Origin of the sequence: Chryseobacterium sp. R2A-55 (assembly GCF_021401085.1) — a bacterium.
Taxonomy (GTDB): Bacteria; Bacteroidota; Bacteroidia; order Flavobacteriales; family Weeksellaceae; genus Kaistella.
Genome location: NZ_JACBFP010000015.1, coordinates 1 through 44,707, shown reverse-complemented (window position 1 = coordinate 44,707; position 44,707 = coordinate 1). Strand labels below are relative to the sequence as shown.

50 protein-coding genes are annotated in these 44,707 nt (G+C 39.4%); 14 read left to right on the top strand and 36 right to left on the bottom strand.

Annotated elements, in window-relative coordinates; translation table 11 throughout:
• Positions 1 to 692: 692 nt before the first annotated feature.
• A complete protein-coding gene (locus L0951_RS13165) occupies positions 693 to 989 on the bottom strand; it encodes a VanZ family protein (RefSeq protein WP_317207206.1) in 297 nt (98 codons plus the stop codon).
• Between the two features lie 55 nt (positions 990 to 1,044).
• A complete protein-coding gene (gcvH, locus tag L0951_RS13160) occupies positions 1,045 to 1,422 on the bottom strand; it encodes a glycine cleavage system protein GcvH (protein ID WP_234111721.1) in 378 nt (125 codons plus the stop codon).
• 194 nt (positions 1,423 to 1,616) lie between these two features.
• Between gcvH and L0951_RS13155 the strand changes: the two genes are divergently transcribed.
• A complete protein-coding gene (locus L0951_RS13155) occupies positions 1,617 to 2,903 on the top strand; it encodes an aldehyde dehydrogenase family protein (protein ID WP_234111720.1) in 1,287 nt (428 codons plus the stop codon).
• A 111-nt stretch (positions 2,904 to 3,014) separates the two neighbouring features.
• Here the strand turns inward: L0951_RS13155 and L0951_RS13150 are convergent, their stop codons facing one another.
• Together L0951_RS13150 and truA are read right to left on the bottom strand one after the other, a co-directional pair.
• The gene (locus L0951_RS13150) at positions 3,015 to 4,757 is read right to left on the bottom strand and encodes an ABC transporter ATP-binding protein (protein WP_234111719.1); all 1,743 of its coding nucleotides are present in this window, start codon (positions 4,755 to 4,757) and stop codon (positions 3,015 to 3,017) included.
• 190 nt (positions 4,758 to 4,947) lie between these two features.
• Positions 4,948 to 5,679: a tRNA pseudouridine(38-40) synthase TruA gene (gene truA / locus L0951_RS13145; protein WP_234111723.1), complete on the bottom strand. Its 732-nt coding sequence runs from the start codon at positions 5,677 to 5,679 to the stop codon at positions 4,948 to 4,950.
• A gap of 87 nt (positions 5,680 to 5,766) precedes the next feature.
• On the opposite strand from truA, the gene L0951_RS13140 reads away from it, so the two are divergent.
• Complete coding sequence (locus L0951_RS13140) at positions 5,767 to 6,258, top strand: metallophosphoesterase family protein (RefSeq protein WP_234111718.1); 492 nt, start codon at positions 5,767 to 5,769, stop codon at positions 6,256 to 6,258.
• Between the two features lie 49 nt (positions 6,259 to 6,307).
• On the opposite strand, the gene L0951_RS13135 is transcribed toward L0951_RS13140, so the two are convergent.
• The 3 genes from L0951_RS13135 to cdd all read right to left on the bottom strand — a co-directional run bounded on the left by L0951_RS13135 (position 6,308) and on the right by cdd (position 10,491).
• On the bottom strand, positions 6,308 to 8,674 hold the full coding sequence (locus L0951_RS13135; protein ID WP_234111717.1) for an outer membrane beta-barrel family protein: 2,367 nt from the start codon (positions 8,672 to 8,674) through the stop codon (positions 6,308 to 6,310).
• A gap of 171 nt (positions 8,675 to 8,845) precedes the next feature.
• Positions 8,846 to 9,733: an exopolyphosphatase gene (locus L0951_RS13130; protein WP_234111716.1), complete on the bottom strand. Its 888-nt coding sequence runs from the start codon at positions 9,731 to 9,733 to the stop codon at positions 8,846 to 8,848.
• A 278-nt stretch (positions 9,734 to 10,011) separates the two neighbouring features.
• Positions 10,012 to 10,491, bottom strand: a complete 480-nt coding sequence (cdd, locus tag L0951_RS13125; protein ID WP_234111715.1) for a cytidine deaminase — start codon at positions 10,489 to 10,491, stop codon at positions 10,012 to 10,014.
• Positions 10,492 to 10,893: 402 nt separating this feature from the next.
• Between cdd and namA the strand changes: the two genes are divergently transcribed.
• Complete coding sequence (gene namA, locus L0951_RS13120) at positions 10,894 to 11,940, top strand: NADPH dehydrogenase NamA (RefSeq protein ID WP_234111714.1); 1,047 nt, start codon at positions 10,894 to 10,896, stop codon at positions 11,938 to 11,940.
• Positions 11,941 to 12,117: 177 nt separating this feature from the next.
• Here the strand turns inward: namA and hemL are convergent, their stop codons facing one another.
• From hemL to L0951_RS13100, 4 genes are all read right to left on the bottom strand, one after another.
• Positions 12,118 to 13,401, bottom strand: a complete 1,284-nt coding sequence (hemL, locus tag L0951_RS13115; RefSeq protein WP_234111713.1) for a glutamate-1-semialdehyde 2,1-aminomutase — start codon at positions 13,399 to 13,401, stop codon at positions 12,118 to 12,120.
• Between the two features lie 191 nt (positions 13,402 to 13,592).
• The gene (locus L0951_RS13110; protein WP_234111712.1) at positions 13,593 to 14,642 is read right to left on the bottom strand and encodes a glucosaminidase domain-containing protein; all 1,050 of its coding nucleotides are present in this window, start codon (positions 14,640 to 14,642) and stop codon (positions 13,593 to 13,595) included.
• A 63-nt stretch (positions 14,643 to 14,705) separates the two neighbouring features.
• Entirely contained in the window at positions 14,706 to 15,611 is a 906-nt protein-coding gene (locus L0951_RS13105) for a 1-aminocyclopropane-1-carboxylate deaminase/D-cysteine desulfhydrase (protein WP_234111711.1), read from the bottom strand.
• A 121-nt stretch (positions 15,612 to 15,732) separates the two neighbouring features.
• Positions 15,733 to 16,062, bottom strand: coding sequence for a hypothetical protein (locus L0951_RS13100; RefSeq protein ID WP_234111710.1), 330 nt, complete (start codon positions 16,060 to 16,062; stop codon positions 15,733 to 15,735).
• 39 nt (positions 16,063 to 16,101) lie between these two features.
• On the opposite strand from L0951_RS13100, the gene L0951_RS13095 reads away from it, so the two are divergent.
• Positions 16,102 to 16,284 carry a DUF5522 domain-containing protein gene (locus L0951_RS13095; RefSeq protein WP_234111709.1) on the top strand — a complete coding sequence of 61 codons (183 nt, stop codon included), beginning with the start codon at positions 16,102 to 16,104 and terminating at the stop codon, positions 16,282 to 16,284.
• 2 nt (positions 16,285 to 16,286) lie between these two features.
• Positions 16,287 to 16,817, top strand: coding sequence for a DUF4136 domain-containing protein (locus L0951_RS13090; RefSeq protein ID WP_234111708.1), 531 nt, complete (start codon positions 16,287 to 16,289; stop codon positions 16,815 to 16,817).
• A gap of 94 nt (positions 16,818 to 16,911) precedes the next feature.
• On the opposite strand, the gene pafA is transcribed toward L0951_RS13090, so the two are convergent.
• Entirely contained in the window at positions 16,912 to 18,558 is a 1,647-nt protein-coding gene (gene pafA, locus L0951_RS13085; RefSeq protein WP_234111707.1) for an alkaline phosphatase PafA, read from the bottom strand.
• 402 nt (positions 18,559 to 18,960) lie between these two features.
• Between pafA and L0951_RS13080 the strand changes: the two genes are divergently transcribed.
• Entirely contained in the window at positions 18,961 to 22,077 is a 3,117-nt protein-coding gene (locus L0951_RS13080) for a tetratricopeptide repeat protein (protein ID WP_234111706.1), read from the top strand.
• A gap of 53 nt (positions 22,078 to 22,130) precedes the next feature.
• Here L0951_RS13080 and L0951_RS13075 read toward each other — a convergent pair whose 3' ends face one another.
• Positions 22,131 to 22,496: a hypothetical protein gene (locus tag L0951_RS13075; RefSeq protein ID WP_234111705.1), complete on the bottom strand. Its 366-nt coding sequence runs from the start codon at positions 22,494 to 22,496 to the stop codon at positions 22,131 to 22,133.
• A 292-nt stretch (positions 22,497 to 22,788) separates the two neighbouring features.
• Between L0951_RS13075 and L0951_RS13070 the strand changes: the two genes are divergently transcribed.
• The 8 genes from L0951_RS13070 to L0951_RS13035 all read left to right on the top strand — a co-directional run bounded on the left by L0951_RS13070 (position 22,789) and on the right by L0951_RS13035 (position 27,978).
• Complete coding sequence (locus L0951_RS13070) at positions 22,789 to 23,163, top strand: hypothetical protein (protein ID WP_234111704.1); 375 nt, start codon at positions 22,789 to 22,791, stop codon at positions 23,161 to 23,163.
• 26 nt (positions 23,164 to 23,189) lie between these two features.
• Entirely contained in the window at positions 23,190 to 23,987 is a 798-nt protein-coding gene (locus L0951_RS13065) for a hypothetical protein (protein WP_234111703.1), read from the top strand.
• A 75-nt stretch (positions 23,988 to 24,062) separates the two neighbouring features.
• Positions 24,063 to 24,470 (top strand): bulb-type lectin domain-containing protein, encoded by a 408-nt coding sequence (locus tag L0951_RS13060; protein ID WP_234111702.1) that lies wholly within the window; start codon positions 24,063 to 24,065, stop codon positions 24,468 to 24,470.
• A gap of 101 nt (positions 24,471 to 24,571) precedes the next feature.
• Entirely contained in the window at positions 24,572 to 25,129 is a 558-nt protein-coding gene (locus L0951_RS13055; RefSeq protein ID WP_234111701.1) for a LemA family protein, read from the top strand.
• A gap of 41 nt (positions 25,130 to 25,170) precedes the next feature.
• Positions 25,171 to 25,896 carry an RsiV family protein gene (locus L0951_RS13760; protein WP_234111700.1) on the top strand — a complete coding sequence of 242 codons (726 nt, stop codon included), beginning with the start codon at positions 25,171 to 25,173 and terminating at the stop codon, positions 25,894 to 25,896.
• 13 nt (positions 25,897 to 25,909) lie between these two features.
• Complete coding sequence (locus L0951_RS13045) at positions 25,910 to 26,965, top strand: DUF3137 domain-containing protein (protein ID WP_234111699.1); 1,056 nt, start codon at positions 25,910 to 25,912, stop codon at positions 26,963 to 26,965.
• Positions 26,966 to 26,969: 4 nt separating this feature from the next.
• Positions 26,970 to 27,458: a hypothetical protein gene (locus L0951_RS13040; RefSeq protein WP_234111698.1), complete on the top strand. Its 489-nt coding sequence runs from the start codon at positions 26,970 to 26,972 to the stop codon at positions 27,456 to 27,458.
• Between the two features lie 46 nt (positions 27,459 to 27,504).
• Positions 27,505 to 27,978 carry a hypothetical protein gene (locus tag L0951_RS13035; RefSeq protein WP_234111697.1) on the top strand — a complete coding sequence of 158 codons (474 nt, stop codon included), beginning with the start codon at positions 27,505 to 27,507 and terminating at the stop codon, positions 27,976 to 27,978.
• Between the two features lie 100 nt (positions 27,979 to 28,078).
• Here the strand turns inward: L0951_RS13035 and L0951_RS13030 are convergent, their stop codons facing one another.
• From L0951_RS13030 to L0951_RS12920, 23 genes are all read right to left on the bottom strand, one after another.
• Positions 28,079 to 29,005 (bottom strand): malate dehydrogenase, encoded by a 927-nt coding sequence (locus tag L0951_RS13030; protein ID WP_234111696.1) that lies wholly within the window; start codon positions 29,003 to 29,005, stop codon positions 28,079 to 28,081.
• Positions 29,006 to 29,203: 198 nt separating this feature from the next.
• On the bottom strand, positions 29,204 to 30,220 hold the full coding sequence (locus L0951_RS13025) for a nucleoid-associated protein (RefSeq protein ID WP_234111695.1): 1,017 nt from the start codon (positions 30,218 to 30,220) through the stop codon (positions 29,204 to 29,206).
• Positions 30,221 to 30,368: 148 nt separating this feature from the next.
• A complete protein-coding gene (locus L0951_RS13755) occupies positions 30,369 to 30,629 on the bottom strand; it encodes a 30S ribosomal protein THX (protein WP_317207205.1) in 261 nt (86 codons plus the stop codon).
• A 238-nt stretch (positions 30,630 to 30,867) separates the two neighbouring features.
• The gene (locus L0951_RS13015) at positions 30,868 to 31,503 is read right to left on the bottom strand and encodes a thymidylate synthase (protein WP_234111694.1); all 636 of its coding nucleotides are present in this window, start codon (positions 31,501 to 31,503) and stop codon (positions 30,868 to 30,870) included.
• Between the two features lie 186 nt (positions 31,504 to 31,689).
• Positions 31,690 to 32,076 (bottom strand): hypothetical protein, encoded by a 387-nt coding sequence (locus L0951_RS13010; protein ID WP_234111693.1) that lies wholly within the window; start codon positions 32,074 to 32,076, stop codon positions 31,690 to 31,692.
• Between the two features lie 270 nt (positions 32,077 to 32,346).
• Positions 32,347 to 33,870 (bottom strand): hypothetical protein, encoded by a 1,524-nt coding sequence (locus L0951_RS13005; RefSeq protein WP_234111692.1) that lies wholly within the window; start codon positions 33,868 to 33,870, stop codon positions 32,347 to 32,349.
• 6 nt (positions 33,871 to 33,876) lie between these two features.
• On the bottom strand, positions 33,877 to 34,701 hold the full coding sequence (locus tag L0951_RS13000) for a hypothetical protein (RefSeq protein ID WP_234111691.1): 825 nt from the start codon (positions 34,699 to 34,701) through the stop codon (positions 33,877 to 33,879).
• Complete coding sequence (locus L0951_RS12995; protein WP_234111690.1) at positions 34,701 to 35,219, bottom strand: hypothetical protein; 519 nt, start codon at positions 35,217 to 35,219, stop codon at positions 34,701 to 34,703. The genes L0951_RS13000 and L0951_RS12995 overlap by 1 nt, the downstream gene beginning before the upstream one ends.
• Entirely contained in the window at positions 35,219 to 36,133 is a 915-nt protein-coding gene (locus L0951_RS12990; RefSeq protein ID WP_234111689.1) for a nucleotidyltransferase, read from the bottom strand. Before L0951_RS12990 ends, L0951_RS12995 begins: the two co-directional genes overlap by 1 nt.
• A gap of 3 nt (positions 36,134 to 36,136) precedes the next feature.
• Complete coding sequence (locus L0951_RS12985) at positions 36,137 to 36,436, bottom strand: hypothetical protein (protein WP_234111688.1); 300 nt, start codon at positions 36,434 to 36,436, stop codon at positions 36,137 to 36,139.
• Positions 36,426 to 36,719 carry a hypothetical protein gene (locus L0951_RS12980; RefSeq protein WP_234111687.1) on the bottom strand — a complete coding sequence of 98 codons (294 nt, stop codon included), beginning with the start codon at positions 36,717 to 36,719 and terminating at the stop codon, positions 36,426 to 36,428. Before L0951_RS12980 ends, L0951_RS12985 begins: the two co-directional genes overlap by 11 nt.
• Position 36,720: 1 nt before the next feature.
• Positions 36,721 to 36,921 (bottom strand): hypothetical protein, encoded by a 201-nt coding sequence (locus L0951_RS12975; RefSeq protein WP_234111686.1) that lies wholly within the window; start codon positions 36,919 to 36,921, stop codon positions 36,721 to 36,723.
• Entirely contained in the window at positions 36,918 to 37,406 is a 489-nt protein-coding gene (locus L0951_RS12970; protein WP_234111685.1) for a hypothetical protein, read from the bottom strand. The genes L0951_RS12975 and L0951_RS12970 overlap by 4 nt, the downstream gene beginning before the upstream one ends.
• Positions 37,406 to 37,576, bottom strand: coding sequence for a hypothetical protein (locus tag L0951_RS12965; RefSeq protein ID WP_234111684.1), 171 nt, complete (start codon positions 37,574 to 37,576; stop codon positions 37,406 to 37,408). The genes L0951_RS12970 and L0951_RS12965 overlap by 1 nt, the downstream gene beginning before the upstream one ends.
• A gap of 1 nt (position 37,577) precedes the next feature.
• A complete protein-coding gene (locus tag L0951_RS12960; RefSeq protein ID WP_234111683.1) occupies positions 37,578 to 38,618 on the bottom strand; it encodes a hypothetical protein in 1,041 nt (346 codons plus the stop codon).
• Positions 38,618 to 39,232 carry a DUF6046 domain-containing protein gene (locus L0951_RS12955; RefSeq protein ID WP_234111682.1) on the bottom strand — a complete coding sequence of 205 codons (615 nt, stop codon included), beginning with the start codon at positions 39,230 to 39,232 and terminating at the stop codon, positions 38,618 to 38,620. Before L0951_RS12955 ends, L0951_RS12960 begins: the two co-directional genes overlap by 1 nt.
• Positions 39,232 to 40,983 (bottom strand): hypothetical protein, encoded by a 1,752-nt coding sequence (locus tag L0951_RS12950; RefSeq protein WP_234111681.1) that lies wholly within the window; start codon positions 40,981 to 40,983, stop codon positions 39,232 to 39,234. The genes L0951_RS12955 and L0951_RS12950 overlap by 1 nt, the downstream gene beginning before the upstream one ends.
• Positions 40,984 to 41,162: 179 nt before the next feature.
• On the bottom strand, positions 41,163 to 41,570 hold the full coding sequence (locus tag L0951_RS12945; RefSeq protein WP_234111680.1) for a hypothetical protein: 408 nt from the start codon (positions 41,568 to 41,570) through the stop codon (positions 41,163 to 41,165).
• Positions 41,571 to 41,594: 24 nt separating this feature from the next.
• A complete protein-coding gene (locus tag L0951_RS12940) occupies positions 41,595 to 42,029 on the bottom strand; it encodes a hypothetical protein (protein WP_234111679.1) in 435 nt (144 codons plus the stop codon).
• A gap of 3 nt (positions 42,030 to 42,032) precedes the next feature.
• Positions 42,033 to 43,187: a DUF2586 family protein gene (locus L0951_RS12935; protein WP_234111678.1), complete on the bottom strand. Its 1,155-nt coding sequence runs from the start codon at positions 43,185 to 43,187 to the stop codon at positions 42,033 to 42,035.
• A gap of 2 nt (positions 43,188 to 43,189) precedes the next feature.
• A complete protein-coding gene (locus L0951_RS12930) occupies positions 43,190 to 43,633 on the bottom strand; it encodes a hypothetical protein (protein ID WP_234111677.1) in 444 nt (147 codons plus the stop codon).
• Between the two features lie 36 nt (positions 43,634 to 43,669).
• Complete coding sequence (locus L0951_RS12925) at positions 43,670 to 44,167, bottom strand: hypothetical protein (protein ID WP_234111676.1); 498 nt, start codon at positions 44,165 to 44,167, stop codon at positions 43,670 to 43,672.
• A gap of 1 nt (position 44,168) precedes the next feature.
• Entirely contained in the window at positions 44,169 to 44,579 is a 411-nt protein-coding gene (locus L0951_RS12920; protein WP_234111675.1) for an N-acetylmuramoyl-L-alanine amidase, read from the bottom strand.
• Positions 44,580 to 44,707: the final 128 nt, after the last annotated feature.

Genomic DNA, 44,707 nt, shown 5'->3' with positions numbered 1-44,707 from the left:
TTGTTATTTGTGATGTCAATGATCTTTATTCTTTCCGCTTAGCCGGACCGGGGAAAGACGCCCCTTGTTCCGATTTGCGGTTGCAAAAGTAGAAACTTTTTTCCATCTGGCAAAATATTTTGTGAAAAAATTTTGAAATATTTTTTAACTGCCTTAATTTCAGCCAAAAAAAACTTCTGAAAAACTCCATCCAAATTCGCCTGTATAAATTACTGCTCTACTGCGCTCCCCGTTCTCTCGATTAGGGACTGCAAAGATAGAAACTTTTTGGAAAACTGCAAGAATTATTTTTAAAAAATTAAAAATAAATTTCTTTACCTACAATTCGTTTCGTTTTATTCTATTGATCTACTTCGCTACCTTCTTTTAAAAAGGTGAGTGCAAAAGTAGGTTAATTGGGCTTTAAGTTCCAAATGAATCGGAAAGGAAAACTGTTAGTGTGGAAAAATCAGCTCTTAAACGGTTGGCTTTTAAAGGAAAAAACATCATTTAAAGTTATCCACATTATCTAAAAAGTGCGAATTTTCGATAGCGTCAGAAGTAAAATACCTGCAAGAGGATGGGCGATTTGGCAGCTAGAGGAGGAAGAGTAGCCATGTCTGGCGCAGGACAGAAGAAAGCCTGACAAGAACTGATAGGATTTATCGAAGGGAATCGTTAAAGGTTTGGAAGTAAGACGCTCAAAAAAAAAATCAAAAATTGATTTTGGTTAATCTTTTGAACACGAAATAGCCGATGAGAACTCCAATAGTGTCAGCAACCAAGTCCAGACCCTCGAAAGATCTGCCTAATCCCATTTGATCCTGCAGGATTTCTGTGAGCATCCCGTAACCGACCATGATTTGTATGAAGAAATAGAATTTGATTTTTGGGAATGTGGTCATGAACAGGTATCCCAAAAGCGCGAAGATGGAGAGGTGAAGAAGTTTGTCAATTCCATTAAACATGAACGGGTATTCCATGTTTTCCACCCCGGGTTTGAGGAGCATATAAGTAAGAAATGCCCAATAAATGGGCAAAATCTTACTAAATATTCTGGATATTTTATCCAATTGATGCCTGGTATTCTTCTGCAGTTAGAAGTGCTGAAGTATCTGCACCATCAGCAATCTGTAGTTTGATGATCCAGCCTGCTCCATAAGGATCGGTGTTTAGCAGTTCCGGTTGATCCTCCAATTCCGCGTTGAACTCTGCCACCTTACCCGAAATCGGAAGGAAAAGATCTGAAACGGTCTTCACAGCTTCCACACTTCCGAAGACCTCTCCAGCTGATAAGTCATCATCAACGGAATCCACATCCACAAATACGATGTCTCCTAACTCGCTTTGTGCAAAATCAGTGATACCGATAGTGGCGATATTTCCTTCGATTCTTACCCATTCGTGATCTTTGGTGTACTTTAGTTCAGACGGTGTGTTCATTTTTTATATGTTTTAAATATTTTTTCAAAATTAAAGAAAATAATCTCATCAACAAATGATTCTTTGTTTTTATTGACAAATGGCTTTGGTAAATGGTTTGAATGATTATCAAAATGCTTTTGCCCCGTTTTTGCTATCTTTGTCGTGCTACTTTTCATTACCTTATATATAAGGTGAACTAAAATTTTCAAACAATGAACTTACAGACCAAGTTGAATACCGCTCAAAAATCCTTTGCGAGCTGGAGAAAAATATCTTTCCAAGAAAAACAGAAACTACTTACCCAACTAGCTGCAATTTTAGACGAACATTCAGAAACATTAGGCAAAATCATCACCAATGAGATGAATAAGCCAATTGCCCAATCGATTGCAGAAATCCAAAAATGTGCGCTCATGTGCAGGTACTACGCTACAGCAGAAAATGTGCTCAAGCCCGAAAAAGTAAAAACCGAATTCCGGATTTCTGAAATCCACTATGTTCCGAAAGGGGTGATTTTAGGAGTGATGCCATGGAATTTTCCTTTTTGGCAAGTTCTAAGATTTGCAGTTCCGGCTATTTTAGCGGGGAACACAGTGGTTTTGAAACATGCCTCGATCTGTTTCGGCAGTGGAAACAGAATTGAGGAACTGTTCCTGGAGGCCGGATTTCCGAAAGGAGTTTTTCAGAATCTTGAAATTGGACATGCCGAAGTACAAAAGGTTTTGGAAAACCCCATTGTGCGCGGCGTAAGTTTGACAGGAAGCGAAAAAGCGGGTGCAGAAGTTGCCGCAACGGCAGGAAAAAACATCAAAAAATCGCTTTTGGAACTTGGCGGAAGCGACGCGTTTATCGTTTTGGATGATGCCGATTACCCGGACGCAGCTGAGAGCGGTACAAAAGCAAGACTGCAGAATTGCGGACAAGCCTGCAACGCAGGAAAAAGATTCATCATTCAAAAAAGTGCAGAGAAGGAGTTTCTCCCCATTTTCATTGATGAATATAAAAAGTATGTTCCAGGAGAACCTTTGGACCAGCAAACTTTAATTGCAGGAATGGCTCGACCGGATTTAGCAGATGATTTGGAAAAACAGTATCAAAAGGCAATCAAAGGTGGAGCAGAAATTATTTTACCTCTTGAAAGGATTTCGGCAAACGAATTCATGCCGGGATTAATTAAGGTGAAAAAAGGAAACCCTATTCTGGAGGAGGAAGTTTTCGGGCCACTTGGCATGGTAATGATTGCCAAAGATGACCATGAAGCACTTGAATTGGCAAACGATGTGAAATTCGGACTTTCAAATTCAGTGTGGACGAAAGATCTGGAAAGACAGCAGTTCTTTATTGAAAATCTGGAATCGGGAACGGTGAGTGTAAACAAATCCTCCAGTTCGGACCCTCGTTTACCTTTTGGTGGTGCCAAATCTTCAGGCTATGGAGTAGAACTTTCTCTGCTTGCTTTGAAAGAATTTGTGACCGTGAAGACCATCGTGGGGAATTAGGCTGAACAATTCACTGCCCTATTAAATAGCGATCCCACTTCAAATGAAAACTTCGGACAGGTGTCCGAAGTTTTTTATTTGCTAAATAATTTCTTATGGATGGATATTTTACTAGCCTTCCTCCACTTCCCTTTTCAGCTGGGCTTTGTAGAGCGTGGCGTAATATCCGTTTTTGTCTAGAAGTTCCATGTGTTTTCCTTCCTCCACGATTTTTCCTTGATCCATTACAATGATTTTGTCGGCTTTTTCAATCGTTGAAAGTCGGTGAGCTATAATAATAGAGGTTCGGTTCCGGGTAATTTTTTCGGTGGCTTTTTGAATCAGTTTTTCACTTTCATGATCTATGGAAGATGTGGCTTCATCAAGAATAAGGATTTTCGGATCGGTCAAGTACGCCCTTAAAAACGAGAGCAGCTGTCTTTGACCCAAAGAAATTGAGGAACCTCTTTCACGAACGACATAGTCATACCCTTCTGGAAGCGACATGATGAAATCATCCACCTCGATCTCTTTTGCTATTTTACGGATTTTATCTAAGGTGATGGTTTCATCACCAAATGAAAGATTTTCAAAAATACTTCCATGGAAAAGGAAAACATCCTGCAAAACCACTCCCACATGACTTCGGAGATTATACAGCTCATAATCCTTTAAATCCACATCATCCAAAAGAATCTTCCCCGAACTGATGTCATAAAGCCGCGTCATTAAACTGATGATAGTGGTTTTTCCAGCACCGGTTGCACCAACGATGGCCACGGCTTCTCCCGGATTGACTGTAAAACTGATGCCCTTTAAAACCTCCTGTTTTTCATCATAGGAAAAGTGGACATCCTTGAATTCAATTTTTCCATCAAAGTGGTCTTTGACTATTTTTCCATGATTGGGAAGGTTGAAATCTTCGTCCATCACTCCTAAAACCCTTTCTGCTCCCACAATTCCTCTCTGGATATTATTGAATCGGTCCGCAATTTGCCTTAATGGACGGATCAACATGGAAATATATTGAATAAAGGCAATCACTGCGCCGGCTTTGATGGTGATGAATCCACCATAGAGCAGGATGAATCCTATAAATAAAGAAGAAATCAGTTCTACAACCGGGAAAAACAATGAAAAAATAAAAACCGTCCTCAGCAAGGCACTCTTTAAATTGATATTGATTTCATCAAATTTCTTGAATTCTGCCTGTTGGCGGTTGAAAACCTGGATCAAGGTCATTCCCGAAAGACGTTCCTGCACAAACGAATTCTGATTGGCAGTCCAGGTTCTTTCATCGCCAAATGCTTTTTTCAATCTTTTCTGGAAAAACCTGGTGATCAAAACCATCAGCGGAAGAATTGCCAATGAGATGTAACTCAGGTGCACATCCACCTGAAACATCATGAACAGCACGAAAACGATCCGCAAAATATCCCCGAAAACCATCAAAAATCCGTCGGTGTAAACGGTTGCGATGGTTTCCACATCACCTACTGCCCTGGTTACGAGTTGGCCCACTGCAGTTTTGTCGAAAAATGAAGTTCGGAAATAAATCAGCTTATGATAAAGTCGTTCACGAATATCGCGAATGACGTTTTGTGAAATAAAATTGGAAAAGTACACCAAGAAAAAGTTCAGAATCGTTTCCCCAAAAACCAGCGCCACCAAAATATAGATGTGCTTCATCATCTGCTCCTTGTCCTTGAGATGAAGGATGTCCGTATCCACAATCTGCATTGTAAGATAAGGTCGGTAGGTAGAAATTATGGACAGTAGAATTGAAATTACGAGCGTGAAAATAAACCACGTGCGGAACTTCATGCCGATCACGAAAAGTCGTTTGATAATTTCCCAGGTACTTTGCTTCTTCATTGATTCTTGTAAACGGTACAAAAATACGGAAAAAAATACCTTCGCCTAATTTTTTTGAGATTCGTCTCCCGAAGATTCGGGATTGGAAAGATAACCTCGGTCTCTCAAATGAAATCATGAATAAGACAAACTAAAACCTCTTCCGGTCCCTTTAAAACCCTCCAATCTAAAATTCAGACAGTTTCCGCCACTAAAATTCATATCCCACCTCCACCAAAAACAAACCTTGTGCCGGTGCCGAAGTTCCGGCGGAATTGCGATTTTTTGATTCGATGATGGTGCGTAAACCTTCCGGCATAATTTTGCCGCTGCCGATTTCAACCATGGTTCCCACAATAGCGCGAACCATATTTCTGAGAAATCTGTCGGCGGAAATCGTGAATTTCAGTTCAGTACCGTTTTGTTCCCAAAAAGCTTTGTAGATTTTGCAGTTATTGGTTTTATTATCGGTGTGGAGTTTTGCAAAACTGGTGAAATCTTCAAAGTCAAAAAGAATTTTGCAGGCCTCATTCATTTTATCTATTTCCAAATTCCTTTTCCAGATTTGCCAGGAAGTGTCCTGCGTAAATGGATTTTTATCTAAAGAAATATAGTATTCATATGTTCTGAAAGTCGCATCAAATCTCGCATGGAAATCATCTTTCACCTTGAAAATCCGCTTAACCGAAATATCCGGCGGCAGAAAACTGTTGAGTTTATGTACAAGATTTTCATCCAGAATCTGCTCGGTATCAAAGTGCGCGAACATCTTTTTAGCATGAACGCCCGTGTCGGTTCTACCGGCTCCGGTAGTTTTTATTTCTCTGCGAAGAATGGTGGAAAGTGCTTTTTCGAGTTCCTCCTGAACCGAAATTTCATTGGGTTGGATTTGGTACCCGAAATAGTTTTTGCCGTGGTATGAAAATTCTATGAAATAGCGCATTGCTGCAAATTTAGAACAAATGGTGCGAATGTGCGAATAAAATTCTTCTTGGGTGAATGACTGAGAAAATTCCATTATTTTCGTACCATGAAAATTCTACTCCTTTCAGACACACATTCCTATATGGACGAAAGAATTCTGGAATACGCAAAGAATGTGGACGAAATATGGCATTGCGGAGATTTCGGAAATTTGGAAGTGTCCGAAGAACTGGAAAAAATCAGACCCCTTCGCGGAGTTTACGGAAATATTGACAACGACAAAATACGCAAGATTTTCCCGGAAGTCCTGAGGTTCACTTGCGAAAATGTGGAAGTTTTGATGATTCACATCGGTGGTTATCCGGGAAAATATTCGCCTGCAGCCAAAAAAGAAATTTCCGAAAATCCTCCGAACCTTTTTATTTCCGGTCATTCACATATTTTGAAAGCCATGTATGATGACAAAAACCAATTACTGCATTTGAATCCGGGTGCTGCAGGAAACCAAGGTTGGCATAAGGTGCGCACCATGATGCGCTTTGAAATTACTAACGATTCAATAGAAAATTTAGAAATTATAGAATTGGGGCTTCGATAAAAAAAAATTGCGGATTAAAAAATCCGCATTTTCAAAACGTACAATATTTTTATTTTCCTCCACCCTGACTTCCTCCGCCACGGTTTTGATCATCAAATTTAATTTGTTTGGTTGCGCCTTTCACATTTTTATTCCCAAATCGGTACGTCACGGATAGATTAAGATTCTGATTGCTTCCGCTTCCGGAATAACTTGATGTAAAGCCTTGGTAATATTCGGTTCCGGACCATTTTACGGTGTTCAAGATATCATTAACAAATAAATTGACATTCAGATTTTTTTCCATCAAACTCAACTTTATTCCGCTGTAGAGTCCACTCATATTTCCAGAGGCGGTATTTCCAATTTTAGACGCTGCATCAAACCAATATCCTAAAATGTAAACCACGGTCTTATTCTTGTTCAGGAAGAAATTATTATTGATGCTGAAATTTGCGCCATATCCTTGTAAGGGAATTACATTTTCGAAGTTAGAAATTGACTTCGCATAAAATGCCGTCCCAGAAAGATAAGATTCTAACCAAGAGAATTTAGTAAAATTAAAATTCAAATTTATTCCTGCTCTTTTTTCGTTGTATAAGTTTTGATTGGTGGAATATTTGGTTTCCCCGTCGATTACCTGTAACTGATCCACTTCATTTTTAGAAAAAGATCCGTAAAGCCCGACAGTAAAGTTGTTTTTCAGCACATAAGAAATCTCTATATTATCGGTGATTGATGGTCTTAAACTCGGGTTTCCGCTGTAATATTCGTACTCTGAAATATAACTTTTAAAAGGATTTAGACTCCAAAAATACGGCCGGTCAATTCTTCGGGTATAGTTTAAAGAAACCGAATTGTCATCATTAGGTTTGTAGGTTAAATAACCGGTAGGAAAAAATTCGCCATAATGATTTTTATTGGTCTCATTAAGTTGTGGAGAAAATCCTTTGGTAAGGGTATATTCATATCGCAAACCTACTTTCGCATCCAGTTTCTCGCTAATTTTGAAACTGCTGCTTGCATAGGCGGCAAAGTTTTGTTCTTCATACTGAAAATCATTACTACGAAGCGTGTTCAATGCTTCTTCTCCATTAATTTGATTGAAGTATTTGAAGGTCGAATTATTTCTAATATTGGTATATTTCAGCCCACCTTCTGTTTTCAATTTTTCTGTATTTTTTTCTAAATCTATTTGTCCGTTTGCGATTTGATAATTGCTGTTTCCCAAAGTTTTTCCAAAAACTCCAGGACCGTTAAAAGTAGAAATGGCATTATACGTATCGGAAATATTCTTCATTAAATTGGCGGTAAAGCTTAATTTGCTGCTTAACGTATCCAACTTAATTTCATAAAATGCGCTTGCGTTATGGGAAGTATTTCTGGAGCTTCCGACGTTTTCAGAATCGAAACGGTTTTCCTCGCCATTCATTAAAGAATACGTAGTGGTGTTGTTTGTGTTACGTGGATCAGAGCGGGAAATATTATAATTCCAACCGATGCTATTGCGATCATTAATCTTGTACTCCCCTTTTAAACCGCCACTTTTATAACGGTATTTTCCCAAGCTGTTGCTTTTGGAATTCCACAAATAATTTTCGGCGGTAATAACAGTCGAGTTTTCGTTTTCCCAAATACTTTCACCGATTGATGCATTGGCAGTTAAAGAAAGTTCTTTTCCTTGATAGTTCATGGTTGCACCGTCGCGGTAAGAAACATTCTTACGGTAAGTGCCACTACTTTGCAGCGTGCCGTTCCATCCCAAAGAGGTGTTTTTCTTCAAAACAATATTAATCATTCCACTTTTTCCGGACGCATCGTATTTGGATGGCGGCGTGGTAATTACTTCAATTTTTGCAATATCATCTGATCGAATGGTTTTCAGATAATTAATGAGATCCTGCCCAGAAAGATTAAGCAAGCGGTCATTCACCATCACTGATACGGAACTTTTACCAGCGATGGAAATCACATCATTTGAAATGCGGATCATTGGTGATTTTTCCAACGCTTCAATTGCATCTAAACCTTGTGATGCCACAGAGTTTTCTACATTAAAAACCAAGCGGTCAACCTTTTGCTCCACCAATTTTTTCTTTGCAATAATGGCGACGGCTGCAATATTTGTTTCTCCTGTATTGCTTTTTTCAGGAAGCTGAATCGTAATTTCCCGATCTTCTACCAGATTGATTTTTTCTGTATATTCTTTTTCACCGTTCACATAGACGGCCAAATCGTAGGTTCCATAGGATGGAAGTGAGAGGCTAAATTTCCCGTCATTATCGGTGACTGCAGAGGTTTTCTTTTGGTCATGCGAAAGAATAATTTCGGCATAGGAAATTCTTTTGGTTTGATGATCAGTGACTGAACCGGATATTTTTTGAGCATAATAAAAACTGGAAAGGAATAAAAAAAGTAAGGGCGAGTATTTGTTCATAGAATCTATTTAACTTGACAACCATTCAGCAGTTAAAAATAGTACATTTTGCCGTAAGTTTTTAAACTAAAAAGCAATAAATCAGAAAAATATAGAATTTGTTACGTCGGAAATGAAGTTTAATAAAATGAGGTTTTAGTGAAATTCAATCGTTCGCAGTTTTCACCTGTTTTATCTATTCCCTTTTATATTTTGATAGATATTGTGAATTAATCCATCAGCCACTGAAATTTTTGGGACATAAATTTTGTTGATTTCGCCCCATGTCATTACACTGTTGAAAATTTCTAAGGCAGGAACTACCACATCGGCACGGTCTTCCCGAATGCCATATTTTGCCATTCTTTCCGGCACCGAAAGTGCGCTCATCTCTTTCTGGCATTTTTTAAGATAGGAGATAGACATCGGTTTTCCGTCTTTGGTTTTACTCATGGAAAAAACCTTATTAATATTTCCACCCGATCCAATTGCCACTACGTTTTTTTTACTGTTGATGTTTTTTCGAACTTCCTCCTTCAACTCTTTCCAATGGTGCTCCGTTACCAAATTATTTAAAATCCGAATGGTTCCGATATTAAAAGATTTTTCATATTTCATCTTTCCATTTTCATAAAAAGTTAGTTCCGTGGAACCACCACCAACGTCGATATACAGGTAGGCAAAATCCTTGTCCAGTCCTTCTGCAATATGATTTTCAAAAACAAGAGAAGCTTCTTCATCGCCGGAAATAATTTCGATGGCGATCCCTGAACTTTTCTTGACTTCTTCAATAATCTGCTTTCCGTTTCTCGCATCGCGCATTGCGGAAGTTGCGCATGCACGAAAATGTTCCACGCCATAGATCTTCATCAAATCTGAAAAAACCTTCATGGAATCCACGACCATCTTTTCCCTTTCGGGGCCGATTTCTCCTTTGGTGAAAACATCCATTCCCAAGCGAAGGGGGATTCTCAGCAGATTTAGTTTGGTAAATTCCGGCTTACCTTTTTTGGGCTCCAGAACTTCGTTGATCAAAAGTCGTGCAGCATTACTTCCGATATCTATTGCGGCTATTTTCATTTAAATTTCAGTTTAAATTTGATGTTGGAGAAACATTTTGAATTATTATTTCAACATTAAGGACATGAGGTGATGAGGGACTTTCACTGCTCTCATTGTTAAGTTACACAAACGACAATTAAACAGTAAAATTAAACATTTTGACATGTAATCCTTTGATCAATTCGTAAGAATCTGAACAAGATGAAGCAGGAATTTTCTTAACTCCTTCTTGGTCTTAATGGTCAAAAATATGCAGCATATCAACTACATCATTTAGACAAGAAGAATTCTATCCTTTAAAGATAAGAAGAATCAAAAGAAAAAGGCAGCAAATCCCGGATGGATTTGGTTTTATAGATTTCGCCATCCAGAGAAGCAAAATAGATTTCGATGGCCTCATTTTGTTTCGATTCATATTCCAGAATTGATTGCCGGCACGCTCCACACGGTGGAATCGGTGTAGATGAAACCGCGTCTTTTGGTGCACCGATTACAAAAAGTTTCTTGATTTTCACCTCAGGGAAATTGGCAGAAGTCCAGAAGATGGTCGTTCGCTCCGCACACAAACCAGAAGGATATGCCGCATTTTCCTGGTTGCTTCCGGTGATGATTTCACCATTTTCTAAAAGAATCGCACAACCGACATGGAAATGGGAATAGGCTGCATATGCAGTTTGACGAACTTTTTGTGCAGCGTCATACAGTTTTTTTTCAGTCTCATCAAGCGCGTGATAATTCTCGATGGCTTCAAAAGTGATTTTAAATTCTTTTTCCATATCTAAAAATCGGGAAGCAAAGATAAGGAAAAATGGTTTTGGTTGTTGAAAGTTGGAGAAATGTTGGTTCAGTGGATAATTGATGCAATTCGTCCATGATGACAAAACCTTATTATCTGAATAATAGCAAAAGAGAACACGATTCAGCTGAACCTTATACCCTCATTAAACAGAAAAGTTGAACACCGTTGTTCTCCGCGTATTCTTTTACTTTGGTCAAATATTTTGTCCTCTTTTTATCAAAAGACATCATTTCATCACTAAATTTTGTTTTTAAGAAATTTTGTTTCATTGCAAATCTCTGTTTATTCAGTGTAATTCACAACTGACGGTTCTCATTTTTAACGTATTTTTGTATTGATCAAATCTAACCAATGCATAGCCTGCAACAAATAAAATAATATGCTCTACTCAAAAATAAAATTCCGAAACCTCGAACTGAAAAACCGCTGGGTGATGTCGCCGATGTGTATGTATTCCGCAAAAAATGGTATTCCAAATGATTTCCATTTCGTGCATTACGGAAGTCGCGCCCAAGGAGGAACCGGACTGATCATCGTGGAGGCAACCGGCGTGGTTCCCGAAGGAAGGATTTCCAACCAATGCACCGGAATCTGGAATGAGGAACAGGCAGAAGCTTTTAGCAAAATCGTGAAATTCGTGCATGAAAACTCCGAAAGCAAAATCGGAATTCAACTCGGTCATGCCGGAAGAAAAGGTTCCACCTTGAACGGAAGACAAATTCCCGTGGAAGAAGGCTGGGAAACTGTGGCGCCATCACCGATTCCCTATATGGAAGGCGAAAGAATCCCTCATGTGTTGACTGCTGAAGAAATCAAAAATTTGGTTCAAAGTTTTAAGACTGCCGCAAAACGATCGATTGACGCAGGTTTCGACTTGGTAGAAATCCACGCCGCTCATGGTTATCTCATTCATCAGTTTTTGTCGCCTTTATCTAATATCAGAACGGATGAATACGGTGGAAGTTTTGAAAATAGAATTCGGTTTTTATTGGAAATTGTTGACGCAGTAAATGAGATTCTGGATGAAAACCATCCGCTTTTCGTGAGAATTTCTGCAACTGAATATGCCGAAAACGGTTGGGATCTGGAACAAAGCACCGAATTGGCCAGAATTCTTAAAACTAAAAAAGTAGATTTAGTAGATGTTTCCAGCGGAGGAAATATTCACGGTGCGAAAATCACTTTGTTTGACGGGTATCAGGTTCCGCTTGCCTCCGAAATCAAAAAACAAACTGGAATACCGACCGGCGCGGTTGGTTTGATCAAAACAGCAAAACATGCGGAAGAAATTCTGCAAAACGGCGATGCAGATTTGATTTTCGTGGCAAGGGAAATTTTGAGGAATCCTTATTTGGCGGCAATAAATTCCTTTGCTGAAAACGAAGAGTGCTTTTTTCCGCATCAGTATGAAAGAGGAAAACCTTAAGAAAGGACCTGCATTAACAGTTTTTCTTAAAAAAATTGTGCAGAGACTTCACGGGGTTATACAGATTTTTTGGATGACCATCTGCTTAAACTCATTTGATCCCATCCATCGAAAAACAGGTGGGAAAAAATTTCGCCACGAATGCACTCATACAATTCTTGCTTTCGTGGCGATTTATTATGAATATTCAAAATCGCGAATCACTTCCAAAGTTCGGTCGATTTCTTTTTCCTTAATTTCATTCGAGATAAACCAAGTTTCATAACCGCTCGGTGGAAGGTAAATTCCTTTTGCCAACAGTTGGTGGAAGAAATTATTGAATAAAGAATGATTCGCCATCGCCGCCTCACCAAAATTGGAAACCGAATTCACATGAAAAAAGAGGCTCATCATAGAACCTTTCCGGTTAATTCTGTGTGGAATATTCTTAGAATTCAGGATTTTTCCGATTTCAAAATCTAAGGTTTCTGCAGTTTTATTGATGTTCTGGTAGAAGTTTTCATCATTTTTAATAAGTTCCAAAGTAGTCAAACCAGCTCTCATTGCCAATGGATTTCCACTCAAGGTTCCGGCTTGGTAAACGGCACCTTTTGGTGCGAGGTAATCCATAATCTCGTTTCTACCCGCAAAAGCGCCAACCGGCATTCCACCACCGATTACTTTTCCAAAGGTTACCAAATCGGCATTCACCTTGAATATTTCCTGCGCACCACCAAAAGCCAAGCGGAATCCGGTCATCACCTCATCAAAAATCAGAAGGGTTTTGTTTTCGTCGCAGATGGTTCTCAGTTTCTGCAGGAAATTGTTTTCCGGCAAAACACATCCCATATTTCCGGCAACTGGTTCAATAATGATTGCAGCAATTTCTCCTTCATTGTGTCTGAATAAATCTTCTACCTGCTCGAAATCGTTGTATCTCGCCAGTAAAGTATCTTTCGCAGTTCCGGCCGTAACTCCGGGCGAATTTGGATTTCCGAACGTTGCTGCGCCACTTCCCGCCTTTATCAAAAACGAATCGGAATGACCGTGATAGCAACCTTCAAACTTGATGATTTTGTCTCGTCCCGTGAAACCTCTTGCCAAACGGATCGCACTCATACACGCTTCTGTGCCGGAAGAAACCATTCTGATTTGGTCAACATTCGGAACATTTTCCACAATTAATTTTGCGATTTCTGTTTCAAGTTCGGTTGGTGTTCCGTAGGAAAACCCGTTCTCTGCTTGTTTTTGAATGGCTTCCAAAACCTCCGGATGAGTGTGGCCAAGAATTGCAGGTCCCCAAGAATTGATGTAATCGATATAGACATTGTCGTCAACATCGGTCATATAAGCACCTTTTGCAGATTTCATAAAAACCGGGACTCCACCAACAGATTTAAAAGCACGAACGGGAGAATTCACGCCGCCGGGAATATATTTTTGCGCTTCGTCGAACAAAGCAGAACTTCTTTGATATAACATGATTTAGGTTTAAAGTTTGAGGTTTTAATGTTTAATTTGATTCACGCCCGTCTGCCGAGAAGCAGATTTCAAGTTTTAAGTTCCAGGTTTCAAATGCACTCGATGGAATTAACAGCGAAGCGGATTCACTTCCGAAGAAAAATTGAATCGGCCGAATCTTCGATTTCTTTGCGAAGCAACTTCACTCAAAACTATCCTCTCGGCTTTTTTTCCTGCAGGTAAATTAGTTGTCCCGGTTTCGGTTGCTGACCAAAATCCATTCGGTTTTTGGAATATAATTTCTTCAGTTTAATCCCGAATTTTTGGGAGATATCATGCATGGATTCGCCGGATTGCGTTTGGTAAGTGGCCACATTTCCTGATGAAGATTTCGATTCTAAAAAGAGGATGTCGTTTTTCCGGAGCTGGTTTCCATCCAGTTCGTTCCATTTCATCAGGCGGCTTTCGCTGATTCCAAATTTTTTGGAAACCGATTCCAGATCCAGATCTTCCGGGATAATGATGAACCTTCGGTTCTCATTCGGGTGACTTTTGATCAGTATGGAATTCAGGATTTCGGTTTTGCTTAAAGTCAGTTTTTCATTTTTTTTGGGTTGGGCAAAAACTGTTTGCGGAGCTTCATTCGCTTTTATCTCAGAGTTCCGGACTGATTTGGTCTGGTCAAGTTGCGCCATGAAAATTCTGTCGTTTTGCAAACCTGGATACAACTTTAAAACGGCGTAAAAAACCTCTTTTGAATTCGTTTTGTCGAATTCATAAAGTTTATATTTTTCGATTTTATCTATCAAAATATAAGCGTATCGGGGATTTGTGGCGTAACCGGCCTTTTTCAGTCCGTGCGCCCAACTCCGGTAATCCTGCATGTCGAGTTTAAATAGGTTCTGGTAATATTTTCGGTAAGCCAGGAATTTTGAATGGTCTTCATAGGAATCCCGCGGATCGTCGTAAACGCGAAAACACTCGTTCGGCGCATCATCGGTGTGGGTCATGGTTTTTCCGGTCCAGTCTTCCTTGCATTTGATTCCGAAGTGGTTATTGCCCTGAATAGCGAGCCGGCTTTGTCCGCCGCCGGTTTCCAAAAGTCCCTGAGCCAAAGTAATGGAGGCGGGAATTTTATATTTTTCCATTTCCTCTACTGCAAAAGGGGCGAATTTCTGAATGTATTGGTCTTCCGTTTTCCAGGTTTGAGCCTGGAATTTTGACAGCATAAGAATTGCGAACGCAAATATTATTTTTTTCATAAATGGATTTAGTTTTTGGCTAAAGCCAATTTCTCTTTTTCTTTCATAAACGGGTTCCCCCTTTCAATTAATCAAAAAATTCCGATTTTGCTTGCTCAGCATTTCATTGGCTCCTTTAATACCCTGCAGTCCGCCGGTGTGAAATGCCAATATTTTGCTGTGCTCCGGGAAAAAACCCTCATCAATCAGTTCAAAAACTTTCTGCAACATTTTTCCGGTGTAGATGGGGTCCAACGGAATTCCGAATTCATTTGAAAACCAATTGATAAAACGAATATTTTCATCAGTTATTTTGCCATAACCTCCAAAATGAGCATCTATCAATTGAAAATTTTCTCTTCCCGAAAGTTCCAAAATCCTTTTCGCCAGCGAAGAATCAGCAACAACTTTGAATCCTAAAACTTTCTGGTTTACCTCCGAAAATCGGGAAATTCCGGCAACGGTTCCGCCAGTTCCAACAGCGGTGCAAAGATAATCAAAACTTTTTGTTCGGTCATCCAGCATGTGTTTTACACCTTTCACAGCGGATTCGTTGGTTCCACCTTCTGGAATAATCAATGCTTCGGGAAATTCTTTTTCTAATATTTGGGTTAAATATTCTTTATCGCGATATGCGGTTCTGGTCACAAATCGGAATTCCATTTCGTTTTCGTGGGCATGAGTTAAGGTTGCGTTCTCCCGCCATTTATCCGAGAGTTCGTCACCACGGATGATTCCCAAAGTTTTTATGCCCAAAGATTTCCCTAATGCGGAAACCGCTGAAATATGGTTAGAGAATGCACCCCCGAAAGTGATGATGAGAGGATGCGAAGGCTTTCGATCCAAATAATTATTGACATTGTAAAAGAGTTTCCAGTATTTATTTCCGGAAATCTCTGGATGAACCAGGTCTTCTCTTTTAATGAAAAGCCGAATGTTTTTGTTTAAAGGGATTTCAACAATTGGGATTAAAGTTTCGGGGAGGTTCATTTTCCGGCGTTTCTCGTAGAGGGTGCAAATTACGGAGAATTAGGGGATTTTTCTCTTTGTCGAAGAACGAATTGTCATTTCACAAAAAATTTTGATGGAGACGGAGTCTTCGGTGAGAACTTTAGGACAAATATTTCCAAAAACTCCATAGTTTTCGGGTTTTCAGATATTGCAAATCCCCTTCTTTGGCGTATGCTTCCCGTTCGAAGGAAATATATCTGTAGGCGAGATAGTGGTTTTTCAGCTTGATCAACCAGTAATAATATTCCACCACATACCAAATGTAGAAGAAAATCACCAGCAGTTCCAATTGCTGCCGGAGGTGAATTTTTTCGTGATTGATGAGTATGGGGTTTTGCCTGTCTTCAATTTTTTTCAGCAGAATAAACGGAAAAAGTGTGATCCCGTTAATTTTCGTATTTTTGAGTAATGTTTTGCAAACAAATATCATTAAGCAAATATAAAATTTTCAGCGATTTCGATTTAACCAATGGACCAAAAAACCATCAAAGAGCACGAAGACTTCTATTATAATGAACTAGGTTATAAAGTTTTTACAGAGAAATACCTCCTGAAACGAGGCTATTGCTGCAAAAGTGGGTGCAAACACTGTCCATATGGATATGATAAAAAAACCGACACCTTTAAGAGAACAATAAAAAAACAATCATAGAAATGAAAAAATATCTTTTACTTGTACTCGCTTCCGCAACTTTGGGACTCACCTCCTGCAGTCCGTTTCAGGTACGGTCTGATTATGCGGAAACCGCCAATTTCAATTTGTACAAAACTTATAAGCTAAGAATTGACGATCTGAAACTGAACGATATCGACAAAGATAGAGTGCTGAACGAGGTTTCCAAACAACTTCAATTAAAGGGATTGCATCCTGGCGATAATCCTGACCTGATCGTGAATGTGAAAGCGAACCACAAGAAAGTACAGGATGTGCAGTCCACAAGACCTTACGGAATGTATGGATGGGGAGGTCCTTATGGATGGGGACTTGGAATGAGCAGAACCTGGACTTCCAACTACAATGAAGGAACCCTGATCGTGGATTTCATTGATGCGGCAAGCCAAAAACTGGTTTGGCAGGGAATCGGCAGCGGAATTTCTGTGGATTCACCAAAAGCAAAACAAAGACAAATCCCTGAGATTGTTGCTGAGATTATGGCAAATTATCCTCCACAAAAAGGAAAATAACAGGAATGCCATATACAAAAAAACCGCGTGATTGCGTTTTTTTTGTTTTTTTATAATTCATTCAAGGATGCGAAATCCTTTAAGGATGAAAGTTCTATTTGCCGATTACTTCCACAATCGGATTTCCGATATTTCCACTGGGGAACTGGATCCTCAGTAAAGATGCGATCGTTGGAGAAATATCTGTCATATTATATTCCCTATTGCTTTCGCCACTTTTAATTCCCCATCCCATGAAAATGAGCGGTATATGGGAATCGTAAGAATTCCAAACGCTGTGCGTGGTTCCGGTTTTCGCATAGGGAGGAAGCATGGAATCATGAGAAATCAATTGAATGTCGCCACTTCGTTGCCAGTTGTAACCATTGATGATTCTGGTTTTTATTGGTTCCGGGATCGGAGCGCTCCCTATTTCTTTTAAACTGACTGCAAACAAAACAGTTTGGTCCTTATTCATTTCATTGACCACATATTTCGTCACTTCATCCAAATTCAGCTTGCTGTCTTTGATTAATTTTTGGTCAAGATATATCTGATAATTATTGATCGACATGACCATTTTATCTAACCTAAACTGATCTTTCAGCATTTGGTTGATATTCTTTTCAGCATTATCCCCGAAAATTCCGGTTGCCATTTTATGTTGCTCCATGAACCCCACTGCATGTGCTCCACCGTGATCAGCAGAAAGGAAAACGGTGTATTGATTTTTGCCGACCTTCGTATCTAAATATTTAAAGAAATCTGCTAAATCCTGGTCCAGTCTCAAATAAACATCTTCCACCTCAATGGAATTGGGACCAAATTTGTGCCCTGCATAATCCGTGGAAGCCAGGTTGACTGCCAGAAAATCAGTGACATGGTCTTGTCCCAAACCTTCTCCTTCGATAGAGGCTTCCGCAACTTTCAAAGTGAGTGTGTTTCCGAATGGAGTATATCGGATATTGTCTTTCTTTGCTTGATAATCTGCTGCTAAATTACTGTAAGGGAAAGTTGGAGTTTTCGCGCTTCCCAAAAGTCCTTCCCACGGCGAATTGTCCGGTGAACTTTCGGTATATTGGCTGATGGGTAACAAAGTATTCCAACCGTTTGCCACTAATTGATCCGGAAGGTTCTGCGCATTGAAGTTTTTCAGCCATTGCGGCAAGTCGTTCATATAATAGGAACTTGTCACAAAATTTCCGGTGGAATCGTCGAACCAATAAGCACCGGTTGGATTATGACCTGCAGGAAGAATGGACGCTCTGTCTTTTAATGAAACTCCCACCACCTTCGCCTGGAAATTGGTTGCCAAACGCAGTTCATCTGTAATGGTAGTGGACCAAAGGTTTTTTGGGGAATGACTTCCGACTTTTCCATTTGTTGTTCCTACAGGTTTTACCGAGTCGTCTGTAGTGCAGTATCTATTTTTTCCGGTGGTTCTGTCCGTCCAGTCGTTTCCGGCGATTCCGTGGATGGCGGGAACGGATCCGGTATAAATAGAAGTATGACCAATTGCAGTTACAGTGGGAATATAATTGATGTGGACATTATTCAGCGAATAGCCCTGATTTAAAAGTCGCTTAAAACCATCATTCCCATATTTGTCATAATAACGGTAGAGATAGTCCCATCGCATTTGATCCACTACCAAACCGACTACCAATTTGGGTCTTTCAAGTGATGAAGTCCTACTTTTCTGGGCATTGACCGAGAATGCCATCAACACAGCAAATCCGAAGATCTGAACTTTTTTTAGCATAAATTTACTTTTTATATTTTCCAAATTTACGATTTTAGGAATAAAGAACCCTCTGCAGATTAAAGCGCATTAACAATTCAATGCATACTTTGATGCGCAATTTATGCAGCCTGCACTGGCTTTTTTAATTTAGGTTTTAATTTGTTGAGCTACTCGATCAAATTCTTTCCCTCGCCGTCATTCTTTATCATATAGCTTTACTTTCTTTTGCTTTTTAATTTCCGAAGCATCATGGAATGGGAAAAGAATTCACCTTGCTCACTTCTCACTGATGCCTAAAATAGAAAAAATACAGTTGAATACCCTCTTGAATCCAACCGATAGCCGATATGCAAAATTATTTGTTTTTTTAAGGAATTCTTATGAAAAAAAATAATACATTGCAGACTATATTATTTTTTCATGAAAAAACTAATAATACTGTTATCAATTCTTTTGATGGGCTTCTGTGGATTAACAGCAAAAGCCAACCTGCTTACAGACAAGCGCATCGATTCCCTCAAACGGGTTTTATCAAAAACCAAAGACATTTACCAATATGTGGATATTCTCAACCATTTGAGCCAACTGGAAATAGACCGCGAAAACGGTGATAAAAAATCTGCTCTGAATTATGCGAAATCTGCTTTTTCATCTTCCAATAAACTGAATTACACCAAAGGAAAAGCAGACGCATTGCTGAACATCGGCATTGCTGAACGGGAAATGGGAAATTACGATTCCGCTCTTGCGAATCTCGAAACACTCATAAACATCAGCAATAAGACACGCAACATTAAGGCAAAAGCCGAAGCTTTTGACCAGATCGCTCATACTTATCGGACCAAAAAAGACGAAAAACAAGCGCTGAAATTTCATTTTTTGGCACTGGCTCTGTGGGAAAAATCAAAAGACAACAGTAAAATTGCAGCTTCTTATAATCATATTGGGGAAATTTATTTTTGGAAACTGGATGCCTATTCCCTATCTCCCCAATACTTTAAAAAAGCACTTTCGATCTATGAAAACCTGAACAACAAAGAACAAATCGCAAAAACGCTAAGCAACCTTGTAATGAACTACAGGTTTTTGGAAAAAAATACCGAAATGCTTCAATATGCCCAAAAAATGCTGGAAGTTTCTGAAGAAATAAAGGAAAAAGCTTTGATTTCTGAAGCCTATCAAGCTATTGGTAATGTATATTATAATGGAGGAGACTACAAAAAAGCCGGACAATACTTTGAAAAAGCTGTGAAAATATCCGAATCAGTGAATGATTATCTCATGGTCATGCAAGGATATTCATGGCTTTCAAGCATTTACAAAGAGCAACAGCTGTGGAAAGAAGCTAAACGAAGCTACGAGAGACTTTTATTTTTCGCAAAAAAGAACAATAACAAAATAATGATAACCGTCGCTTATTTTGGTATTGCAGCAATCCATAACCGGGAAAACAAATCAGACATAGCTTTGGAATATCTCGATTTGGCAGAAAAGAATGCCAACAAAGCCTATTTAGCCGTGATACAAGGATTAAGGGCAACCATTTACAATAAGAAAAAAGAATATACCAAAGCAAAAGAATATGCGGAAAGGTCTTTGGCATTTCATCAACAAACGGGCGAGATCAGCAAACTTGCTGACAATTATGCAACCCTTTCTTCCATCAATGAAAATATGGGCGATCATAAAAATGCATTAAAAAATTACAAGTTGTACCACACTTTCCAGGATAGCCTGAAACTCGATGATACCTCCAAACTGGTAATGAAATACGAGTTCGGCAAAAAAGAGACAGAAATGAAAGCCCGCCAGGAAAGCGAAATCACAAGAAAAAACACAATCTCTACAGTGGTTTACGGCATTCTTGGCACAGTCATTATACTGATTGCCTTAATTTTATACATCTATTGGATCCGAAATAAAAAACTGAAATTAGAGAAGCAAAACCTCGTACTCAAACGCCGTGAAGCAGAACTTGCCAAAGAAACTGAAGCATTCAAATCACGGTTTTTGTCCAATATTTCCCACGAGTTCCGCACGCCGCTTACCTTAATTAACGGACATCTGGAAATCCTGAAAAAAGACGGCAGCGAAAAAGATAAAAAACGGTTTGATGAAATGGAATTCAGCGGACAAAGGCTGCTGCAGCTCATCAACCAATTGCTTGACCTTACCAGATTGGAAAAAGACAAATACCAGATTTATTTCAAGAAAGGAAACCTGCTGAACGAAGCACAAAATTACATTCAGGCATTTCAATCCCTTGCCACGCAGCGAAATATTAATCTGACCATGAAAATCACGGAATCTGCAAAAGATAAATTTTACCAAAGAGATTTTGCCTATTCGTCAGAAACCTTGGCAAGCGTTTTTAACAACCTGATTTCCAATGCTATGAAATTCACCCCAAATGGAGGAAGTGTTCAGTGCAAAATAGACTTCAGGAAAAATAAATTGTATTTTTCGGTTTCCGACACAGGAACCGGGATTCCGGAAAAAGATTTACCACACATCTTTGATCGTTTTTATCAGGTCGCCAACGAAGAAAAACCAATATATGAAGGTTCGGGAATCGGATTGGCTATTGTGAAAGAACTGGCTTTGCTACACCATGGCGATGCTTTTGCAGAAAACAACGAAAGCGGGGGATGCACCTTTACGGTCTGGTTGTCCGAAGGAAAAACAAATTCTGATTCCGAACATCCGAGGACTTTAATTCCGCAAATAATCCCTAATAACGATATTTCTGTGGAAGAAATTCCTCACGACGAAGAAAAACCATTGATTTTGATAGTAGAAGACCAAAGAGAATTAAGAAATTTTGTAGTAGAAAATCTCGGAAATAATTTCCGTTTTCTGGAAGCTGAAAACGGAAAGCAAGGAACAGAACTCGCTTTGGAACATCTTCCCGATGTGGTCATCAGCGATGTGATGATGCCCGAAATGGATGGATTTCAGCTTTGCAAATCGTTGAAAGAAAACGATATTACAAGTCATATTCCGATCATCCTGTTAACAGCAAAATCTGATCAAAATGATAAAATTGAAGGTCTGCAAAGCGGTGCAGATGATTATCTTACCAAACCATTTTCGATTTCCGAACTTGCTTTACGGGTACAAAACAGAATTAATCTGCAAAAAAAACTTCAGAGAAAATTTGTGGGAAATGTAATTCCTGTCCAGGAAGATGCTCCCGAACTGAACGAAAGAGATCGGAATTTCCTGGAAAGACTGAACAAAATAATTCATGATCATATTGGAAAAGAATTTAATGTAACCGATTTGGCTTCGGAAGTAGGATTGAGCGCAAGCCAACTGACCCGTAAACTGAAAACGATTTCCGGTCAAACTCCGGCGAATTTCATCAAAAACATCCAAATGGAACTTGCTTTGCAAATGCTGAAAAATGGAGATTCCGTCTCAGAGACGGCTTGGAATATTGGATTCGGCGAACCTGCATACTTTACCAAAGTTTTCAAAAAACATTTCGGCTTTCTGCCTTCGGAAAAGGAAAAACTTAAAACAAAAAAAGCTTAATATGCAACAAAAAAAGACCGAAAAAGTAAATTCCGGTCTTTTTTTTGGGGGACTTATTGTCTGAGGGTAAGCTTCCAGCCGGTGCCAATCGCTTTTCTGTTATCATCAATATTAAATACCCAGATATAGCCGTCTTCATAATAATCAATTTGATAACCGTTCAGCTGTCCATCAATTACAAAGGCATTGAAAACCGCCTTGTTCCCATTTCTTGACTCAAGAACTTCAAACTCTGTCCATGTTTTTGCGCCTCTGCTTGCAAATTTCACATTTTCTGCCGTTCCGTTTCGCACGGTAAACATCACCGAGAATTCTTTTCCGTCATAGACTTCGTAATCCTGTGCTTTAAGGGTGGAAGAAAATGCAGCAACCATAATCAGGCAAAAAGTAACTGCAAGTTTTTGAAATACATTTTTCATTTTTAAAATTTTTTAAAGTTTTTGTTTGTGTTAATCATCAACTATTGGTGACCAAGCAAATTTATATTGCCCGTCACCAAATCGGTTAGTAGAAATAAGGCATTTTTTAGGTAAAAATCACGCAACTGTAAAGATGATTTTCAGCACAAACATAGACTTGTAATTAATAGCTGCCGCATGTTTTTTATCTATAATTTGCGTGTATTTTACTAACCGTGTTTTGACAATGCCGTGTAATTTTGGCTCAAAAATAAACCGGAAAAAAAAGCCGGTTATTTGAAAAATGCAAACCATGAACAAATTAGCCTACACTATTTCCATTATGATGGCAAGTTTCATCACAGGAAATGCCCAATCCAAAGCATCCGCCACTATCGGAGGAAAAGTATTTTCTTATAATGAAAAAAGCGGTTACGGCTGTCTATTTGTAGATTCGGAAATGGTAAAGCAAGGCATTACAACAGGTTTTGGAAACAAAACTGCCGGCACTAAATGCATCAGCAAAAAATACGGAAACGGCGTCGCTATCAATTTTTCAGGACTAAAGCCGAACAGCGATTATTCATTTGCCCCACAACAGGACGTTTTGATTTCCGTCACCGGCAACTGGATCAAGAAAGGTGAAACCTATGAGTTTTTTGCTACCGAATGGGAACCTTTCTTTTAAAAAAAATCTAAATCAATCCTTTTAATATGCTAAATCTAATCAACAAACTTACCATAATAGGCTTTTCAATTTTTTCCCTTATCACTTTCGCATGTAGTTCTTCTGATGAAGTACCTTATACTCTGGCGAAAAATTATTTTGTGAAAAATGATTATCCGGACCGGAATCTACACATGCTGAAAATCACAAATGATGAAAAATTCAACAGCATTTTCGGAACGGCTTCTTTGATGGGGGAAAAAGGAAAGCCAACGGAAATAGATTTTTCCAAAAATTTCGTCATTGCAATGATTGACGAGACCAGCAATACTTCTGCCGGAGTTTCCGTGAAATCCCTTGCAATGGAAAATGGCAAACTGAAGCTGACTTATGAACTCGAAAGAAAGCAAAATCCGGACACTGCCAATTTCAGGCATTTTACCATCTTAATCATTGACAAAAAATATGAAGCCTCGGTTTATGCGAATATGGCTCCACAAAATGGTTATCCGATTACCGGGGGAGATTTGGACGATTCCGGATGTAAGCCTTCCACAGGATATTCCTGGAGCATTTTAGAGAACGACTGCATCCAACCCTGGATGACGAAATATGTTTTTGACGGTGAAATAGCTAATGCACCGCTTATTTTCAGCAAAGACCATACAAAAGCAGAGATCATGAGAAATTCCAAATTTCCCGAGAATCTGATCCTGGACAAAAAGCCTAAAAGCAAAGTAAATACTTGGATAAAAGGAGATCTAGTATTGACACAAATCAAAAAAGATTCCTTCGTCTTAAAGGAAAAAAACAGAGAGATCGCAAAAGGAAAACTGAGGGAATAGTCAACAATCAGTGATAAAAAAAGGGTCACCATCTCATTCGAAAAAAAAAGCAGGAAAAATCAAAAAATCGTCATTATGAAAAAAACAGTTTTATTTTTAAGCATCATGGTATTCGGTGCATTTGTCGCCGTGGCACAGACTCCCGCGGTGTCTAAAAGTGTTTCCTGGAAACCAGGCGGAACCATTATGAGGTCGATGAATGGAGTTTTCACGCTAAGATTCCAAAATGACGGGAATCTGGTTTTATACAAAAACGGAAACAATCCGATCTGGGCATCGCAAACCCATGGAAACGCCTCCAAAAAATTCCGCTTCCAGGATGATGGAAATCTGGTGATCTACGATGCTGCAGACAGCGCAATCTGGGCAAGCAACACCAATGGCAAAAATGGCTCTTATATGGTATTGCAAGATGATGGCAATCTGGTAATATATACCATAAATAACCAGCCGGTTTGGGCAACCAATACGGGTGGCTTATAACTTTTAAATGTTTTTTTCCGGAGCAAAAAAAATATTCGGACAAGGTTCGCACTCCGGGAATGCATTTCTGCGAACAAAATCAACCATGAATTATTAAAACCATGACCACAATTATCATTTTTGGAGCGCCTATCCTGCTTCTTATTATTTATTATTATAATCACCTGATCAGAAGAAAAAATGAGGTGGACAATGCAAGCGGAAGCATCAATGTAATGCTGAAAAACCGATACGACCTCATCCCAAATCTTGTAGATACCGTAAAAAATTACATGACCTACGAAACCAATATATTGGAAAAATTAACGATAATGCGGACAAAAGCGATCTCTTCTGATACTTCTGATGCAGAGAAAATGAAGCTAAACCATGACATCGGCGGTGCTCTGAAACAAATTATGGTTTCCGTAGAAAATTATCCGGAACTGAAAGCCAGCAACAATTTTCTGCAACTGCAGGAAAGCTGGGCGGATATTGAAGACCGAATTTCGGCTTCCAGAAGGTTTTTCAATAATGCGGTTACAGATTACAATAATGCTGTAGCAAGTTTTCCGGGAAATATTTTTGCAGGAATAATGGGCTACAAAACCAAATCAACATTTGAAACTCTGACAGAAGAATCCCAAAACCTTAAAGCAAAAGACCTGTTCGTCAACTAATAAATGTTTTTCTAATCCATAAACATAAACCCTGTTGCAAAGTGAAATTCTTTTTATTATTAAGTGTTTTTTTCTTCATCTTTTCTTGCCGGAAAAATCCTAATACACCACAAAACACAGAAACGGCAATCTATGAGTCCATTACGGATTCTTCGGGTAATTTGATTATCAAAGCAAAATATCCTGTTTCTGCACAGGATACCGCAAACATGATCAAAAAATTGGTAAACATGATCATTTCCCAGGAAAAGGAAAGCCGGGAAAATATCCATTTACCAAAAGCTGAAAATCTACATGTATCCATTGATTACGAAGAATTTGATGACCCAAAAAACGGAATTAAAAGCTATCTGATAAAAAAACAATCAAAAGCAGATAAAGAACCGGAAACCACAAAGGTTTGGACGGTGGTTTTCCAAAACCAAAAAGAAATAGAAATCGAGACATTATTGGATTTCTCAGGCGACTTCGATCTTCAGGTTACCAAACTGTTGTCACAAAATGCGCTGAAGCAAAACAAAAAAGCGGACAAAAATATGCTTGATAAAGGTCTGGGATTATATTATTTGGCTGCCGACGGTGAAACACTTGACCCAAAAAAATTCCATGGCGACGGATATTTGTTTGCATCCAACCTTCAGAATTTTGTGGTGGAAGATTCCGGATTCAATTTTTACTTCGGCAGTGGAGAAATTGCGCCCCATTCCGAAGGAGTACAAAAAATCCATCTGACCCGTGAACAATTAAAACCTTTTTTAAGACGATAACCTAGTAAGATTGATGGCTATTTCAGAAACATTTACACAAAATCTTCACCAGCATTTTCGCCAAGGACAGGACGCCGCATTATGGGATCTCGAAAAACTGCGAAAAAAGACAGCACTGAAAGCAGGAGCTCTATTGGCGTTTTGGGGAATATTGATTTTGTTGGTTTTGGTGCCTCTGACCTGGAAAATTTCCGAAATCACCATTCAGGAATACCGAACCGGCGAGAAAGATCACGAAATAATTTTGGCAGGCATAGCATTATTGCTCTTCATTTATTTGATGGCATTTTTCATTTATTTCAACATCAAGAAAAAAAACATTTTGCACCAATATCTGTATTCTGGAAAATATGCCGCACAATACCGCAAAGAAATTAAAAGAAAAATCATTCCGTTCTTAAAGGAAAATATGACATACCATCCGGAATATGGCATTTCCAGAGACGATTTCACGCAAAGCGGATTCCCGATGTTCAACCATCCGAAACGTTACTATTCTTCTGGAGCAATAACCGGAGAAATCGGAAAAACGAATTTTACTTTTGCGGAAGTCTTAGCTGAGGATATGCAGGAAGTTAAAAATGAAATGATTGACAGCAAGCAATATACAGACCTTTTTCGGGGCGTATTCTTTGTTGCGGATTTTAACAAAGATACCGATTGGAATACGTTGGTTTATCCCGATGGATACAAATATTTTTCGAAACTTCTTTTCATGGAAGAAGAGGAAAAATATGTACGCATAAAGTTAGAAGACGTAGAATTTGAAAGGTATTTTGAGGTTTACGGTACAGACCAGGTGGAATCCCGATATGTACTTTCTCAGGCTTTGATGGCAAGAATCCTCGATTTCAAAAAGAGAGCAAAGAAGAACATTCAGTTTTCTTTTAAGAACTCCAAAGTTTATTTCGGAATCCATTATCCTAAGGGGAAAGACCTGTTCACACCGCCTTTATTTCGTTCTGTATATGAGGTAAAAGCTTTGGAAAATTACATTTTAGACATCCAGCTAATGTTGGACATCATTGAAGAACTCAATTTAAATTCCCGTTTGACTTTCAAACCATAATTCCATGAAAACCACAAAAAACATCGCACTCAAAACCGGAGCCGTTTTCAGCGTGCTTTCCTTATTGTTTACTTTCACCATCGTGGTTCCGATGTTTTCTATCATGCACGCTCTTTTTCTGCAGCAGGCTATTGAGATGATTTTTCCAGAAATGGATTACGCAACCGGTACCCAAATCATGTTTCTATTTTTCGGTGCATTATTTTTAATCATATTGTTTTTACTGATGAAAAGAATAAAAACTTTAGCCGGAAAAAATCAAAACATCCGACTCGGGGAAAGCATTTTAATCATGTTCATTTTTTACATCATCATTCATCCTTTGGGATATTATCTTTTGCTGTGGCTCCAAGGTTTTCCGGTGGATGCACTCAATGCCATTATGAGCGTTGCAAGTTTTTTGTTCTCAAGCTTAGCATTTGTCCTCCTTGGATTTATGATGGATTGGTATTGGAAAAAATTAAATAACTCTGAAAATAAGGGAGTCCTTTAGATGAATTATAAACTCAAATAATTACTAACATCATAAATCTTATACAATGAAAAAATCATTCTTTACTATGTGTCTTTTATTATCTGGTGTGATGATGATATTGGCACAGACAGGAACCATTTTGGGCTCTCAGATTAGAATTGCCGAAAAAAAAAGCGGCAAATACGTGGGCTGGACCACCGATTGGATTGAACTTTCAGGAAACGACCGTCCAACGCTGGAAATCACGGAAGACACCATCGTTGATGCCGGTACTAAGTATTACGTTTATTACATCAAATTCACATATGAAGGAGAAACCACAGAGGGAACGTATGTTTATGATTCCGAGAAATCAGCGGCCATACGAAAAGACTGGAACAAAAAAGTGGTCAACTGCTATGTGGATGAAGAAGGGGACTATATTTATGTAGAAGACACCTCGCTGCAGCAATTGGCAAAAGATTCGAATATATGGGCGAAATATCCAAATTCAGCCATTCAGTTTATAAACAAGGAAATGAATATTGCGTTTAAATAAAATAAACCGCTAATTTTCAACAATATCCATTTAAAAAAAAGGCCGGAGAAAAATATTCTCCGACCTTTATTTTGCATTGGTTTCTTTAAAAAAGAAAATATCAGAATTTCAGGTCGCCGTTCACTTCTCTTACAGCATTTGCTGCTTGCGCGAATTTATCTTTTTCAGCATCTGTCAATTTAATATCAACGATTTTTTCAACACCGTTGGCACCGATAATTGCAGGCACACCCAGACAGATATCAGACTGGCCGTATTCCCCATCTAAAAGCAAAGAGCAAGGAATCATTTTCTTTTGATCGCAAAGGATAGATTGCACCATTACCGATACAGCCGCACCCGGTGCATACCAAGCAGAAGTTCCCAACAATTTGGTTAATGTGGCGCCCCCAACTTTAGTTTCTTCAGTTACATAAGCAATTTGGTCATCACTCAAGAATTCAGTTACCGGAACACCATTTCTTGTCGCTTTGCTTACCAGAGGCAACATTCCGGTATCGGAGTGTGCGGCGATCACCATACCGTCAACATCAGAAATCGGACAATCCAAAGCTTCGGCTAGTCTATATTTGAAACGTGCTGAATCCAGCGCCCCGCCCATTCCTATAATTCTGTGTTTTGGAAGACCCGAAGTTTTATGGACCAAATAAGCCATGGTATCCATAGGATTAGAAACCACGATGATGATAACATCCGGTGAATATTTTACCAAATTCGCGGAAACTTCTTTTACGATTCCGGCATTGATTCCGATGAGTTCTTCTCTGGTCATCCCGGGTTTTCTAGGAATTCCGGAAGTGATCACCGCAACTTTAGAACCAGCAGTTTTGCTGTAATCACCTGTTGTTCCTGTTATTTTGGTATCAAAACCATTTAAAGATGCGGTCTGCATCAAGTCCATTGCCTTACCTTCCGCAAAGCCTTCTTTGATATCTACCAAAACAACTTCGGAAGCGAAATTTTTCATCGCAATGTACTCTGCGCAACTTGCGCCAACTGCTCCTGCACCAACTACGGTAACTTTCATAATATATTTTTTTATTGTTATTAAACGGATCATGAAACCTTTCGGTTTCAAACCTCATTACTCTCCATTACTTAATTAAAATGGGATTCACAAATTTACGAAATCTTGGGAAAAGATGAGCCGGTTTTATTTGCCAAAAAACAACCCCATGCATGCTTCGTGAGGCATTCATTTACAATAAAGCCAAACTGGTAACACCTATTTCTCCTCATCAAAATAAAGCCGGTAATATTTTCCTTTCTCATCCTGTCCCGTTTCAATTTTTTTGCGGTCACCATGCACGTAAATGTGGAAATTTTTGTCAAGTTTGATCACACTCTTAAAACCGCGACTTTGCTTTTTCACCGCAGATTCATTAATCGCGAAATCCTCCGAAATTGCAACCTGCATTTCGTTTTCATAATCAGATTTGAAGTTGCTGAAACTCTCTATCACGTTTTTGTCTTCCAGGACTTCACTGGTGAATTCCTCGAAATCAAACTTTTCCTTTTCCTTAAAAAAATTGATGGATTTATTCAAAAAATCCGCTTGGTCCGCTTTAGAAACCTCGAATTCCTGCGGAAGTTGGCGGGTGATGAAATCTTTGTACACAGCAAGTGTTTCTTGGGTATGGAAATAATCATCATCACGCTGCCTTACTTTCAGGAAATCCTCAAACCAATAGTACATGTCGCCATTTTTGTTGTTATCCACCACAGAAACCGCAAATCCGGTTTCCTTAAAATTATTGTAAATGAGGCATCCTTTGTCCAGCTTTGAAAGTCCTATTCCATAGTCTTTTTCAATCTCGAAAGAATCATTCTGAGGAAAAATCTTCAGGAACGGAGTCTTATTTTCCATCTTAAAAATCCCAATCGAATCCGTTTTACTTCCGTCTGCATTTTCTGCTCCCTCAAAATAAACAATGAACAGCTCACCATTTTGAACCCGTGGATTCTCGGTGACTTCATAAAGATGTTTTGCGATATTTTCCGCTTCCCACACAAACTTCTCCTTATCCTCAAACACTTCAGCAACTGACGAATAAACCGGATTATTCACCAAGTAAGAATCGCTGTAAAACCGGAACTGTTCCTCGGATTTGAACGCCTTTAGAAAAAAATCTTCAAGCAATTCCTTCATTTCATCATCCAGCCTCAACTCCTCCCCAGAAAGAATCAAGGATTCCTGATTGATTTTGTTTCCTACTTTGTGCACGATGATTTTGGTGAGCATAAGATCAATATTTTTCTGCCTGCAAAGATAATTGTAAACACCGAGGACACAATAGGAATTACCATTTGGGCAGAAAGAAATCATGAAAAGCACTCAAACAGGTACTTCCTGGCTTCCCATAAAAGTAGGGGAAAAATAAAACCGGGGATTATTCCTCGGCTTTTTTTGTTTTGGTCGCTTTTGGTTTCGCATCAATCACCTCTGTGGTGGCTTTCGGAGCTTTTCCCGCTTTTGCCTCCGCTGGTTTTTCCGCTTTCGGCTTCGGCGCTGCTTTTGGCTTGGCTTCTTTCAGCGGACTTTCTTTCATTGCTACTTCTGCCACAGATTTAGATGCCTTTCTTGGTCTCTTTTTGCCGTAAGATCCGGCAGTGATTTTTCCCCTCCTGGATTTTTGGTCTCCTTTTCCCATAATTAATAAAATTTTGTTTATTGATTTTCACAAAGTTAATTAAAAAAGAATCAATTAAAACCCAAAAAACTCATAAAATTTGGGCGTGCCCCTCACCAACGCGAAACCAGCAACTCGGGTCTATAATCGGCAAAACGAAATGTCCAAAAATCCAAAACAAAACGTCCAAAAATAATTAATTTTAGCACCTTTTAAATCCTCTTTAAAGAGTAAATAAAGTCCCTGTTTGGGACTTTATTCATACATTCAACTCAAAGCTTGCGCGCCCACCTTTCAGCAGTTTTTCAGTCGCTAAAAGATTATTCTCATAGATATGAACGTTCCCAATGCTCAGCGTAATGGATTTAAGCGGCAAATCTATCTTCCGACTTATCAAATATAGATGGTAGATGTCCGCGGGTAAACCAAGCGAAGCATCAGAACTACGCTGATAAGCGGAGATTACCAACTTTCCCGAATCGATTTGAAACTGAATGAGCGACAAACAAGGTTGCTGATTGCTTTCCGTATCGTTTTTTCCCAGGAACAAGACATAATTCTTCGAGTTCCTTTTTTCCTTATTGATCTTCCTAATCAGATCAGGCAGCTGCTCAAAATAGGTTGGGTAAGAATTGACTAGGATCGGTCCGCAATAGTCCCACCAGTTAATGCCTTTTTCGCGATATCGCTCAGTCAAACGCTCACCGCTTTGGAACAGCTCCAACTCAGTTTTCAGTTTATTTCTGGCTATTCCGTGTGTTTCAAATATCTCAAGTAAATCAGCCGGCTTTAGTTTTAGTTGCTCATCCAAAAGATAAGTGATTCCGCCTTTTTTGTTTTCCTGCACTTTTCCCTGATCAAGGATTTTCTTTAGAATTTTGTGGTATTTGTTCATTTTTTGATATTAGTAATAATTTTAAATTGTTCTATATTTGTGAGGTCTCAAACTCTTAACGAAAAATACCCGAAGACTGAAAGACTTTTGTCCTCCAGTTACCTTCGGGTAGTTCGTTAAATTGAGTTTGAGACCTCGTTTAATACTGGAGGATTTTTTTATTTCCTTCCTCCTGGGAAATTCATTCTATTCCTTTTTCACATATCCAAATTTTTCAATTAGTCCGGAAATCAAATCTTTGAACGCATTAATCACAAATCGACGCCCTTCCTTCGTCAAGAATATCCAATCGGTAACATCCTTTGAAAGAACAATCGCAAGCGCGAACGGAAAGAAAAAAACTTTCAGCGGCCATTTCTTATATATCGCCAATTCGTATAAGAAAATCGTACACATTATTACCAATACAAACATTCCAAACCAATCCCTTAGTTCTGGATTTTTCTGGTCCGTGGTTTTGTGCCATAAATACATTCGGTAGGTATAGCCACATATTGCAAGTACGATGATAATCCAATCATTTGCGGTGTAAGGAAGGTGAAAGAGACCGTCAATTGGATTTTCGTTTTGCATTGTTTCTGATTTTTCGGCGTTTCTGTCTTAAGATGTTTAGATGTATGCAGCGCAATTGGCGTCGAATGAAGGTGTAAACGTTGTGCATTCCTCTTATGAGCATTACGAAACTTACAACCAATAAGAGAAACCAACCAGGCGAACCCTCCCGGATGTGGATCATAACCCCATCGGAATAGACGATTATGATGCCTATGTAGGACAGAATCATCAAAAAGAATCCCTTTATCAATGGAAAAAAACTTGTCATTTTAATTTATCTTTAAATATCTACTCCAATCTCTCGGGCACCGGTGGCGCATAAGCGTAAAGAGCGTTTATGAATATCTCCACATCGCCGCCTAATTCATCAACATATTCGGCGTCAATTCGCAACATTCCGGGCTCATAAGGGGATAACCAATATTTCAATTTTGCCTCCGACCGAATCTCCTCACTTACACCTATATGACCCACATTGCTGAACACACTCACCGAGATAGGAATGTTACCTATCGGCATATCCGCGGACGTGCCAAGAACATTGATCTTCCTTGAAAAAATTGGTAGTTCATGAACACCAAATCTATCCCGATATTCATACACGCCGCCGGTCGGCGTTTCGCCCTCACGGAAATTGGTGGCCAATTCAGTCAGTGGCTTCTTACCTATAAGATTACCGGAACCTATCGTTATCACGCTGTCCTGGTTGGTTGTTTCCGGCGTGTAATGCAGCTTCATCTTCACGGCCTGCGTCAAGGTGGTCGCACCTGCTGAAATTTGGGTGGCACCTACTGAAATGGTATTGCTGGTTAAATTAAAACGAAGAATATCACATCCGCGATCCTCGGTAGCCGGGATACCGCGACGCTCAGCTGCATCGTAGGCACCGTAACGGATGGTATAGATGTTTGAATCGTTGAATTTGTGCGTGATCCGTTGGTTTGATGCTCCGAACAATTTCAATGATTCGTGATCAAGCAGCGTGCTGGATGTGGCGGATATTGATTTGAAGCCATCTGCCTTTACCTCTCCGCCAACTGATAGTTTATCGTCACCTGGTTCGTGGTCAAGTCCGTAGTTTTCGGTGGATAAAGATCGATTGAGACCATCAGCTGTATCAGTTCCTGTGAAGCGGCCTGCAAAGTTGATATAATCGCCGCTTTTAACAGCTATACTATATTCCGAAGATAAATCCATTAATCCGGATTCATCACCATAAAAGCCCGCACTTAAATTAATCGGACTGTCTCTAATTTTAAAAGTACCACAAAACCAGTTGTCTTCATTAAGGAATTGTTTATAACCTATGATTTCCTCATCACCAGTAATGTGCACCAAATCACTTTCATCTGGCGAACTAATATCTACGAAGACTGATCCGCTCCACCTGAAGCACTTATTGGTATTCAAATCAACGTAAATTTTACCCTTTTCTCCATCGATAAGGCTATTATCTTCATCAAAAAATTGCCCGCTGTTAAGATAACCCTCCAACACATCATCCACATAAGAAGGCAATTGGCTTTCCGGTATTTTTCCGCTATCGTTTAACGTTGCCACGCCATTGTGTGCACCTTTCTGAACCATCGGAATCAGCACGCCGGCATGCGCATTTGGATCATTCAAATGGGAATTAAATGTCGAATTGGTTACATAGAAGTTGAATGCCTGGTTAAGCCCGCCAATCTGTGACATTGGGATGTTTTCCGACTTGTGCCAAAAGCTCTGCCATGTAGCCTGAAACTGCTGTTCGGTCGGGTAGTCTCCAGTTTCAAACCAGCTATAAATTATATTTAAAGGTGTTACTGCCATGATTGATTATTGAAAGTTAGGTTCTATAAAGTTTACGATTCGTGACGGCTGGATATTGTTGTGCGCTTGACCTCCACCGACCGCCGACGTATTTTGCGCGGAGATTTCGAAAGTATTTCCGCCTCCCGAAAATCCACCACCACTTCCAGACCACGGTGAAGTGCGCGTGTATGCATGGCTGTGATTCGGAATCTCGCCGATTTGCAGAGTATGGGTCTTCGCACCAATTGTATTTCCTAAATTCGCAAAATCACCGTCGTTGGGATCACGCCCCACAATCGTTTTTCCGCGAAAATCAACACACTCCTTCCAGCCGGTCGGTATTTCGCTGGCCGGCCTTCGGAAAGGGAAAACGATACCGCCATTGATAATCGGAGCGGTTTTTAATTTTAAGATGTCAATTTCATTGATCAGCGCATTCAGTTGCTGCTGGGTCACGCTGTTATTAACTTTTAATTGGATATCCTTCAAGGTTTCCAGTTTCACAAAATCGTCCCAATTGTAGGTGTTTATAGCGTTGCCAAATTTGACCGTCCGTTTTTCGATCAATATTTTATCCGTCTGGTCCTGGAATGTCTTTAGAATTTCTTCTTTATGAATATATACGGTGTCACTTACCAAACCCCCCTCGAAGTAATAGAGTTTGCCTTCGATAGCCACTATTCCGGGTTCCACCGTGGAACCAACCAAATTGCATCCCGAAAGGATGGTTTTGCTGCCGGCTAAATCACCCAAAACCTCGAATATTTGGTACGCCTCCTCGATGAGCGACATCAGGTCGTTTGTAAGCGGCACGCCGCCTGTTTGCAAAAATTTAAAGTTATATTTCATTACTTAATAACTATTAGGTAGCTTTTTGACGGTAGGACGTAAAAGTCGATTTCCGCCTTCAGCATAAACTGGTTAATATTTGTATTTGGGATTTCCACAATGAAGTCAAAATCACTTGTCAATTCGGATTCTGACCTTAAATAGGTTGGATTTTCATCACCAAAAAGCCATTTAATCTTGTTATTAGGATCGGTGCTGAAATAGCTTGGGTGGGTGGGATCGGTCTCAGCTTCTGTATAAAGATAAATCCCTTCATACTGCACCGCCCTTACTATTTTGATACGTCTTTCAATTCTGTCGAAAGCATCATTCAACCTTTTCTGCATCGAGAACTTCTGATAATTGTGGTTCATCTTGATGAGATTCTGTTTTCGGTTTTTCATGACCTCCACATACAGCGTGACCAATGGAAATATCAAAACATGGATAAAGTTGATCATGCCATTTTTCCTCAGGTCGGTCATGATCCACAAAATAGCCAGCTTTCGAAAGTCGATATTGAAAAGATTGTCCTTCATTACGTTTCCGGTTGATAATTCACATAAGTGATCGTGCTCACATCATTTTGGTCGAATCCCGGTTCCACTTCAAATAGCACTTTAAACCGTCCGCTTTTCGGGATTCTGGATATTTCAACAGGCTGGTAAAAACCATAGCCAACACCGGGTTCAATCCATTTGCTTTGAACCTGCAAGTTTTGCAGGTCGTTCACGCCCTCAACTGCCAATATCGCCGCCTCCAATTTTTGAACTGAAAGCTCACCGTTAAACGGTAGGTTTTTCATGAACTTCCTGATCGCCTCCACAACCGGAAAAACGTTTCCTAACAAAATGCTTTGTCCGTTTTCCAGCAATACCGATGGGTTGTAGGCGATTTTGAAGTTTATCTTCAAAATATCCGGCGTATAATTCACGATCACGATATTGTCTCCGGTCGCCTGTGTTTCTTCGATGTATTTTTTAAATGAAACTACTTTTTCGTCTGAAATTGCAGCGTCGATATTATCGCCCGCAATCTTCATTGAAATTCGCACCTTTCCGTTGGTTACGTTCCGGGTAACTGCCGCGTATTTGATGATTTTTGATGAGTTGATCTGATCTTCATCTGCAACGATCCAATTGTCGGAAATTGCGTCATAATAATCCGGGCGGAATTCATCGGTTTCGGGGATAAGGTCGAATCCGTATTGGAAGCGCAACGCCAAATTTCTATACCATCTCAATGTCGGAACTTTCTGTTCCCGGATTTTCGTGTCGATCTCCTCCATGTGCATTCTTACCGCCTCCTGGAAATTGAATATCACGAAGGCGACCGCCTCCATGATCTGCCGCCATATCGCGGTCTTACTGGTGGAGGTAAGCGGCGCAAGCTCCGTGTTCGATTCCTTTGCGTCGAATAGGTTCTGAATGATTTCTGCAAGTGTCTTATTCATTTTCTAATTGACTATAAAGTTGCTTCCTATTTGCATATATCCGATCCCTCCGAGTTGCGGCGGATCTTCATCGTTTATCTCCGTAATTGCCGTTGCCGGATTGATCTGTTTTGCGTTGTAGTAATTCAATATATCGCGGTTAAAAGGCAATCCGTTCGGGATGGTCAACTCATAACCTGGCACCAAATAATCTGATACCGCCAAAGAGTTTTCTTTTGCGATGAGGAAAGCATTAGAGACATCGCCGGTGTGTTGCACCGCGATATCTAAAATTGACTGTCTTTCTAAAACCTCAACTTTCATAATCTGAATCAATATTTAATTCCAAATTATCCCCGATTTTTATTTGCTTTACATTCATTCCATCTGCAATGAATTGTTGCCTAATTTCCCTTGCAAAATTGTCCGGGCGTTCGCTTTCTAAATAATGTTTCGAACCAACGCCAACTTTCGGATATTGCTTAAATTCTCCCTTTTCGGCAAAAATTAAAATCCGTTGATGTTGGTAGGTACTTTCGCCAACAACCAAATCGCCATTGGCAATCTGCAAATCAAAATTTTCATCTAAAATAATATCGTTGGGCATTTTATGTTATATTTCCGGTTTGATTGGTTGCAGTTCCTGTGGTGGTAACTAATCCACTTCTTACAAACTTATCTATCGCTTCCGCCATTTTTTCAGCCAATCTTTGGCGGGAATCTTCTGGCTTTTCATTTGCGTTCGATTCAGTTTCAAACATTTCTAATAAGTCCTGTATTAAAATTGGTTTTCCGTCGGTTAAACTCATTTTAAAAGTTGTTTAAAGTCGTTTTTAATACTTAAAAATTCGGGTAACATGACTAATTTAATGGTTGCGCCTGTATTCGTTTGATAACCTTTTTCAATGACGGAAAAAAGCCTTGTCATCAAGTCTGCATAGTTTTTTCCGTTGGCTTCAAAATGAACTTTGTCGTCCAATTGAAGTTTTGTATTACCCACGAACCAAACAAATTTTTCCACCTCATCACACGCGATCACCATCCAATCATCATCGTCTTCTACTCTCACCGCCAAAACATAAGTCCCCACCTTCGGAATTTGCATGAAACTTTTATTTCCGTTCAGAACCGGGCGAAGTCGAACGTCTAAATATTCTTGCTCATCTTCATCGATTAAGATACACGTGGCTTCATCTTCATTCACCGATTTCACCACTGCAATGTTGGATACTTCCGGCGCATGACTTTTGGCAATTCGCTTTAATCCTTCTCTTATTTGTTCGGGTGTTGCCATTATTTTTCAAAAATTGCTTTTACAGCCCACATTTTTGAAGTTTGTAAGTTTGTAATTGCTTTTGACCTTGGGTCAAGTTCTTTATTTTGATTTATGAAATCTTCAAGTTCCTGAAATCTTAAAGACAATTCATTTTTAAAATCATGTTTTCCTTTTTGCTTTTTGTCCATTTTATTTATGCATTAAAAATCCAAGTTGTGCCGTTTGCCTTCCGCCCTGTTCTCCAAATTCACCGGAAACACTTTCAATAAAATACTCCCCGCTTTTTTCGTGATATATTCCGCCGTTTAGTTCCATCACCATTCCTTTTCTGACATAAGGTTTTAGGAACAAAATTATATTGCCTTCATAACCTTTGTAATCTTCTTTGGTCTGCAACCTGTTGGCTATTTCTCGCATAAATTGGGCAGGAATTCCCGACTTTATCTTTACCAACTTATCGTTGCTGTATTTATCTTGCTTCGGTTGTTTTGGCTTTACAATTTTTTCGGTTACTTTTCCTGTTTTCTCCGATTTTACTTTTTTTACTACGCCTTTTTGGTCTTTTTCCCGAATAACGATGTTAATTTTTTGGTCAACATTTTTCTGCTTAAAATCATCATCTTTTACGGTATTCCAACCGATTTTTACTTTTACCCGGTCTTGAACTTTGCCGAACATAGTGCCGACAAACAATTCGTTAAAATTGAAATAGACTGAAAGTTTAACTTCGCCTTTAAGCCATTCCAAAACTTTGATTCCCGAAGCGTTTTTGAAGCGCACATTTTTCAAAGGAATGTCCGGTATTTCTTTGGATAAAATAATATCCGTTCCTGCCGTCAAATCAGTTAAAAGTTGCTTAACTGTTACACTTGCATAAGTTTTGTTAAAAATAATGTCGTACAGTTGGTAGCCGTAACCTTCGCATTCCAGCTGAACAGGAATTCCCATATTGACGCGTTTTACAAAACCGACAAACCGCAAATCGTTTTTTTTATTGTAGCCCAATGAGACACTCACTTTATCGCCAGTTTTAATGTCATAAATTTTTTTTTCATTAATGGCATTAATATCTTCAGTAGATTGTTTTTCTGTAACCAAATAGGCTATTCTCGGCAAATAAATGGTGCAATTGTCAATGAATGAATTCACATCACTTTTCCAAGTGACTTTATTTGGTTTTACCAACTTGTATTTCCCGACTGAAATGTCGCTCGTCATTATTCCACTCATTACGAAATTTCTAAATCTTGAATAAAATCACTTTCACAATTCAACGTAAATGGACGAATCCACGGTGCTTTTCCTTGTACTTCGGGAAATTCTAATGATGTTACTACTACACGGCAACTTTCATCCAAAAACATTTCGGGATAACCGCCATGAAGGGCAACTGGATCACCCGTTTCAAAAACATCTTTCAGTTTGATAATGTCGTCTTCCGGAAATTTTCTATTTTTCCCAATCACAAATCCGCGAATGGTGAACTTGTAATCATCTACATTAAAGGTTTCTTTATAAGTTCCTTTTCGTTCACTTACGGGCGTTCTTACCACGGTTTTTGCTAAATTCACAGAGATGGTACACGCTTCTATTTCAATAACCTTTTGCTCATTTTTATAAAATTCGCACGGTAACCAAATATCTTGACCATACGCGCCAATCTTGTTAAAGGCAATTTGTTTTCTGCTGTAATGAATCGTTCCTCTCGGACTTTCATTTTTCGGAATGTCTGCATAGTTTACATCCTGGGTTAATGGTTCTTCCGAACCTTTCGGAGTGACGTAATAAGGAGACTTTCCGAAATATTCTTTGTATAAATTATTGAGGTCAAAAACATTTATCATTATGTTACTTTTGCGCCATTATACAGAACCCTGCCTAAACATTCTAAAATAATACTTTCCAATTTATCGGTGGTTTCGTTGGTGTTCAGCGTTGTAAACTGAATATTGTCAAAGAATTTTCCTAAAGTGATATTCACTACTCGCGGTCCACCTCCCGAAATGGTGTCGCCTGTTTTTTTGCTTTTTTCCTTGTTTTTTTTCTTTTCGTCTTCGCCATCGGAAATTGCAGAACCTTTTTTGAATCGTGTTAAATCGGCAACGTAACTTGGTGTAGTGGTTTTTTCATCTTTAATAATTTTAGTGGCTTCCACTTTCAGCGGCTCATCACTGCTTAAACCAAGAAATTCTTTAGTCGCGATATAAACACTTTCCAATGTATCCAACATAGGCTTCAATACCTCTTCCCATACATAAACCAATCGTTCACCAACCCATCCAACGATGTCAAATATTCCGCCGAGAAACCAATGAATAACTTTAAATGCATCTTTTATGATTTCACTTTTAGAAATCCACTGTACCACACCGCTCACAATTTTCCAAACAGATCCGAGGATACTCTTCAAAAAGTTCCAAACCATGCCGTACCAGTTAACTGCGATTTCAATCCAGTCGCTCCACTCACTGGTTCCTTCGCCCAATGTCAGCACATAATCAATTGCTTTTCCGAGACCCTCTGAAACAAAATCAATATAAGGTTGGACTTTTTGAAGCATTGGACCAATATTGCTCGCAAACTTAATTGCCACATCTAGAACTTTATTGATCACTGGACTAAAAGCATCGCCAATTTCAGTGAGTGCATTCTCAAATTTATCTTTTACTGTGGAAAGTTTACCAGACATTGTTGCGCCTTGAGCTTCCAATGCACCTTCATAAATCCCACCTTTTCCACGTGCCATTGCGAGTGCTTTTGCCAATTGGTCATAAGTCACGTCCATTTCCTTTACTTTGTCGATGGACTTCCCGGTACTTCTGGAAAGCATTTCGTAAATATTGATACCTACCATCCCGAATTGCTTAATGTCCATCGCTGTGGCTTTGCCGACGGTTTTCACCTGTTGCATGTTTGCGGCCATTCTATCAAGTTCCGCATTTCCTCCTCCAACTGCCGAAATCGCATTAGCGAGGTTCATTGCATCTTCGCGCGCATCTTTCGCATTTAATCCCGCGGAAATCAATGCACGGTTAACCGATAATAAAGAATCAGTATTAAACGGTGTTACATCTGCATCCTTCTGGATATTTATGTAGGCATCCGCGGCTCCTTCTTTTCCGAGGAAAGTAGAAAGCCCTGTGATCTGCTGTTGCTTTTTCATAGAACCAGCAATCGCGCCGCCAATTCCATCTTTCACCACACCCAATAGTGCACTTCCTGCCTTCATAGCTAAGTCGGCCGCAATATTTCCTTTCATTATTGCACCAAACATCCCACCTCCAGAATCATCTGAACTACCTCCGCTTAAATTCCCTTGATGGGTATTCGCCTGCCTTCTTAGGGAAGCCAATTCACGACGTGCATTTGCAATTTGACTTGGAATGGTAGAAGTGCGGATGGTATTTTCTACCTCCCTAATTTTTTTTTGCAATTCCTCGAAGGACATTCCCAATACTCGGTTCCTTGAATTCATTCGATCTGCGTGTTGCGCCATACGTACAAAAGCGCTTTGAGAAGTGGCACTCAATCTACTCAAGTTGCCACTCATCAAGTCGCGCATTTTCAAAACAAATTCAACGGTATTATTGGTCATTTTAAATTAGTTTGCGTTCGCCTTGCTCCTTCCAAATTTCGAGGGCGATTCCGGTTCTGTAAAAAAACTTTTCATCACCCCAATTTTTCATAGCGTCGGCTCCAAATTGCATACATCCGAAAACGATAAGGAACTCTACTCCGGAATCACTCCTTTGAAAGGCGGATTTGCCTTTTTCACTAAGCGCGAAAAAACTCGCCTTTTTTGCTTTCCAAGATGTTGTTCATCTGAAGGAAAACTGCGATAAAGTTGTCTTCATCCTCAATCAATTGGAAATCGCCATCAATCCACAATTGCTCTACAATCATTGCCACGGCTTTGCTCATTCCGTTGGTTCCGATGGCGGTAAGGTAATCGCCCAAATCATCAGCAAGTGGTGGACGTAAAACCGCAAGAAACTCATCCACTTTCAGGTAGATTAAATCACGGTTGCCGTATTCTTTTTTCCACTCATCCAATTTCTTTTGAGAGAATTTCTCAATGAATGGCGTGAGGTCTTTCACCTGTGTGTTTTTGGCTTCTTTTTCCTTTTTGATTTCTTTGGCTTTCCTCGAATTGAAAACCGCCGTTAATTTTTCGTTTGACATATTTTTGTTTTAAGAATTTAGAATTTAAGAGTGATCCACATTCATTGCGAGGAATGGCAGTGTGATTTCTCTGTGTTTTGCATTTTGCTCCATTTCGACACCGCTTTCCGTAAAAGCCACACCTGTTGCAGTGTAGGTTTTAATAGGATCAGTAAGGCGTTTTTTGTAGCCGATGGTAATTACAATTGCTTCATGTGGAACTTCTGTGATGTCTGCGAATTGCGCTAATTGTGCCGCTTTGTTCATTGCATCTACCTCAAAGCCGAGGATTTTAATACTTCCATCGTACTTTTTATTTCCGCCCATAATGTCGATCGGCTCATCGCCTGCACCATACAAATGCTCCTTTTCAACGGTCTTTTTTACACCGAAACCTCGCAATCCTTTGATTACTCTGCCTAAAATTTTTACTTCAAATTGTGCCCATGCACATTCTGAACTTGTGATATTTACATTCATTTTTTAGATATTTTTAGTTAGACCAAGATTTACGGTAATCCAAGTGAGGTAACCCAATGGCTGAATTTTAACCGTCATTCCTAAAGAACTTGTATTAATCAGGTCTTGATCTGTAGGAACAATCACATCCACATCGCTGATTTGCTCAGCCATTTTCGCACGGATTTGGGACTTAATGACGTCTTCCAAATATTTAGCATCGGTATCGTTCAAAGTGCCGTCTTTTGCCATTCTCACCGAAGTTTCCAAAAACTGCGTATTTGCAGCCGTGGCAATTCTTTGGGCTTTGTCGATTAATCTTCCGTGAACGAGGATGTGAAAATCATCAGTTCCCGCCATATTATCTACTCCGAAAAAATAGCCGGAAACACCTTCCCGAATGTGAAGCAAAATGTAACCTGCATCACTCAAATTGTCGAGTTCCGTTGGTGTGAATTCCTCTAATTTTTTGTTGCCGATATAAGCGGAAGTAATGCTCAATGCACCGTTTTGTCCGTTTCCAAGTTTGATGTGTGCCGGATATTTCACCGCCCTTGCTAAAGCAACTCCCACACTCGCAGAACCATCGTTTTGCGTTCCGCCGATTACCACCCCTGCAAAAGTATTTGTAGCGGTATTTGGTTGGTATAATGGATTTGCAGTAACATCGGTCACACGTCCTTCAATTAAGATTCTTACAGGACGATTAATGGATTGCTGATATTGCGCAATAGTTTTTGATGCGGTTACGGCTTTTTCAGAATCTTTGTCCAAAAATCCGGCAGGCGGAACGTAGGTATTGGAAGGGTTTCGACAAACCGAAACGATGTTGACCCGACCTTGAGAAATGGTCAATAGTTTTTTCAAACCATTGTCATTGGTAGAAGTCACCGCATTTTCTAAAGTCATTGTGTCTTCAGTTCCTAGAATCCATAATTCCATATTTCCGCCTAATTCTTGGTAGAACTCGGAAATTTGACGGTGTAAAAATGGTTCGTCGGTTTGTGAATATCCTTTGGTAATAGCATCATCTAATGAATAAACCGTTTTTACCACTCCAATATTTGCGGGTTTCACCGCAGTTCCCACGATTCCTGCAACGCCATCAGTTACCTGTATTTGGCGAAGCAAATTCCCCGAGGATATATTTGCGCTTACTTTTGGCGTTCCTTGTCCCATCTTTATTGTTTTTGAAGATTGTTTTTAAATTCAATTAGCGCAGTTTTTAGAGTTTCCGCCTTTTGGTCTTCGGTTTTCACTTCAAACGCTTTTGCCAAATCTTTCAAGGTGGCATATTCCGCTTTCTCGATGTCGGTTTCCTGCAAAAGCTTAGTTTTTTCGGCTAAAAATTCTGCGTTTTCTTTGGCTATTTTTTCTGCCTCTGCATCTTCTTTAGCTTTTTTCTCCGCCTCTAATTTTGCAAGTTCCGCTTCATCGTCAGTATTTTTTTGTGCAAAAAACACTTTTCGGTTGTACGATTCAATCGTTTGATCGTTCAACGTTCCGGCGAATCCTTGCGCGCCGCCATTGTTGTGGAACACTCTTCCATCGGAAGTGATATGGCATTCCTCGCTTGAAGGGTGACGCTCGAAATAATCTTGGGCTTGTTCTGTGAAGTTTTTCATTTTGATATGAATTTTTAAAATGATTTTAAATTGTGTTTAAACGATCCCTTTCCATCGTAGGAATCCGGTAATTATAAAAATGGCGAGCAACCCGATGAAGATTCTGCCGAACCATAGTTGGGTTTTTTGCCAAAAGGTCAAAGGTTTGTCTTTGTACTCGATTTGTGGCACATATACAGGTTTTTGCTCGTGTTCTTTGACGTAGGTTTCCCGCCATGTTTTATAAAGTTCTAATGCCTCCTGTTTGCAGTCCACTTGAATAAAGTGATCCTTCAGAACCACCTGTGGAACTATCACATTTTTTCCTGCCTTTACAATGATGGAATCTTTGATGATAACAGGTTTGCCGTCTTTGCATTCGATGTATGCCTTGTAAAAAGAACTGTCGGCTTCTACCTTAAAAATCGTGTCTTTCACGATTTTGGTAACTTCCTTCGTGTTGGTAATGACCACCGGTTCTGCCGGCTTCCTGCTGATGCAGGAAACCGAAACCAGCGAATAAAAAATAGATATGAAAAAAAGAAAATGTTTCATTTTACAAATTTTTGTATTCCGATTTTGCATCGAATGACGGACATGCTTTTTTTACATTTGGAAAATCACGGTGTCCTTGGATTTTGGCTTTCGGAAACTGCTTTTTGAGTTCCTTTAATTTTTTTAGAATCGCCTCTTTTTGTTCCGGTGTTCGGGTGTCTTTAGGAGTTCCTTTGATATCAATTCCACCCACATAGCTAATGTTGATGATTTTGGAATTCCAACCTGCAACACCGTTTGATGGTTGCGAAATATCCAATAACTGAACAACCTCACCATTCGCTCTCACGATAAAGTGGTAACCCGGATTTTTCCAACCCAAATTATTTTTCCAATAATTTTGGATGTCCGAAATTTTAGCAGTTGGCTGTGTGGCGGTGCAATGCACGGCGATGTATTCTATATTTCTCATTGTTTCAAAAAAGAATCCGTCTCACAACTGAGGCGGATTTTTTTTGGTTATTATTTAGGATTTTTGTATCTTTATGCTTGATAATCAGATAGTTGTTTATGAATTTCAAGCATTATAATCAAAATCAG

What these genes read in the sequence shown, in the direction of transcription:
- gcvH (WP_234111721.1), bottom strand. Translation starts at nt 1,422, where the DNA reads ATGAACACACCGTCTGAACTAAAGTACACCAAAGATCACGAATGGGTA.
- L0951_RS13150 (WP_234111719.1), bottom strand. Translation starts at nt 4,757, where the DNA reads ATGAAGAAGCAAAGTACCTGGGAAATTATCAAACGACTTTTCGTGATC.
- L0951_RS13015 (WP_234111694.1), bottom strand. Translation starts at nt 31,503, where the DNA reads ATGAACAAATACCACAAAATTCTAAAGAAAATCCTTGATCAGGGAAAA.
- L0951_RS13095 (WP_234111709.1), top strand. Translation starts at nt 16,102, where the DNA reads ATGGACCAAAAAACCATCAAAGAGCACGAAGACTTCTATTATAATGAA.
- L0951_RS13105 (WP_234111711.1), bottom strand. Translation starts at nt 15,611, where the DNA reads ATGAACCTCCCCGAAACTTTAATCCCAATTGTTGAAATCCCTTTAAAC.
- L0951_RS13030 (WP_234111696.1), bottom strand. Translation starts at nt 29,005, where the DNA reads ATGAAAGTTACCGTAGTTGGTGCAGGAGCAGTTGGCGCAAGTTGCGCA.
- L0951_RS13060 (WP_234111702.1), top strand. Translation starts at nt 24,063, where the DNA reads ATGAAAAAAACAGTTTTATTTTTAAGCATCATGGTATTCGGTGCATTT.
- L0951_RS12925 (WP_234111676.1), bottom strand. Translation starts at nt 44,167, where the DNA reads ATGAAACATTTTCTTTTTTTCATATCTATTTTTTATTCGCTGGTTTCG.
- truA (WP_234111723.1), bottom strand. Translation starts at nt 5,679, where the DNA reads ATGCGCTATTTCATAGAATTTTCATACCACGGCAAAAACTATTTCGGG.
- L0951_RS13090 (WP_234111708.1), top strand. Translation starts at nt 16,287, where the DNA reads ATGAAAAAATATCTTTTACTTGTACTCGCTTCCGCAACTTTGGGACTC.
- L0951_RS12965 (WP_234111684.1), bottom strand. Translation starts at nt 37,576, where the DNA reads ATGGACAAAAAGCAAAAAGGAAAACATGATTTTAAAAATGAATTGTCT.
- L0951_RS12995 (WP_234111690.1), bottom strand. Translation starts at nt 35,219, where the DNA reads ATGAAGGACAATCTTTTCAATATCGACTTTCGAAAGCTGGCTATTTTG.
- L0951_RS13000 (WP_234111691.1), bottom strand. Translation starts at nt 34,701, where the DNA reads ATGAAATATAACTTTAAATTTTTGCAAACAGGCGGCGTGCCGCTTACA.
- L0951_RS13155 (WP_234111720.1), top strand. Translation starts at nt 1,617, where the DNA reads ATGAACTTACAGACCAAGTTGAATACCGCTCAAAAATCCTTTGCGAGC.
- pafA (WP_234111707.1), bottom strand. Translation starts at nt 18,558, where the DNA reads ATGCTAAAAAAAGTTCAGATCTTCGGATTTGCTGTGTTGATGGCATTC.
- hemL (WP_234111713.1), bottom strand. Translation starts at nt 13,401, where the DNA reads ATGTTATATCAAAGAAGTTCTGCTTTGTTCGACGAAGCGCAAAAATAT.
- L0951_RS12980 (WP_234111687.1), bottom strand. Translation starts at nt 36,719, where the DNA reads ATGCCCAACGATATTATTTTAGATGAAAATTTTGATTTGCAGATTGCC.
- L0951_RS13100 (WP_234111710.1), bottom strand. Translation starts at nt 16,062, where the DNA reads ATGATATTTGTTTGCAAAACATTACTCAAAAATACGAAAATTAACGGG.
- cdd (WP_234111715.1), bottom strand. Translation starts at nt 10,491, where the DNA reads ATGGAAAAAGAATTTAAAATCACTTTTGAAGCCATCGAGAATTATCAC.
- L0951_RS13045 (WP_234111699.1), top strand. Translation starts at nt 25,910, where the DNA reads ATGGCTATTTCAGAAACATTTACACAAAATCTTCACCAGCATTTTCGC.
- L0951_RS13055 (WP_234111701.1), top strand. Translation starts at nt 24,572, where the DNA reads ATGACCACAATTATCATTTTTGGAGCGCCTATCCTGCTTCTTATTATT.
- L0951_RS12940 (WP_234111679.1), bottom strand. Translation starts at nt 42,029, where the DNA reads ATGAATGTAAATATCACAAGTTCAGAATGTGCATGGGCACAATTTGAA.
- L0951_RS13010 (WP_234111693.1), bottom strand. Translation starts at nt 32,076, where the DNA reads ATGCAAAACGAAAATCCAATTGACGGTCTCTTTCACCTTCCTTACACC.
- L0951_RS12975 (WP_234111686.1), bottom strand. Translation starts at nt 36,921, where the DNA reads ATGAGTTTAACCGACGGAAAACCAATTTTAATACAGGACTTATTAGAA.
- L0951_RS13065 (WP_234111703.1), top strand. Translation starts at nt 23,190, where the DNA reads ATGCTAAATCTAATCAACAAACTTACCATAATAGGCTTTTCAATTTTT.
- L0951_RS12935 (WP_234111678.1), bottom strand. Translation starts at nt 43,187, where the DNA reads ATGGGACAAGGAACGCCAAAAGTAAGCGCAAATATATCCTCGGGGAAT.
- L0951_RS13075 (WP_234111705.1), bottom strand. Translation starts at nt 22,496, where the DNA reads ATGAAAAATGTATTTCAAAAACTTGCAGTTACTTTTTGCCTGATTATG.
- L0951_RS12990 (WP_234111689.1), bottom strand. Translation starts at nt 36,133, where the DNA reads ATGAATAAGACACTTGCAGAAATCATTCAGAACCTATTCGACGCAAAG.
- L0951_RS13110 (WP_234111712.1), bottom strand. Translation starts at nt 14,642, where the DNA reads ATGAAAAAAATAATATTTGCGTTCGCAATTCTTATGCTGTCAAAATTC.
- L0951_RS12930 (WP_234111677.1), bottom strand. Translation starts at nt 43,633, where the DNA reads ATGAAAAACTTCACAGAACAAGCCCAAGATTATTTCGAGCGTCACCCT.
- L0951_RS13025 (WP_234111695.1), bottom strand. Translation starts at nt 30,220, where the DNA reads ATGCTCACCAAAATCATCGTGCACAAAGTAGGAAACAAAATCAATCAG.
- L0951_RS12955 (WP_234111682.1), bottom strand. Translation starts at nt 39,232, where the DNA reads ATGATAAATGTTTTTGACCTCAATAATTTATACAAAGAATATTTCGGA.
- L0951_RS13070 (WP_234111704.1), top strand. Translation starts at nt 22,789, where the DNA reads ATGAACAAATTAGCCTACACTATTTCCATTATGATGGCAAGTTTCATC.
- L0951_RS13135 (WP_234111717.1), bottom strand. Translation starts at nt 8,674, where the DNA reads ATGAACAAATACTCGCCCTTACTTTTTTTATTCCTTTCCAGTTTTTAT.
- L0951_RS12920 (WP_234111675.1), bottom strand. Translation starts at nt 44,579, where the DNA reads ATGAGAAATATAGAATACATCGCCGTGCATTGCACCGCCACACAGCCA.
- L0951_RS12960 (WP_234111683.1), bottom strand. Translation starts at nt 38,618, where the DNA reads ATGAGTGGAATAATGACGAGCGACATTTCAGTCGGGAAATACAAGTTG.
- L0951_RS13165 (WP_317207206.1), bottom strand. Translation starts at nt 989, where the DNA reads ATGCTCCTCAAACCCGGGGTGGAAAACATGGAATACCCGTTCATGTTT.
- L0951_RS12970 (WP_234111685.1), bottom strand. Translation starts at nt 37,406, where the DNA reads ATGGCAACACCCGAACAAATAAGAGAAGGATTAAAGCGAATTGCCAAA.
- L0951_RS13140 (WP_234111718.1), top strand. Translation starts at nt 5,767, where the DNA reads ATGAAAATTCTACTCCTTTCAGACACACATTCCTATATGGACGAAAGA.
- L0951_RS13080 (WP_234111706.1), top strand. Translation starts at nt 18,961, where the DNA reads ATGAAAAAACTAATAATACTGTTATCAATTCTTTTGATGGGCTTCTGT.
- L0951_RS13040 (WP_234111698.1), top strand. Translation starts at nt 26,970, where the DNA reads ATGAAAACCACAAAAAACATCGCACTCAAAACCGGAGCCGTTTTCAGC.
- L0951_RS13755 (WP_317207205.1), bottom strand. Translation starts at nt 30,629, where the DNA reads ATGGGAAAAGGAGACCAAAAATCCAGGAGGGGAAAAATCACTGCCGGA.
- L0951_RS13005 (WP_234111692.1), bottom strand. Translation starts at nt 33,870, where the DNA reads ATGGCAGTAACACCTTTAAATATAATTTATAGCTGGTTTGAAACTGGA.
- L0951_RS13035 (WP_234111697.1), top strand. Translation starts at nt 27,505, where the DNA reads ATGAAAAAATCATTCTTTACTATGTGTCTTTTATTATCTGGTGTGATG.
- L0951_RS13130 (WP_234111716.1), bottom strand. Translation starts at nt 9,733, where the DNA reads ATGAAAATAGCCGCAATAGATATCGGAAGTAATGCTGCACGACTTTTG.
- L0951_RS12950 (WP_234111681.1), bottom strand. Translation starts at nt 40,983, where the DNA reads ATGACCAATAATACCGTTGAATTTGTTTTGAAAATGCGCGACTTGATG.
- L0951_RS12945 (WP_234111680.1), bottom strand. Translation starts at nt 41,570, where the DNA reads ATGTCAAACGAAAAATTAACGGCGGTTTTCAATTCGAGGAAAGCCAAA.
- L0951_RS12985 (WP_234111688.1), bottom strand. Translation starts at nt 36,436, where the DNA reads ATGAAAGTTGAGGTTTTAGAAAGACAGTCAATTTTAGATATCGCGGTG.
- namA (WP_234111714.1), top strand. Translation starts at nt 10,894, where the DNA reads ATGCTCTACTCAAAAATAAAATTCCGAAACCTCGAACTGAAAAACCGC.